52 protein-coding genes and 4 tRNA genes (2 of these 56 cut by a window edge) are annotated in these 57671 nt (G+C 37.3%); 16 read left to right on the top strand and 40 right to left on the bottom strand.

Annotation, left to right across the window (positions count from 1 at the left end):
- Together JEP36_RS07305 and JEP36_RS07300 are read left to right on the top strand one after the other, a co-directional pair.
- Positions 1 to 258, top strand: the end of a protein-coding gene (locus tag JEP36_RS07305) for a DMSO/selenate family reductase complex B subunit (protein WP_023581764.1). The gene continues 360 nt to the left of window position 1, outside the view; 258 of the gene's 618 nt are visible here — the last part of the coding sequence; the start codon falls outside the window, past its left edge; its stop codon occupies positions 256 to 258.
- Between the two features lie 3 nt (positions 259 to 261).
- Positions 262 to 1038, top strand: coding sequence for a dimethyl sulfoxide reductase anchor subunit family protein (locus JEP36_RS07300; RefSeq protein WP_198619798.1), 777 nt, complete (start codon positions 262 to 264; stop codon positions 1036 to 1038).
- Positions 1039 to 1110: 72 nt separating this feature from the next.
- On the opposite strand, the gene JEP36_RS07295 is transcribed toward JEP36_RS07300, so the two are convergent.
- Positions 1111 to 1653 (bottom strand): DUF924 family protein, encoded by a 543-nt coding sequence (locus JEP36_RS07295; protein WP_198619797.1) that lies wholly within the window; start codon positions 1651 to 1653, stop codon positions 1111 to 1113.
- Between the two features lie 700 nt (positions 1654 to 2353).
- Here JEP36_RS07295 and JEP36_RS07290 point away from each other — a divergent pair.
- Both JEP36_RS07290 and JEP36_RS07285 read left to right on the top strand, forming a co-directional pair.
- The gene (locus JEP36_RS07290) at positions 2354 to 2533 is read left to right on the top strand and encodes a GhoT/OrtT family toxin (protein ID WP_036912664.1); all 180 of its coding nucleotides are present in this window, start codon (positions 2354 to 2356) and stop codon (positions 2531 to 2533) included.
- A 373-nt stretch (positions 2534 to 2906) separates the two neighbouring features.
- Positions 2907 to 3824: a helix-turn-helix domain-containing protein gene (locus tag JEP36_RS07285; protein WP_198625776.1), complete on the top strand. Its 918-nt coding sequence runs from the start codon at positions 2907 to 2909 to the stop codon at positions 3822 to 3824.
- A gap of 119 nt (positions 3825 to 3943) precedes the next feature.
- Here the strand turns inward: JEP36_RS07285 and JEP36_RS07280 are convergent, their stop codons facing one another.
- From JEP36_RS07280 to JEP36_RS07195, 18 genes are all read right to left on the bottom strand, one after another.
- Positions 3944 to 4360, bottom strand: a complete 417-nt coding sequence (locus tag JEP36_RS07280; RefSeq protein ID WP_198630035.1) for a tail fiber assembly protein — start codon at positions 4358 to 4360, stop codon at positions 3944 to 3946.
- Between the two features lie 17 nt (positions 4361 to 4377).
- A complete protein-coding gene (locus JEP36_RS17750; protein WP_232805427.1) occupies positions 4378 to 6066 on the bottom strand; it encodes a pyocin knob domain-containing protein in 1689 nt (562 codons plus the stop codon).
- 5 nt (positions 6067 to 6071) lie between these two features.
- Positions 6072 to 6728: a DUF2612 domain-containing protein gene (locus tag JEP36_RS07270; protein ID WP_196533791.1), complete on the bottom strand. Its 657-nt coding sequence runs from the start codon at positions 6726 to 6728 to the stop codon at positions 6072 to 6074.
- Positions 6725 to 7912 (bottom strand): baseplate J/gp47 family protein, encoded by a 1188-nt coding sequence (locus JEP36_RS07265; protein ID WP_198630034.1) that lies wholly within the window; start codon positions 7910 to 7912, stop codon positions 6725 to 6727. Before JEP36_RS07265 ends, JEP36_RS07270 begins: the two co-directional genes overlap by 4 nt.
- The gene (locus JEP36_RS07260; protein WP_198630033.1) at positions 7905 to 8249 is read right to left on the bottom strand and encodes a hypothetical protein; all 345 of its coding nucleotides are present in this window, start codon (positions 8247 to 8249) and stop codon (positions 7905 to 7907) included. Before JEP36_RS07260 ends, JEP36_RS07265 begins: the two co-directional genes overlap by 8 nt.
- The gene (locus tag JEP36_RS07255; protein WP_198630032.1) at positions 8246 to 8938 is read right to left on the bottom strand and encodes a Gp138 family membrane-puncturing spike protein; all 693 of its coding nucleotides are present in this window, start codon (positions 8936 to 8938) and stop codon (positions 8246 to 8248) included. Before JEP36_RS07255 ends, JEP36_RS07260 begins: the two co-directional genes overlap by 4 nt.
- A 2-nt stretch (positions 8939 to 8940) precedes the next feature.
- On the bottom strand, positions 8941 to 9753 hold the full coding sequence (locus JEP36_RS07250) for a baseplate hub protein (protein WP_196533793.1): 813 nt from the start codon (positions 9751 to 9753) through the stop codon (positions 8941 to 8943).
- On the bottom strand, positions 9722 to 10042 hold the full coding sequence (locus tag JEP36_RS07245) for a phage baseplate plug family protein (RefSeq protein ID WP_196533794.1): 321 nt from the start codon (positions 10040 to 10042) through the stop codon (positions 9722 to 9724). Before JEP36_RS07245 ends, JEP36_RS07250 begins: the two co-directional genes overlap by 32 nt.
- 12 nt (positions 10043 to 10054) lie before the next feature.
- Positions 10055 to 10543, bottom strand: coding sequence for a phage baseplate protein (locus tag JEP36_RS07240; protein WP_109373848.1), 489 nt, complete (start codon positions 10541 to 10543; stop codon positions 10055 to 10057).
- Positions 10544 to 10545: 2 nt separating this feature from the next.
- Positions 10546 to 12849: a hypothetical protein gene (locus JEP36_RS07235; RefSeq protein WP_198630031.1), complete on the bottom strand. Its 2304-nt coding sequence runs from the start codon at positions 12847 to 12849 to the stop codon at positions 10546 to 10548.
- Positions 12850 to 12931: 82 nt separating this feature from the next.
- Positions 12932 to 13390 carry a hypothetical protein gene (locus JEP36_RS07230; RefSeq protein ID WP_198619790.1) on the bottom strand — a complete coding sequence of 153 codons (459 nt, stop codon included), beginning with the start codon at positions 13388 to 13390 and terminating at the stop codon, positions 12932 to 12934.
- A 63-nt stretch (positions 13391 to 13453) separates the two neighbouring features.
- Entirely contained in the window at positions 13454 to 13906 is a 453-nt protein-coding gene (locus tag JEP36_RS07225; protein WP_109373851.1) for a phage tail fiber protein, read from the bottom strand.
- A gap of 10 nt (positions 13907 to 13916) precedes the next feature.
- Positions 13917 to 15404, bottom strand: a complete 1488-nt coding sequence (locus JEP36_RS07220; RefSeq protein ID WP_198630030.1) for a DUF3383 domain-containing protein — start codon at positions 15402 to 15404, stop codon at positions 13917 to 13919.
- Positions 15405 to 15412: 8 nt separating this feature from the next.
- The gene (locus tag JEP36_RS07215; protein ID WP_198619788.1) at positions 15413 to 15925 is read right to left on the bottom strand and encodes a phage gateway protein; all 513 of its coding nucleotides are present in this window, start codon (positions 15923 to 15925) and stop codon (positions 15413 to 15415) included.
- Positions 15926 to 16023: 98 nt separating this feature from the next.
- Positions 16024 to 16473, bottom strand: a complete 450-nt coding sequence (locus JEP36_RS07210) for a lysis protein (RefSeq protein ID WP_198619787.1) — start codon at positions 16471 to 16473, stop codon at positions 16024 to 16026.
- Positions 16470 to 16874, bottom strand: coding sequence for a structural protein (locus JEP36_RS07205; RefSeq protein WP_198619786.1), 405 nt, complete (start codon positions 16872 to 16874; stop codon positions 16470 to 16472). The genes JEP36_RS07210 and JEP36_RS07205 overlap by 4 nt, the downstream gene beginning before the upstream one ends.
- Positions 16867 to 17175: a phage holin, lambda family gene (locus JEP36_RS07200; RefSeq protein ID WP_088495157.1), complete on the bottom strand. Its 309-nt coding sequence runs from the start codon at positions 17173 to 17175 to the stop codon at positions 16867 to 16869. The genes JEP36_RS07205 and JEP36_RS07200 overlap by 8 nt, the downstream gene beginning before the upstream one ends.
- A 362-nt stretch (positions 17176 to 17537) precedes the next feature.
- Complete coding sequence (locus JEP36_RS07195) at positions 17538 to 18353, bottom strand: antitermination protein Q (protein ID WP_198619785.1); 816 nt, start codon at positions 18351 to 18353, stop codon at positions 17538 to 17540.
- A gap of 238 nt (positions 18354 to 18591) precedes the next feature.
- Between JEP36_RS07195 and JEP36_RS17880 the strand changes: the two genes are divergently transcribed.
- A complete protein-coding gene (locus JEP36_RS17880; RefSeq protein ID WP_160230518.1) occupies positions 18592 to 19329 on the top strand; it encodes a LexA family transcriptional regulator in 738 nt (245 codons plus the stop codon).
- 122 nt (positions 19330 to 19451) lie between these two features.
- Here JEP36_RS17880 and JEP36_RS07185 read toward each other — a convergent pair.
- The 4 genes from JEP36_RS07185 to JEP36_RS07170 form a co-directional block, all read right to left on the bottom strand.
- Positions 19452 to 19527, bottom strand: a tRNA-Thr gene (locus JEP36_RS07185).
- A 6-nt stretch (positions 19528 to 19533) separates the two neighbouring features.
- Positions 19534 to 19621 (bottom strand) — tRNA-Ser (locus tag JEP36_RS07180).
- Positions 19622 to 19911: 290 nt separating this feature from the next.
- Positions 19912 to 19987 (bottom strand) — tRNA-Thr (locus tag JEP36_RS07175).
- A 6-nt stretch (positions 19988 to 19993) separates the two neighbouring features.
- Positions 19994 to 20081 (bottom strand) — tRNA-Ser (locus JEP36_RS07170).
- Between the two features lie 202 nt (positions 20082 to 20283).
- Here JEP36_RS07170 and rcsD point away from each other — a divergent pair.
- Both rcsD and rcsB read left to right on the top strand, forming a co-directional pair.
- Entirely contained in the window at positions 20284 to 22992 is a 2709-nt protein-coding gene (rcsD, locus tag JEP36_RS07165; RefSeq protein ID WP_198619784.1) for a phosphotransferase RcsD, read from the top strand.
- A 2-nt stretch (positions 22993 to 22994) separates the two neighbouring features.
- Positions 22995 to 23651, top strand: coding sequence for a response regulator transcription factor RcsB (rcsB, locus tag JEP36_RS07160; RefSeq protein ID WP_006533269.1), 657 nt, complete (start codon positions 22995 to 22997; stop codon positions 23649 to 23651).
- Positions 23652 to 24039: 388 nt separating this feature from the next.
- Here rcsB and rcsC read toward each other — a convergent pair whose 3' ends face one another.
- Together rcsC and gyrA are read right to left on the bottom strand one after the other, a co-directional pair.
- Positions 24040 to 26874, bottom strand: a complete 2835-nt coding sequence (gene rcsC / locus JEP36_RS07155; protein ID WP_198630029.1) for a two-component system sensor histidine kinase RcsC — start codon at positions 26872 to 26874, stop codon at positions 24040 to 24042.
- 193 nt (positions 26875 to 27067) lie between these two features.
- Positions 27068 to 29695 (bottom strand): DNA topoisomerase (ATP-hydrolyzing) subunit A, encoded by a 2628-nt coding sequence (gyrA, locus tag JEP36_RS07150; protein ID WP_198619782.1) that lies wholly within the window; start codon positions 29693 to 29695, stop codon positions 27068 to 27070.
- Between the two features lie 172 nt (positions 29696 to 29867).
- Here gyrA and ubiG point away from each other — a divergent pair, with 172 nt between their 5' ends.
- From ubiG to tyrP, 6 genes are all read left to right on the top strand, one after another.
- Complete coding sequence (ubiG, locus tag JEP36_RS07145) at positions 29868 to 30605, top strand: bifunctional 2-polyprenyl-6-hydroxyphenol methylase/3-demethylubiquinol 3-O-methyltransferase UbiG (protein ID WP_198625785.1); 738 nt, start codon at positions 29868 to 29870, stop codon at positions 30603 to 30605.
- A gap of 348 nt (positions 30606 to 30953) precedes the next feature.
- Entirely contained in the window at positions 30954 to 33245 is a 2292-nt protein-coding gene (nrdA, locus tag JEP36_RS07140) for a class 1a ribonucleoside-diphosphate reductase subunit alpha (RefSeq protein WP_198619780.1), read from the top strand.
- A gap of 11 nt (positions 33246 to 33256) precedes the next feature.
- Positions 33257 to 34387 carry a class Ia ribonucleoside-diphosphate reductase subunit beta gene (gene nrdB, locus JEP36_RS07135; RefSeq protein ID WP_109374140.1) on the top strand — a complete coding sequence of 377 codons (1131 nt, stop codon included), beginning with the start codon at positions 33257 to 33259 and terminating at the stop codon, positions 34385 to 34387.
- 25 nt (positions 34388 to 34412) lie between these two features.
- Positions 34413 to 34691: a class I ribonucleotide reductase maintenance protein YfaE gene (gene yfaE, locus JEP36_RS07130; protein WP_109374139.1), complete on the top strand. Its 279-nt coding sequence runs from the start codon at positions 34413 to 34415 to the stop codon at positions 34689 to 34691.
- Positions 34692 to 34782: 91 nt separating this feature from the next.
- A complete protein-coding gene (locus JEP36_RS07125) occupies positions 34783 to 35016 on the top strand; it encodes a YgdI/YgdR family lipoprotein (protein WP_109374138.1) in 234 nt (77 codons plus the stop codon).
- A gap of 241 nt (positions 35017 to 35257) precedes the next feature.
- Positions 35258 to 36409: a tyrosine transporter TyrP gene (tyrP, locus tag JEP36_RS07120; RefSeq protein WP_232797505.1), complete on the top strand. Its 1152-nt coding sequence runs from the start codon at positions 35258 to 35260 to the stop codon at positions 36407 to 36409.
- 85 nt (positions 36410 to 36494) lie between these two features.
- On the opposite strand, the gene JEP36_RS07115 is transcribed toward tyrP, so the two are convergent.
- Complete coding sequence (locus tag JEP36_RS07115) at positions 36495 to 37037, bottom strand: YfaZ family outer membrane protein (RefSeq protein WP_100158496.1); 543 nt, start codon at positions 37035 to 37037, stop codon at positions 36495 to 36497.
- Between the two features lie 283 nt (positions 37038 to 37320).
- On the opposite strand from JEP36_RS07115, the gene JEP36_RS07110 reads away from it, so the two are divergent.
- Positions 37321 to 38775: a catalase gene (locus JEP36_RS07110; RefSeq protein WP_198619778.1), complete on the top strand. Its 1455-nt coding sequence runs from the start codon at positions 37321 to 37323 to the stop codon at positions 38773 to 38775.
- Between the two features lie 108 nt (positions 38776 to 38883).
- On the opposite strand, the gene JEP36_RS07105 is transcribed toward JEP36_RS07110, so the two are convergent.
- The 7 genes from JEP36_RS07105 to JEP36_RS07075 form a co-directional block, all read right to left on the bottom strand.
- Complete coding sequence (locus tag JEP36_RS07105) at positions 38884 to 40611, bottom strand: M10 family metallopeptidase C-terminal domain-containing protein (RefSeq protein WP_198630028.1); 1728 nt, start codon at positions 40609 to 40611, stop codon at positions 38884 to 38886.
- 170 nt (positions 40612 to 40781) lie between these two features.
- The gene (gene menE, locus JEP36_RS07100; protein WP_198619776.1) at positions 40782 to 42206 is read right to left on the bottom strand and encodes an o-succinylbenzoate--CoA ligase; all 1425 of its coding nucleotides are present in this window, start codon (positions 42204 to 42206) and stop codon (positions 40782 to 40784) included.
- The gene (gene menC / locus JEP36_RS07095) at positions 42194 to 43165 is read right to left on the bottom strand and encodes an o-succinylbenzoate synthase (RefSeq protein ID WP_196533809.1); all 972 of its coding nucleotides are present in this window, start codon (positions 43163 to 43165) and stop codon (positions 42194 to 42196) included. The genes menE and menC overlap by 13 nt, the downstream gene beginning before the upstream one ends.
- Positions 43165 to 44022 carry a 1,4-dihydroxy-2-naphthoyl-CoA synthase gene (gene menB, locus JEP36_RS07090; RefSeq protein WP_109374133.1) on the bottom strand — a complete coding sequence of 286 codons (858 nt, stop codon included), beginning with the start codon at positions 44020 to 44022 and terminating at the stop codon, positions 43165 to 43167. Before menB ends, menC begins: the two co-directional genes overlap by 1 nt.
- A gap of 12 nt (positions 44023 to 44034) precedes the next feature.
- The gene (gene menH, locus JEP36_RS07085; protein WP_198619775.1) at positions 44035 to 44802 is read right to left on the bottom strand and encodes a 2-succinyl-6-hydroxy-2,4-cyclohexadiene-1-carboxylate synthase; all 768 of its coding nucleotides are present in this window, start codon (positions 44800 to 44802) and stop codon (positions 44035 to 44037) included.
- Entirely contained in the window at positions 44777 to 46471 is a 1695-nt protein-coding gene (gene menD / locus JEP36_RS07080; RefSeq protein WP_198630027.1) for a 2-succinyl-5-enolpyruvyl-6-hydroxy-3-cyclohexene-1-carboxylic-acid synthase, read from the bottom strand. The genes menH and menD overlap by 26 nt, the downstream gene beginning before the upstream one ends.
- A 346-nt stretch (positions 46472 to 46817) precedes the next feature.
- A complete protein-coding gene (locus JEP36_RS07075; RefSeq protein WP_109374130.1) occupies positions 46818 to 48149 on the bottom strand; it encodes an isochorismate synthase in 1332 nt (443 codons plus the stop codon).
- 210 nt (positions 48150 to 48359) lie between these two features.
- Here JEP36_RS07075 and JEP36_RS07070 point away from each other — a divergent pair, with 210 nt between their 5' ends.
- Positions 48360 to 49574, top strand: a complete 1215-nt coding sequence (locus JEP36_RS07070) for an alpha-xenorhabdolysin family binary toxin subunit A (RefSeq protein ID WP_198619773.1) — start codon at positions 48360 to 48362, stop codon at positions 49572 to 49574.
- 15 nt (positions 49575 to 49589) lie between these two features.
- Complete coding sequence (locus JEP36_RS07065) at positions 49590 to 50633, top strand: alpha-xenorhabdolysin family binary toxin subunit B (protein WP_198630026.1); 1044 nt, start codon at positions 49590 to 49592, stop codon at positions 50631 to 50633.
- A 59-nt stretch (positions 50634 to 50692) separates the two neighbouring features.
- On the opposite strand, the gene nuoN is transcribed toward JEP36_RS07065, so the two are convergent.
- The 7 genes in view from nuoN to nuoH are tightly spaced (at most 19 nt apart) and all read right to left on the bottom strand, a layout consistent with a single transcriptional unit that may run on beyond the window.
- The gene (gene nuoN, locus JEP36_RS07060; protein WP_198619771.1) at positions 50693 to 52162 is read right to left on the bottom strand and encodes an NADH-quinone oxidoreductase subunit NuoN; all 1470 of its coding nucleotides are present in this window, start codon (positions 52160 to 52162) and stop codon (positions 50693 to 50695) included.
- 6 nt (positions 52163 to 52168) lie between these two features.
- Complete coding sequence (gene nuoM / locus JEP36_RS07055) at positions 52169 to 53698, bottom strand: NADH-quinone oxidoreductase subunit M (protein ID WP_198619770.1); 1530 nt, start codon at positions 53696 to 53698, stop codon at positions 52169 to 52171.
- A gap of 19 nt (positions 53699 to 53717) precedes the next feature.
- Positions 53718 to 55553, bottom strand: a complete 1836-nt coding sequence (gene nuoL, locus JEP36_RS07050) for an NADH-quinone oxidoreductase subunit L (RefSeq protein ID WP_198619769.1) — start codon at positions 55551 to 55553, stop codon at positions 53718 to 53720.
- Positions 55550 to 55852 carry an NADH-quinone oxidoreductase subunit NuoK gene (gene nuoK, locus JEP36_RS07045; protein WP_099073810.1) on the bottom strand — a complete coding sequence of 101 codons (303 nt, stop codon included), beginning with the start codon at positions 55850 to 55852 and terminating at the stop codon, positions 55550 to 55552. Before nuoK ends, nuoL begins: the two co-directional genes overlap by 4 nt.
- Positions 55849 to 56382: an NADH-quinone oxidoreductase subunit J gene (gene nuoJ, locus JEP36_RS07040; RefSeq protein ID WP_109374124.1), complete on the bottom strand. Its 534-nt coding sequence runs from the start codon at positions 56380 to 56382 to the stop codon at positions 55849 to 55851. The genes nuoK and nuoJ overlap by 4 nt, the downstream gene beginning before the upstream one ends.
- A gap of 12 nt (positions 56383 to 56394) precedes the next feature.
- Positions 56395 to 56937 (bottom strand): NADH-quinone oxidoreductase subunit NuoI, encoded by a 543-nt coding sequence (nuoI, locus tag JEP36_RS07035; protein WP_006533299.1) that lies wholly within the window; start codon positions 56935 to 56937, stop codon positions 56395 to 56397.
- A 14-nt stretch (positions 56938 to 56951) separates the two neighbouring features.
- Positions 56952 to 57671 carry the 3' portion of an NADH-quinone oxidoreductase subunit NuoH gene (nuoH, locus tag JEP36_RS07030; protein ID WP_006533300.1) on the bottom strand. The gene runs 258 nt beyond the window's last position, so 720 of the gene's 978 nt are visible here — the last part of the coding sequence; its start codon lies beyond the right edge, outside the window; the stop codon is at positions 56952 to 56954.

The raw sequence follows: 57671 nt of genomic DNA, 5'->3' as shown, positions 1-57671 counted from the left end.
AAACTCATGTCTAAATGTGATGGTTGCTACGAGCGTGTAGCACAAGGCATGAAACCGGTTTGTGTTGAGTCTTGTCCTCAACGTGCACTTGATTTTGATGATATTGAAGTGATCAGAGCAAAACATGGTACTGAATGTGGTATTGCACCAATGCCTGATCCTAGCTTGACCAATCCAAATATCGTGATCAAAGCCCACAAAGAAGCGAAACCTTCTGGTGATAAAACCGGCTCAGTTCAAAATGCGGCGGAGGTATAAACCATGCATGAACTTCCTCTAGTCTTTTTTACTGTTTTAGGTTCGTCAGCAGCAGGCCTGTTTCTTATTGCTTATATCAGTAAAAAATTAGGTCAAATTGATGAAAACCAACTGCGTAATGCTAATATTTTAGCCCTGATTTTAACATTAGTTGGCTTAGGTATTGGTGGATTACACGTTGGTCAGCCACTGCGTTTTTTCAATATGCTCTTAGGCGTTGGTCGTTCTCCAATGAGTAATGAAGCGTTTTTAAGTGGTGTGTTTACAGGTTTTGCTTTTGCAACTGTTGCACTCACTATGATGAAAAAATGGAAGGGCTTACGTGAAATTTGTAACCTACTTACCGTAGTTTTTGGTCTAGCATTTGTTTGGTCAATTCCACAAGTTTACCATATTCCTACAATTGCTAACTGGAACACAGACTACACCACATTGCAATTTTGGATGACGCTATTAGTTGGCGGTGGTGTATTAGCAATGGCAACAGGTTCAAGACGTTTAGGCGCATTGTCCTTTATTATCGGTGCCATTATCACTTTTGCTACTCGCTCTGGTTATGTGAGTTTCCTTGGCTTTACAGGCCCAGAACTCAGCGCTGACCAATCTCTATTTTGGGGATTCCAATTAGCTGTATTGGCATTAGGTGTGGTTATCGTAGGATTTACTGCAGTAAAAGCCCAAGCATCAAAAATGACGCTGGCAACTTGTGCTGCTGCGGTCATTATTGCAGAGTTATCAGGTCGTATTGCATTCTATAACTTATGGCATATTACAATGTAGTCTTAATTTTCTTACAAAGTAATCCGTAAGAGAAATAAACGAAAATGCATACCTTTTTAGGTATGCATTTTTTTAGAATGCAGAGCCCGGTTGCTGTAAAAAGGCTAATTCTTCGGGTGTAGACGTTCGGCCTAAAATCTCATTACGATGAGGATAGCGACCATATTTATCAATAATTTCTTTATGTCGCAGTTCATATTGATATGTGTTTTCATCATTAAGCTGAGAAAACAAGGTAACCGCATCTTGATGAATTTTAGATGATTCTGAATGCATAAATGGCATGATAATAAACTTACGTTTAACAGGTGTTAAAGTCAGGTATTCAGGTAATCGGATAGCTTCTTGCGCTAAGATTAATGCCATATTATCTTGGGCAAAAGCTTTTGGCGTATCACGCCAAATATTACGTGAGAACTGATCAAGAATAATAATCTCAGCTAAGCGCCCTTCTATTGTTTCTCTCCATGATGCCAGCTCGCCACGACTCGCACTTAAACATAATTCACCAAATCTGCGGCTAATTTCTTTATCAAACTGAATATCTTTTTTAAACCATTGCTCTGGTGTGCATTCTTCAAACCAAAACGTCAAAGTTGATTGATAAGGGATCATAAAAACTACCACGCTAGTTATTTATTAATCAAAACAGCGTTTATTTTCATCAAAATAAACGTCATTGGCGGATTACGACTTTGGTAAGTTACCATTTTAATATAGTGACGGCTATTAACCCCTATCCGAAAAAGACATAAAAATAAATCCCCTTTTCAATCTTAAAAGGGGATTTTAAATGCTTCCTAGCTAACGCTTAAATCCATTAAGTCGCGCCATCCATAAGCTCATTTATCTACAAGTATGTATAAAATGGCATTCATCCCATTTATTACATTCTGTCGATATCATGATGTAATATAATTAACCTGTGCACTTTACAAACATTGAATTTATCTCTTCATCACTATCCTGCCTTAAAAATCAGCATTTAAAAATTTTAATTTTTATAGTGAAACCACTAAAAAAGATCGATACCATTTTGTTCTATTTTTTAATAACCCTCTTTTCAAAACAATAAAGGTTGTTACAAATAATAAGCTAAATCAATGCATTAAATTTTATCTTTTTGATTTTTAGGCTTTAACCTTGTTATTATCTTGTGTGACTACACCGCAAAGAAATCGGAGATCAAAAATGAGATGAATGTTTAAAATTTGCACATTAGTAATGACATTTATTGAAAAGTTTGCCCTATTCCTCTGTTTCTTTAACAATTTTGGAGTACAATTGTTGCAGTCTATTTACTGAATGATCTGTTATGTCTGCTATCTCTATTATTGGAATAAGCTACCTTATTGGGGCTGTAATATCGTTTATTATTACTTTCTTTTTAACCAAAGATCCTAGCCTAGCCATGCGCCTTTTAAGTGCATTATTAATCGCCTTAACTTGGCCTCTTAGCTTCCCTATGGCACTTATCTTCTCTATTTTTAGTTAATTTTTCCAAAATAAAACGGATAATGTAGTTATATTCTATTAAATTAGAATAATAACTATTTATTATTCTACGGATAATTACTTATATTAATTTAATTATAAAAATAACACATTTAGCTTAGATTTTATTAAAGAAAAAATATTTAATGGTTGGTTTAAAACTTAAATAACATCAACTTACGCTATATATATCAATTAGTTAAAGCTAGATCGGTTTTTCAAAAATATAGATACCCGTTTAAATACACTTTATAAGTTACAATGTTTTTATAAATTTACAATCAAACTTAATTTCATTACAGTATCTAATGTAAATTGGTTAAATGCCTTTCTTTTTATATTACCGAAAATAAATTATTAATCAGAGCCTAAATATGTTTAGCGAAAATGTCATTACAGATATTATCTATTGGATTGAAGAGAATTTAGAAAAAGATCTCAAACTCGAAAATGTCTCACAGAAATCAGGATATTCGAAATGGCATCTTCAACGTATGTTTAAAGAACAAACAGGTCTGACATTAGCCTCTTATATTCGAGCAAGGCGTCTTTCTTGTGCTGCGGTCGAATTACGTTTACAAAGAACACCACTACTTGATATTGCGTTAAAATATCGTTTTGATTCTCAGCAGACATTCTCAAGAGCGTTTAAAAAACTGTTTAATATAACGCCTTATAATTATCGTAGAAAAGAGAATTGGCAAGCTCACGGCTTTACACTACCGTTAAGAAAATTTAGTGGTTTTAACCTCGATATTGAGATTGTCACAATAGACTCTCTTCCATTAATCGGTATAGAGCATACCTATAAAGCAAATATGATTGATTGGAATTTTAGTACAGAAAAAGCGCGGGAAGATTACTGGAAGATTTTCTTTCAATATGCACTTTATAAACATGATAAAGTCTATGCGGTACATAATATTTTATCTAAGAAAAATGATGAATTAACCGTTAAATATTCAACTATGATGGGTAATACGCCTGAAATTTATAATGCTCAATTGACTCATCGAACTCAGATAGAAAACACAAGATATTTAAAATTTAGTATTCCTGAAGCATTATTAAAATTAGATTATAAAGATATCATCTATAACACCTATGGTATTTTACTTAGAAAACTCAATATACCAAGAAAGAACGGTGCTCCAGATATTGAAGAGTATATTTTTAAAGATGATTATCCTATTTCAATTCTTTTAAACAAACCTGCATCACTATTAAAAGATGTTAATTATTATATTCCAATTGAAGTGGATGATAAGGACAAAAGTAAGATAAAAGAGTAGTTTTATCTTATTGCTGAAAAGCCACCTATAAAATAGGTGGCTTTTTTATGAAATTTTTTATCTCCATTTTTATAAAAATAAAGGTTGATTTTTATAATTTAATATTATGAAAAATTTAATTAATCTGGTTTTTTAGGCCATTCAATGTTTTCTTCTTCGAGATTAATTATTGTTAATTGATAACGATATTTTTTCCATTTTTCTAATTTATCAATATCTTCTTCTTTTATATACCCCCCCTCTCTTGCATCTTTTAACGGTTCAATTATAAAAGATGCTACATTAATTAAATGTTTTCTTTTTTCTTCTTGATTAGCAATTATTTCTTTTTTATCTAGTGGTTTAGGAGCATTTACTTTTCCATATTTCCCTGATATACAAAGTCTATAAATTTCTCTTCCAATAAATTCACCATCATTAGGGGTCGCAAAATAAGGGATTACCTTATCGAAATTAGTTAATTTCACTTCACATTCAACACCATTCTCTAATGGAATAATGTTATGCTGTTGTATATTTCTAATATATTCAATCATTTCTAATTCCTTTTATTTTAAGCAACTCTTACAAATAAAGTAGTTCCACCATATGGTTTAGGTCTAGATCCTCTATCTCCGGATGTCGTAGCTAAAGCTTTCCATGAGCCACTTACTGTTCCTGATTGTAATATAGTGTAGAAAGCATCTTCTGTAGAAGATGTTGATACATAATAATTAGTTACCGATGCTCTACTAATATTACCTCCAGAGATAATGGCACCAACACTAGCAGAGTTTGTATTACCTAATATATAACTACCAATCCCTCCTTCAATATTAGCGGTTTTAGATAAATAACGAGCATCAGCTTGAGCTTGAGTTAAAGCACCTACATCCCCAGCTGTTAGCGTAATATCTGAATTTAATTGTTTACCATTAACTTTACGAGTATTAGGTACTCTATTATTTGCATTTGTATTTGCATTATTAGCAGTATTCTGGGCTGTTGTAGTTAATGTTTTCACTTCATTAATTTGTGCTGATGTTGCAGCACCAACATCATTAGCTGTTAATACAATATCTGCAGATAAAGTTTTACCATTAACTTTTCGACCTGATGGCACATAATTTCCCTTCGGCTGATATTTTCCATCTGATTCACCTTTGGAATATGCGCCCACATCAGCTGCGGTCGGTTTATTTTGACTATTAAACTCTTTTGCCCATGGTGTAAAATTACCTTTATCATACTGACTACGAGAATAAATACGGCTCGTGTTATAAACATAATAAAGTTGAGTAATACCCGCATTTTTTAAAACAATTAATGTACCCGCCATGGTTTCTGGGTAATTTAAATTTGTAGTCGCATTTGCATTCGCTGGCTGAAAATAAATACCCGCTGTTTTATAGTTATTTAAATTTTGATTAGCGCCAATTGAAATCGCCTGATTAGAAAAAATATCTTGCGATGTTACCGTTACATCACCACTCAATGGCTTATCATTAACTTTACGTGTGGCAGCAACATAATTACCTTTCGCTTGATATTTATTATCCGCTTCAGATTTTGAGTAACTATAACCCGCTACTTGGTAATTCCCTTTCCCCTGATATTTACTATCAGATTCAGCTTTAGTATAGCTTTCACCTTTAGTCGCATAATCGCCTGACGGTTGATAACTTCCTTTTGGCTGATATTTACCATCAGATTCTACTTTGGTATAGCTTTCGCCCTTAGTGGCATAATTTCCCGCAGGGGCATAATTCCCTTTCGGTTGATATTTCGTATCAGTTTCGGCTTTTGAATAACTATGACCTTCAACTTGATATTTACCTAGTGGTTGAAAGCGTTTGTCCGCATCGTCTTTAGAATAAGCGCCAACTTCATTCGCTGTAATATCCGCTTTTAATTCAATCCATGCATTACCAGCAATTGGCTCAACATTATTATTTTCAATTTTAGACTGCCAAGCTTTATTTTTATGATAAACCACACTACGAATAGGATAAGGTTTGCCTGTTTCCGACCACTTAGCAAAACCCTGCAATTGCATTTCACCAATAGACTCGGTGATATCGTGAAATAAACTATTCATTTTTTCACGTTCAATATCTTTTGCTGCTGGATCAGTAACTTGGTCACGTTCATAATCGTAACCATAACCTTGTGTATAAGACACAGAACCATCAGATTGAATTTCAACAGGCACAACTGTTTTATCCCCTTGTGTTGCAAAGGGGGTTTTAAATATTTTAGTCATAGGAATTATTCTCCGAAATTACTCTTCAGAAAGTTTTTACGATATTGACCATAACCAAAGGCCTTCTTGGTTACGATACGATATTTGACGCCCACGCCAGAAGGACGCGGCATTAAGTCGAAGTTTTCTAATAAAAGACGTAAACGTTCATCTGGATTAAAATTAAAAACATAATACATATACGTCATATCAAAAGGATCGAGCACAAAGACTTTGCTATCTTCACGCCAGAAAAAACGTTTAAGAAACTCATTAATATTGGTCACGGTAGGACTTTGAGTGAGATTAAAATAACGCATTCTCACCAGCATTCTTTTTTGATCTAAAGTCAGCGATAGAGTGTAATCCGCATTTCGTCTAAAGTTTGCCTTAAAATTGGTTTTCTTTTTACCAAAGCCAAAACCTATTTTATTTTTATCACTAGGAGGAATATCAATCCCTAAAGGCACATCTAAAATACGTGACCATACGGATAAACCAAAGTCGTTAGCTGTATCAATATTAAATACATCTCGATACCAGTTTTGCCAAAATGAAACCGTAGATTGATTAAAGTAAGCTGCTTTTAAATGTGCTAATGCTTTTAGCTTATCTGCATTTTCATATTGCCAGAGGATCGCTTTAAGTAGATCAGAATGAAAATCAAATTCTTGAATATTCATACGATCACCACTTGTACTGCCCCTTTTGGTAATCGGGCAATTTGATTAAGACCAATAGGAATTAATGCAACATTCCAATTCTTTCCATCTGTTGAAAGCTCCACTTTAGTGACAAATAAATGAGGCTCCACCGCATTAACCGCCGCTGAAATTTCAAAAGGGGAGACTTCTCGCCCGACCACCAACCCATTGTCTCCATCTATTTCACCCTGTACCCATTTCTCTAACGCATTAGGAATAATGGTTTGTGCATCAATATTGGATTTTTTTACAGAAACACGGCAAAACACCAATATTTCTTTCGGTCGTGAAAATTTAATAGGATATTCTTGACCACTTGCTGGCTCTATTACCTTTATTTCAATATCACCATTAAATGCAGCACCTATTGTTTTTGTTCTTAATAATGATTTAGCAATTTCATGGCTATCCCCACCTTCTATACACACGTAAATGCTATGCGGTAATAATGAAATACCATCAACAATTAACGCTTTATCATTAAAATTTTCACGAAAAGAAAGAGAATTAACGCCCTCTAATTCATATAACGAAGAAGTAATTGCTTCTGCAACGCTAACTGTATTTTTAGCGAGTGTTTGTTTACGCCGACGCCTTGCCTTTATATCTGACTCAGCATGACGACCAACAACTGCATGGGTTAAGTTATTCACTTTTTCCCATCCTAATACAGAACTTGCCACTTTATTTAATTGCCCAATACCACAAGTAATAGAGCCATATTCTTTGGCTCGCATATCGCCATTAATTTTCCCATTATTAGCGATAATTAATGGCGATAACGTTTCAAAAACAGCCCCCATTATTGTGAGTGCCTGAGAACCTTTAGGAATAATAGTACCGGGAATACCCGTAAACTCGACATCACTTAAATAGGAATGTGTGGCATTAATACGCTCGCCGCCCATTAAAGCCCATATTGCATCGAGAAAAATACCGCCAGCAATATCTGGATTTATTTGATTTGCCAGTTCAGCATTATTACGAACAATCGCATCCCGATTTTCAATTTCCATAGTCGCCAATACTCCTTGTGGAGTTTCTGGCGATAAATTAATGGATTGACCAAATACAGCACGAAATTCGTCTTCTACACGATTTCGTAATGTTGATGTATCAGGAACAATCACACCTTTATTATTGATATAACGATAGTCAGCCATTCAATGTAAATCCTCCATATATCGTGCGTATATCTGCCTGATATTTCAATATTCCCTCTTCTAGAAAAGCATGGAAATAAGTGATAGAGACAACGTCCTCTATTTCAGCAATACGTTGTCGAAACGCCATTTCAAATAAAGGAAGATCAGCTTGTCGGCTAAATGTTGCTGACCAATAAGGAATACCTTTATCTTTTTTATGTAGCATTTCACCACGGACAGCCTTAATAAAATGCTGACAGAGATTTTTTACTGCATCATCGTTGTCACAAATTTGAAGGTTACCATCAACACCTATCGCAAAATCATTCTGCTGGTTTATTGAAAATGTCCTCATATTGGACTCCCTGTATTGTCTTTCCCTACTTGCACCCCACTATGGGTATGTGTTGAGCCGATATCTTTTCCGTTATGGCGCATCAGCCCACCTTGTGAATCACTATTACCATTTACAGCGTAATTACCATTAACAGTAACATTGCCAGTAAATATCGTTTCAGGTGCGTTGATCTCATATTTTGGGGTTTCTAATACAACTTTATCGTTATGGAGAGAGAAACAGACCGAACCATCCATTGACTGAATAACTAAGGCGTCAATGTTCTTCCCACCAATAGCCCATCCTTTGATTGTGTCAGGAAAAAACATAGCATCACTAAACGAATGTAATCGTGTTGTATTGGGTTGATCTTCTAAACCACCACGTTGAAAAATAAGGCTAATATCGCGATCACAGGCTTTTAACCAGCCAAAATCACCGGGTTTAATGGGGGCTCTAATAAAAAATCCACCGCCACCAAATCGAAACACAGGAATGTTAGCAACAGGGGCTCGAGAGATTTTTTCATCATCCGTAGTCAACATCATGACCAAGGGCTTTATCATGGCTCGGTTGGTTTTTTCATCATAATTAATGACAGTTGCGGGTAACATATCATCTGTATTCATCATTAAATGGCGAAATGCAGACGAAAAAGCCCCTGCCAGTGAACCAACACTAGCAATATCATTATTGGGTTTACTCATAGTTAAGCTCGTTTACATGTTGCGGTATAGGCAAAATCAGCATCATGAGAGGCAACTTTAAATTCAAGCTGCTCAATAATGTAATCGCCATTTAGTGAGGTATTTAGTTTGCTATCAAGGCGAAGCATTCCGCCTAATTCAGAGGTACTATCAATAAGATAACTCACCGTCAATCCACTCTCTGTGGCTTTAGGAATGCCAATCATGCCTGAATTCATATTCAAAATACGAAATCGGCTTTTTAATGCTTTATCGTCATCTTTTACGAATAACGTATCATCATCAATAAAAGCTTTAACATTTCCTGACTCTTGTAAACGCTCTATTTGATGTAATGCGGAGCCACAATAATACCAATTAGCAATATTCTTATCGGTCGCCTGAAAATCTAATTTCACACCACAGTCATTAGCAATGGCTAACGCGATTTCACTCAATTTTTGAATTGCGCCACCACTAGAAGAAATAATTTTCCCAGAACAATGATGGCTGGTTTTTGCAGATAACGTTACGGTGACATTCGGAGGAGAGTCTATTTCTGCACTGACGATATCGCCAATAAAAAGCGAAAATAAACCAGAGTTAATTCGACCAACTTCTAAATAAAGCCGCCGAGCTTGCTTATTTTTATTATAAGGGCTGGTTTCCGTCAGCAAATAATCCCTTGTCTCGGCATTAAGCCCTGTAATAGCGATTTTACATTCGTTTTGTAATGGATTTGCATATTTTTTTCCTCCTGCTGATATACGCAATCCTTCATACCATTGAAGCCTTTCGCCGACCTCAATCCCCACCCTTATTCGCCGAAGATCCATCTTCATTACTCCAATACACTAATGATTGTGTTTTTGTAAATTCCTCATACCACGGTAAAGCATCATTTTCTGTTAAAAAAACTAAATTAATCCCTTGGTTTAAATAACGATAAGGAATAATAGGTGTATTAGCGACCAAGCGAATACCTGTAATAAGTACTTCACCATCTCGCTCAATATCACAAAACATGGTTTGATTAGCGACCTTCAACGTAAAAATCCAATCAACACCAGCTATTTCGACAGAAAATCGCTGATTAGGAATAGCTTGTAATGGAATAGTTTGCATTTTATCTACCTCCTATTTTTCTTTTTTTCCTATTTGTGTTGATTTTTTACTTTTGACATTTCCACGATTGACTGTTGAGGTTTGCTTTGGTTTTTTTGTCGATTTAGAAGATTTTTTATTATATTCAGGCTCTATTGTTTTCCATTCTATAAATTTGAGTTTTAATTCGATGGCATTCACTTTTTGGGGATCTTCATCATGACTGAGGCTCTCTAACAACATCGGTTGATAGGTTTTGACTCTAGTTTGAATTCCCACCAGTGTGTGTTCGTCATAAAGCTGCTTGATAATAGAGTAACGATTCACAATATCACCCGTTAATAGTAATTCGACACTTATACTAATAGGATCAACAATGATGTGGTCGCTACGATTTTCACCATTTTCAACCGCAAATTTAATAACTTGGTGACTATCAGTAATCGAAACTTTCATCGGATTAACGCTATCAAATAGTGTTGCAAATGACTCTAAATCAAAAATTCTAACTTCAGTTATCATAATTAACTCTTACCTCCGCTAGAGTAGTGCTCTGAAATTTCTTTAGCAGCTTCATTTATCAATGTTTCATTAATCGCTTTCGCAACACCAGGCCCGTCAGTGGCTTGTGTTTCAATTCTAATTTCACCAATTTGAACATTACTTTCATTTTTAACGCTTGATTGGTTACTGATCATTTGACTGGTCATCGGGTTTAAACTATTTGTTGATGACAGTGTTAATCCATTATTTAACGCATTTACATCTTGTACTGGATTATAATAGGGTATTGCTGGCTTTGGTTGTGGAATGGTGTAATTGAGATTGCCTTCGTCAGATAATTGTCGCTCTACTTTTTGAACAACTTTTATTTCGTTTTCAGCATCCTCCATACCTAAAAAGCTTTTTGCTGATTGCCAAATCCCTTTTATTGAATCAATACCTTCATTAACCCAACCTAATATTTTCTCTATATATTCCCACATCCAACTAAATACACTAACCACAGCATCAGAGACAAAAACAAAAACATTAATAATTGATTGCCCCCACTCGATAATATTATTAATGCCTGCATTAAGCGCTATAACAAATTGATTAAATGCGTCAGATATATAATTCCAAGCAGCAATAACATGTTCAGCAATAGCCTTTGAAGCAATCGTTAAAGATTGAACAAAAACTTGCCATGCTTCCCATACAATCATTATTGCGTCTTTAAGCGCGGGGTATTGATCCAAAATACTGCCTATCATTGAATCATTACCATTAATAAAATTCATAATATCGTCATAGACGAGTTTAAATGCCGTCGCTAAGATGCCAATAACAGCAGCAATAGCTAATATAGGGAGTGCCGTTGCAAGTGTAGCAACTGCCGCAGACACCATTGCAGGTAAATAAAAAATGGCAACAGCACTACCAATAGCTGAAAAGAAACCGATAACAAAATCTTTATTCTCAATACAAAAATTAACTAATTTATCAAACCACGTTATTCCTTTTGCAAGAACGGGAATAATTATCTCTAAAAAGTTATTTTTTAATTGTGCTGCTAATTGATCAAACTTATTCATTACTGCATTAAGTTGAATAGAACTTTCGATACTTTCATCATTAATACCAGAAAATTGTTTTTGAACCCCCATTGTGCGCTCTAATTCTTCGCGCCCCTTCATCATTAATTCAATGGTTTTTTCATCGACAACACCCAGTTTTTCCAGCTCTTTTTGGGCACCATCAAAGCTCATCCCTTTGACTTTATCTGCGGTCTTTAAAAGTTGTTCGATAGGATCTTCTGTATCATTAAATGCATTGGCCATTGCCGTCAAATCAGCTTGAGCGGCCTCTTTTGTGCCCCCCATTTCAGCCATAACACCTGAAAATGCATCGATATCGATAGCTGCGATACCTATTTTTTTACTCAGTTTATCTAGCGACTCTATTTCTTTGGCGCGATCTAATGAAGCAGAAAAAACCTTTTGCAAAGTCCCCGTAATATCCTTAGCGCCAATGGCGTTAAGAATATAGTCCTTCATTTTCGCTGTGGTTTTCTGATAGCTTTTACCTGTTTCATCAACACTATCACCTAATCGACGTTGAGCCTTTGCTTCTTTAACTGCCGCTTCAATGCCTTGCGTTTGCATTGTGGTAATAAAAGTATCGTAATCAGCACCTAATTGTTTAATCAGTGCATCGATGACAATTTTACTTTCTTTATTTTTCTTTTCAGCTTCAGTTAAAGAACTCAACTCACCATTAAGTGAAGATAATTGCGCCTCCATTGCATCATATTCAGCATTCAGATTTGCTAAAATATGCGCTTCATCACCGCCACTATTATTGATCAATTCTCTTTGGTAATTTAAAACCGACATAGAATCTTTTAGAGTATCAATACTTTGTATTACTGAATTAATTTTATCTTGAGTTTCACTGATATTAAGATCAATATTTATTGGCTCATTAAGTGATAAGCCCAGCATACCCACTAAGATTTCTTGCAAGAATTTATCAAACTCTTGCGTTCCCATTAGTGCGCTTTTAACAATGCTTTGAATTGAGTTTTCAATAGTTACAGAAGCACTTGTCATTTCATCACTATTAAATGAAATACTTATGTCATGATCTTCGGGTAATTCCCCAAGATTGAGGTGAATTTCTTGAACAAAGTTATAGAAACTAGTAATACCTCCTGAAACCCCCTGTTCAATATTTTTCATTTCAACAAGAATTTCATCTGCTGATTTTCTAATATTTGCTAATGCACTATCAGATACTTCAGCCTCCAACATTAGTACCTGAGAAAATACCTGTAATAGAGACATTATCTCTCCTTTGACGCCGCAAGCGCCTCGTTATAACGATTAGTAATCGCGATCTCCCACAGATCAAAGGCTTCCTCTAGATCTATAGTTGTTTTGAGTTCTGTGAAGGAGGCGAAACCCGCGGAGATGATGACTGCAAAGAAGCCATCAGCGTTTTTATAATCGACGGGAGAGAACCGCTGAACTTGCCTAGCAGGTATTGTAGGAAATTTGGGCTCCCGTCTTTGCCGAAAAAACTGGTGTTGTATTTCAGCATTTCGAGTTCAAGACGAATCAAAGCTTCCCCATCAGGCACATGATTATCAATTAATGTGCTGGTTTTTAGATAAATCTCTTGCCCTTCTTTTTCAACTGCCACATAAGCCATCATTTTTAACATGGCTTCTTTGCTAACTTCATAATCGCCAATTTTAGGTGCATTTGATAAAGGATATTTAGCAAGAATTTCTCGCCCAATAGTTGCAGGTAATCGGCTAATAATAAAAGTATGTTCTTCACGATCACTATCAATAACAGTGATCTCTTTTGGTTTAATTAACATAATTAAATTCCATAAAAAAGGCGGCCGAAGCCGCCATTAGATGAATAAGAATAACGCTAAAAATTAACGTGCTCTGACACGATCAAAATCTTGGAAAATAAAGGTGTACTGTTTAGATTTGAGACGCCCAGCACTCGCAATTGAATTACCACGACTACCATTAGTAATTCGACCATTACGAGCAGTGGTAATAGAGCCATCACCATAAGAAGCCACTAATGTAATAATATCGCTTGCATGACGACGTCCTCGTCTTGCTGTATTTGCATCAAGCAAAATAGCCAAGTTTTCATCTTCTTCACTACCTGCTAATACATTAACCGTCACAGTTTGAGGTGTAGGCGCTGACCAACTCACTAAATTACCATTAATATCTACTGCGGTTTGAGTGATATCTACTGCTGGTAAATCTAAAGGATCACCATCATCTGAAAATGTGGTAATAGGAATACCTGCAGGAAATGTGTTACTTGCCTGAATAATTAAACTTAAACCTGTTGCTGAAATATCGTTCATTGTTTGTTCCTTAAACTAAATTGTGTGAGCCTTCAACTTTACGAACCCAATCGCCTTTACCGTAAATTAATACATATTTCATGATGTATTCTGGTAAATTAGAAGGGCCTGTTTCTTCAACGATTTCAGCGTTATACCAATAACCTTTATTTTGTACATCGTGCCACGCTAAATCATCACCTGCTGCATCTGTAATTGCGATTTTTTGTACTTCAGCCAGCGTTTTACCCGTAAGAATAGTGCCATTATTTAATGCTTTCGTAACCGCACCCGCAATAACCATCATCGCTCTTGCTTCACCATCTTTATTCGCTGGAATACCACGAGTGGAAAGCAATAAGCTTAACCATTGCTGTGCGATATGGGCTTTTAGCCATTGCTCATTAGTATGAACACTCATATCTAATGGATTAGAAGCATTTCCACATAAAAAACCACGTTGATAGAAGCTAATATCAGTGCCAGTAACAGCTGTTTCACCGTAATAGTTCACGCGTAATTTATCTAATCTATCCGCCGCAATATCTGTCTTAACTTGAGATGGGAAAGTGATACCAAATTGACGATACATATAGTTAGTCGTCGCGTTTGTGCGATCAAAATCTGTTGCCGCCATAATTGCCATCGGTAGAGCTTGAACAAAAAAGTCATCATCTGTTTTTAAATTTAATCCCGTTGATGCGGTACCGATTAATGCTTTACTATAAATTTCGGCTTGTTTATCCGGAACTGATAAATAGAGCTGGTATTTTACATTTTCACCCGCAATATACTCTGCTAACTCAACACTTTGCTCTACTGAAAGCTCGGTTAAGAATGTCGCACTACCAAATGAATCAGAAATCGCTTCTGCAGCGATAAATGCTTGAAGCGCCGTTTGTGCCACATTACCCTCAGATGCCTCTCCGTCACTTAACCCCATAGCATCGGCTAAAGGTGAGTGATCTATGGTGATCTTCGCTTTTTCTTGTACACCACCACTCATCAAAAAAGCACCATCAAGTGCATTAAAAGTGACGTAACAATTGGCAAATTGAGGTTCGCTTTCAGCATTTAATTTAGCTTGGATCAGAGAAGCAACATCAGCGTAAGACTCAACATCTTTTAGGGAAATATCAGTAATATTTTTAGAGATATCACCGATAGTCAAAGTAAATGCACCCTCTTCAATTAACTTTAATTTATCAAGCGTTGCTGCTGGCGTACCAAATAATGTCGGAGCACGACCTACGGGTTCAAAAGAAGCAATTTGTAGCTCTTTAGGTTTACTAATAGGTGCGGGACTAACATAACTAAAATATTGACGAGCAAATTTCGCTTCTGGTGATCCTGCACCAAGTAATTCATCCACTTGCCCACTAGCAAATTCAAGTACTTTCCCTGCTGGAATTTTAGGGTTTGTTGAGAAAATACGAGCTGTAAGTTTACGCATAGGTGCGGCTGATGCACCAATAACTGCGCTCGCAATATCAATATAGCGCGTTTGTTTAATAGACATATTTATCCTTAAATACGATATAGATTAGTAATAATTAAATTTGTTGCAGCAGTGTCTAAAGATAACGTACTGGAAAAAGTGACATTAAAATCAAATGAGGGATTATGCTCATAACTATTTCCAGCATTTATTATCGGCGCTCGTCTAATTTCGCTCGCACGTTGTATCCCTATTCCCACTTTTCTCATTGATTCGACAAAAGACAACGAATTAATAATCATTCGAGTCATTCGAATTAAATCACCTGCTGTTAAATTTGGATGTTGTTTAATAAAACCTTGAACCTGAAATGTTAATTCGAACAGTTGTTTTTCTTTATGATTTGCATTATCACCTTGAATATTATAATTTCTTTTTTGCCAACCTTGGCCAACCTCCTTTATAGGAAAAAACATAATAATATTATTATCTTGTTTTTTATCTGGCTGATAACCAGCAATAACATCAACATTAATATTTGCTGATTTAAATTGTTTTAATAGTTGTTCACGAATGGCAATATTAATATCATTATCTTTCATTTTACCTCCTTAATATAATTCTCCTTTTCTTTATAAAAATTTAATCTATTTTATTTTATAAATAATTTTTATTGATTATAAATTAATTAAAGGGATTTTTAATTAATACACTCTTGCCGAATATAATCTTGTAAACCTAAAATAATCTGTTCTGATTGCGCAATTCGTTCTCTGAGTACCCAATAATTTCGGATAGCGGTGTCAGTAGGTCTGGCGGTGCTTGCATCAACCAAGCCGGTGGTGGAATTGGCTGATATTTTGGGGCATTCTGCTTTGATATACACCCGCTCAGGAGTACGCTCACTAATATCACGCAACTGATCAATTTCTTTTTTTGCATGCACAAGTTCCTGTAAATGACGATTATCAAGTTGATTAAGCTGACTTATTCTTAATTGATAATCTTTATTCTCTGCAATCTGTTGAATAAGAGATTGATTAATATTATTGTATTCCTTTTTCAAGGATTTATTTTTATCAATTAACCAAATCGATCCTATACCTAGGCATAAAATCACTATTGCCATTATTTTTAATAAATAATTCATAATAACAACCAGGCATCTTCAAAAACTTTTTCTGAATAAGGTTGATAGCCAAGTTCAATATTAACAATCACTACTGCTAAAGGAATAGCGACATTTTTTAATTGTGTATTAATTGGATTATCTTCCTCAATACCAATTTCTTTTGATGCTCTAATAATATAGCCTGCCGTATTATTTTCGTTAGGTGGAGCATAACGATTGATAATTGTTTTAATAGTGTTTAAACCATATTTTTTTTGGTACGTTTGTAATAATTTGTAGATAGCTCGTATTCCATATTCAGGTGAAATAAATTGACAAAAATCTTTATCGGTTTGCTCTATGGATAATCCTTGCCATTTCGAACCGTGCCGGATATTACCGGGATTATTATTACGCTCACCTCGTGCTATTTTAGCCATTTTTAACTCCTGCTCTTCCTTTAAGGAGTTTACTCACGGAATCTACTCCGACATAGCCAATAAACACACTGGCTAAGTAAGCAAACTCATGATTAATATTAAATAAAATTAGAATATCTTTAATAAACCAAGCAAACATTGCACACATCAGCCCATCTATAGAGGTTTTTTTCCATCCTCCGCCGTTATATAAACCTCGAAGAATAGCCATTCCTCCAGCTAGAGAGGCTGATATTCCTTGTTCTTTCATTGAAGAAAGGACAATAAATATCTGTTCCCATAGATCTGGATTTTCTTTCATTGTTTCTCATGGCTTACCTCCAATAGGAGGAACTGTAATAAATAATATACTCATCCACAGCACTTAAATTTAAGTACTGTTTTAACATGAGTATGTTTATGTTTTATCTAATTAGATAAGTGGCAGATAGAAAAAAAGACCACATGGTGGTCTTCTATTGAAAATAAAATTTAACAGATATCGTTAATTTATATTAGTTACGAAAATAGAGATACAAAAAAGCCCCACTTCAAAAGTGGGGCTTTTTATATTCTGTTGTGAGGTCTTTAGATACAAATCTCTCACTGTGGAGTTATAGTATGCTTATTTTTCCTAGAAGTCAATAACTAGTTTCTACAAAAATAAATAAATAGAGAAAATTATTACTTAGCAGTCACTTCTTGCAGAATTTTTTCTGATAAGGACTCTTCTTTAAAGCACTCTTCAACTAAATGTTCAAATAACGGCTTGTAGTTACTGTACGCAGCAGTTTTAGAAACACTCACCACCATTTGTACTTTCTCTAATACTTCGCTGAATTTTAAACGAGGATACCCGCGTCCTGAACATTGATTACAAGGTTTGAAAACAGACATACCCTGCTTTTCACTCTCTTTTTTATCTAAAACTTGACCACGTCCATGACAACGACATGCTAAACGAATTTCAGCTTTCCCCTTACATGTAGGGCAAACCACTCGAGTTGTTTCTCTTACTTCACGGTAAGAAGTTTTATTTTGGGGTTTAACTTTAAGCTCATTTTTAAAATTTCGCTCAAGCTCTTTAACAGATTTTGAGGTGTAGCTTTTGGTAGTAAAAACGTCAACTTCAATAAATCCATTACTGCAATCAGGACACGCTTTCTTACTTGCGGCACTTCTTGCGTAATCTTGGAAAGCATAATTAGCAATAATGTGTAAAACATTAGCTTTCACATCTTCATTAAGTTTATCAATGGCTTTATATTGATAAGCTTGGGTTAGTGCATATTGATAAAGGCTTTCTATTGCTTCACTGGGATGATTAATACTATGTTTAGCTAAAAATAACTCTATGCCCATTCGCCCTTTTCGAGTTGCTAAACTAATTGATGTCATCACATCAGTCACTGACAGTGAATCTACTGCCTTCACTGTTCTTACATCACTTAATACAATGCTTTTTGGTGAAAAATATTTAGGTAAGTCTGCTAGTCTCATTTAATGCTCCTTTTGATTTCCTATCACTACTCATTGGTCATCCATGTACCACGACAAGGCATGGCATTTATGCATCTAAATCACCCGCATTTTACGGCGTTATCTCAACGTGATTTTTACTTACCACTCTTGCATTGGTTTATTTAGTTACTTTTTTGTACTTTTCGCACTTTTATTAACTAATAGTTAATGCTATATTTTAACCAAAGTGACGTCAAGCAGCAAAGGAAATTAACCAGTGGTTAAAAATGATAATAAAACGGAGTTCACAAAAAGGCTTCAAGAAGCTTGCTTAGATTCAGGGATTGCAGGACGTGGATTAGGTAAAAGAATTACAGATGCACTCGCTGAGCAAGGCATAAAAGTCAGTGCTCCAGCTGTATGGAAATGGCTGAACAATGAGTCAATTCCTGATCCAACAAATATCTTAGCATTAAGTCGATGGCTCGATGTTCGAGCAGAATGGTTAGAATATGGGCGAGGAGCAAAAAGAAACGATGGTGTTTCAGTAAATGAAATGACACCTGTTGATGATTGGGATAATAATACGCCGATAGAACGAGATGAAGTTGAGATCCCCTTCTATACTACTATTGAATTGGCTGCAGGTTTCGGAAGTTGTACCACTGATAATCAAAAGGTGGAATTATTGAGATTTTCTCGTTCTACATTTAATCGCTATGGCGTTCAACCTAGTGATGCCGTTGCTTTTAAAGTTCATGGTGACAGTATGTCCCCAGTTATTCCTGATGGTTCGATTGTCACTATCAGTACAGGACATACAAAAATTGTTGATGGTGGTATTTATGCTATTCAACAAGGCGATCTTTTGAGAGTTAAAATTTTACACCGACTCCCCAATAACACCATTATCATCCGCAGCTATAATACTATTGATTACCCAGATGAGCGTTCGACATTAGAAGAAGTGAAAATTTTGGGACGAGTATTTAATTGGTCTGTGATGGGTTGGTGATCACGATAATACACAAAAACACCACAATCTTTTTATGTGGTGTTTTTTTACTATATCATTTCAATATTAAAATTGATCCAAGAAAAAACCCGCTATCTCTTGCGAGATAACGGGTTCTTATATGGTGCCGGCTACCGGAGTCGAACTGGTGACCTACTGATTACAAGTCAGTTGCTCTACCAACTGAGCTAAGCCGGCTAATTCTGGCGGAAGGATAGAGATTCGAACTCTAGGATGGTTTCCCATCGGCGGTTTTCAAGACCGCTGCCTTCAGCCACTCGGCCATCCTTCCATAGCGCGGAATTATGCCTATCTCTGACCCCGCTGTCTAGTCCTGATTGTAAAAAAAATGACTTTTTTATCTGTTTGCTCAATCTTCAAACGCTTTCTGCTTAAAAAATGCTAACTCACTAATATATTGATTAATTTTTGATAACTAAAGATAAAAAAGCAGAGTGATATCGAGAAATAAACGGAGTACCCCGTAAGGGTTTAAATAAAAATAAATAAGAGGAAAAATAAAAAAGAGAATTATAGATAAGAAAAAACCCGCTACCTCTTACGAGATAACGGGTTCTTATATGGTGCCGGCTACCGGAGTCGAACTGGTGACCTACTGATTACAAGTCAGTTGCTCTACCAACTGAGCTAAGCCGGCTAATTCTGGCGGAAGGATAGAGATTCGAACTCTAGGATGGTTTCCCATCGGCGGTTTTCAAGACCGCTGCCTTCAGCCACTCGGCCATCCTTCCATAGCGCGGAATTATGCCTATCTCTGACCCCGCTGTCTAGCTCCGATTGTAAAAAAAATAGATTTTTTTGTTTGTTTGCTCAAAGTTCATCCGAATATCCCTTTTAAAAGGATAACCTGTTAATATAATGGCTGAATAATGGTGATTGTTTATTCAATTTTCTATTTTTAATTACATTGTCTCTTAAAGGCTCGCAAACTGAATGCGTACATTGAACCAACTCAAGCCAAATACACTAACTCGTCTATATGCCCTATTCCTTCTTTTTATGGTCATATCGCTTTTTCTATACGCTTACAGTTATTTTGACACTTGGCTAGATAGCAAAAAAAACGCTATCAACAATACAACTCTCAAATTCTCTCGACAGGTTGAAGATTACCGTTATCACTCTAATCAGCTTTTTCAGTTATCAAATAAAATAACCGATACCTCGATGTTTCCTGTATTGCGACTTAATCCAATAAAATTGCGTTCTGATGTATTTTGGCTTGAAGGACGAGACCAAACCGTAGATTCCATTATATTTGGTAAACCCAATGAGCAAACCTTTCAGTTAGCACAACGATTTGCAAATTCACTCGAAATTCTTTGGGGTGTGCGTAATGATTACAGTTCACTTTATTATCTAAATGGTAAAGGGAATGATCTTATCTTAATTACGACCCATTCTGTGCTTAAACCGGAGATCCGTTACAAAGAAAGCTATTTAACATTAACGGCTGAAAGTAAACGGTCTGAGTTATTGATGCAATCAACTGCATTAGATGAAAAAGAGAGCCTTTCTCCTATTAGGAAAATGTCTACGGAAAACATTTATTACTATACTTATCGTATTATGTTTAATGTTCCGGGTCAGCTAACCAGCGTAGTGGCGTTTGATTTGCCTATCAATAATTTCTTGCCTTCAGAGCTATCTCCACACTACTTAAGATTACTTCCGACAGGTCAGCAATCTGTTTATGACAAGAATAACATTGAAATATCAACCGATGGCTCTTCACTGATTTTTTCTCAACCGATTATTGGGATCCCATATTCACTCTCTTATGAATACCCTATGAAGTCGATTATAAAAGAGATTGCCTACAAAAATATTTGGTTATTAATCAGTCTACTGATATTTATTTCTATCTCCGTTTTTGGCCATATTTATATCCGTAACAAGTACGTTTTCCCTTATATCTCTATGACTCGTAATCTACGGATCAAAGAAGAGATGACAAACGACATCATTTCAAACCTTCCGATAGGATTACTAGTCTATAATTTTTCCTCTAACCATAAGATTATTAGTAATAGTCATGCGGAAAAATTACTGCCTCATATCGATTTATCTAAGATCCGCCAAATGGCAGTTGAGCACAATGGCTTAATTCAAACGGCTATCAACAACGAAATTTATGAAATAAGAACAAGTAATAATAACAATATTGACAATACCTCATTATTCATATTTCTGAATAAAGATAACGAAGCGCTAATCAATAAAAAATTACAACTTGCACAGCAAGAATATGAGAAAAATACCATCGCACGACGCAAGATCTTATCTAATATGTCATTAGAATTAATGCGTCCTATCAAAGATATAAATGAGATGGTTTATCAATTTAAAGAATTATTACCCGAAGACACTCATCAACAATTGCTTAGCTTATTATTAGAGAAAACAAATTACATTTCTGAATGGATAGAAAACATTACATTAATTAATAAGTTAGAAAACCAAGAATGGAAAATTCATAAGGATGAATTTGAACTATCAACATTAGTTGAATCTATTCTGATAACAGCATCACCTTTTATGATAAGAAAAGGCCTAACACTTTATTTCCACAATAATATAAGACCTGGATTACTTTTAATTAACGATGGTCCCGCTTTAAGTAAGATTATTTTATCATTGATTAATTATGCCATTAGCACGACTAATTATGGAAAGATAACCGTTAATCTGAATTTAGTTAAAAATAAAGATAAAGAAGAAATACTTATAGATATTATTGACAGTGGAAGCGGGCTTACCCCTCAAGATATTGCTAATATAAAATACCCATTCTTAGGACAAGCAATGGGAGACAAATATTATTCTAATTCAGGTATCATTTTTTATTTATGCCATTTGCTATGCAACAAAATACAAGGAGAATTAACGATTAAGAGCCAAGAAAGTATTGGTTCTCATTTCCAAATTGCACTCCCATACCAGCATATAGATACTGAAGAACGAACATTTAACGTATTATTAGAGGGAGTAAACGCAAAACTCGCTATAAAAAATCCTGAAATAGAAAAAATTATCTGTCAACAGCTTGATAAATATGGCGCCACATACTTTGATAAAAATAGAGAGAATCTTTATCCTGAATACGATATCATACTTAAGGATACGCCGAATGATAACCCTGAATCTCCAACAATATTATTAATGAGTTCTATTGTTGGATTTGAAAAAATATCAAAAGATTTAATAAAGTGTAACTATAACTTCGGTGATCCTTTAATAGAGGCTATTACTTATTTAATTGAAGAAAATGAGTCATTTTCCCTAGATACAACTGAAGAGAGTATTTGGGATGAAAATAATAACCTTGATAAATACGAAGTAATTCTTAATAATTATAGGAAGAAGTTGAATGGTAGTGATTATAAGGAACTATTTATCAGTACTGTTCCTATTGATGTTGAAAAACTACACTTAGAAGCAACAAATAAAGACTTTTATTCTCTAGCCCAGACAGCTCACCGTCTAAAAGGGGTTTTTGCCATGTTAGATTTAGAATATCTCAGAGAAAGCTGTGAATATTTAGAGCATGACATAAAAAATCATAATGAATTAGAGATCAAAGAACGTATCACTCAACTGGATAAATGGATTCAACAGTTGCTGCAGCAAGGTAACAATTAAACATGAATAACCTTAATATTATTATTGCCGATGATCACCCAATCGTTTTATTCGGTATTCGTAAATCTTTAGAACAAATTGAATGGGTCAATGTTGTAGGTGAATTTGAAGATTCGACTTCACTTATCAATAACTTACCTAAGTTAAATGTGGATGCTTTAATTACTGACTTGTCTATGCCTGGCGATAAGTATGGTGATGGTATTACACTCATTAAGTACATTAAAAGACATTATCCTAATTTGTCGATTATTGTACTCACAATGAATAACAACCCAGCTATTTTGAGCGCAGTTCTTGATCTTGAAATTGAAGGTATTGTGCTTAAGCAAGGTGCTCCGACTGATCTACCAAAAGCATTGGCTGCACTACAAAAAGGCAAGAAATTTATGCCTGAAAGCGTTGCGAAGCTACTTGAAAAAGTAAATGCAAATGGTTATGGCGATAAACGTTTATCACCAAAAGAAAGTGAAGTGCTGAGATTATTTGCTGAAGGCTTTCTTGTGACTGAAATCGCGAAAAAACTTAATCGTAGTATTAAAACGATTAGTAGTCAGAAAAAATCAGCCATGATGAAATTAGGTGTCGATAACGATATCGCATTACTTAATTACTTGTCATCAGTGACTATTGATAAGGAAATTAACGGCCCAGATTAATTTCACCGTAGTTACCTTAGTCGCACCGATAAAATCAGGAAGCTCATCCCTTTGTGGGAGCTTCTCTGCTTTTTAATTTTTACTCTTTATCTCTCATTCTCTTTGGGTTTGCCTTTCTCTTTTCTTGCAAATATTTCCTGTTCAGAAGCACCTTATAAGCTGCATGGCTTATATCATACCTTTACTAGTTTTTTCGCTTATAGGCTGTTACAGAGACTCCCTCACTCTCCTTTTAATCGGCTTGTCTTATTATGGCTGTACTTTGCTTCATTTTATCTATCAAAATGCTTTGTAATTACGTCATTTTTACCTTATTTTGACTTAAAAAAACCAAGGCTAATAAATTAGCCTTGGTTTTTTTACTCGTTTTATTGTTCACGATCTAGAATTATTCTTTAGGTATATACTTCACCAACACTTCTCTTAAAATAGAAAGCGAAACAGGTTTAGATACACAATCATTCATTCCTGCATCAATACAGCGTTGTTTCTCTTCTGCAATCGCATTCGCCGTCACACCAATCACAGGCATATTACTGCCTATTTCTATTATATGTGTTGCCAGCTGATAACCATTCATGTTTGGCATATTGACATCCGTCAGAACGATATCAACATGATTTTTAGCTAAATACGTTAATGCGTCACAGCCATCTTCTGCTGTTACTGTATTAAAACCGATTTTTTTCAGTTGATCAGTCAACAATAAGCGGTTTATTGGGTGATCATCGACAATAAGAATCGTTAAGGTTTGTAAGCTACAATCAGTATCTTGCTCCACCATATCCACACAATTTGCTTCCACTTTATTTTGTGGCAATTGCAGGATTATTTTTGTTAACTCGTTTAATTTATAAGTACTGCAGACCCATACGTTTCCAGCTGTTTTCTTCGACGGCTCAAAATAATGCTCGTTGATCCTAATAAATTGGCAGTTATCTTTTCTTGGTATATCGTAATCTGTGATAATAAAATCGGTTGAAGATAACACCACTTCTTCAGTAAGTAATTCGCAACTCAAGCCAAAATAACGAAGGTATCGACCAATAAAGCCTTCTAAATAGAGATTTTTAATATCAATAAAACAGCGAACATTACTTTCTTTATAAATATTCTGTTTAGAAGAAGGCTCAACGCCTTCTAAAGCACCATAAAGAGGTATACGAACTGTAAAGCGGCTACCAATATTTTCTTGGGAAACAACGCTGATATCCCCATCCATTAAGTTAATTAGTTTTTCACAAATAGCTAAACCTAATCCTGTCCCTTCTGATGCACTTTCTGTATTTTGAGACACTTGGAAGAATGGTTCAAAAAGCTCATGCAATGCTTTGTCGCTGATCCCTCGCCCTGTATCGTGAATATCGAAATAGAGATAATAATCATCTTTATAAAGATGCAAGGTAATACACCCTGTCGTAGTGAATTTAATACTGTTATTCAATAAATTAGAGATAACTTGTTGCACACGAACTGGATCACTATTTACAATTTTAGGTACATCAGGTTCGATAAAACAGTAAATAGCTAAGTCTTTTTTCGCAATCAAAGGTAAATAGTTAGAGATAACAAAAGAGAGCACTTGGCGACAATTAAATGGCTTAATATCAATTTTTAACTGTTTAGATTCAATTTTCGAGAAATCGAGGATATCACTAATAATTTTTAGTAATAACGATGAGGAGTTATCCATCGTTTTTAATAATCGAGCAGCATCATCGCTTTGTGTAAGAGATTGTAATAACTCTAAATTACCAATAATGCCATAAAGTGGCGTTCGTAATTCATGGCTGACAGTTGCCAAGAACATCGATTTAGCTTGGTTAGCTTGCTCCGCAGCTGTCGCCATGTTTTGTAATGAGCGCTCCATTTTAACCCGTGCGCTAATATCCACTAAAACACAGATGGCCACATCTTCATTTTGATAACGTGAATTAACAAAGCTAATTTGCAGATGATTACGATTGTTGGTCACTACATCGACCATATTGCTACTTTTCTCTGCAATAATAGAGAGGATATTTTGTTTATCGCTATGGCTAAGTAAACGAAAATAGTTATGAGCGAGTTCGTTACTTAAAATGATCATGCCATCACGTATTCTAAGAATACTAATCCCAACTGGCGCTGATGCTACAATCTTATGGTTAAACTGCTCGTGTTCTTCCAGACGAGAGGCATTGTTTTCAGCTGGAGAGAATATTTTTCGCTCAAAGATCCATACGAAGATAAAAATCATAATGGCTGAAATAATATTTAAGATCAGCGCATTAAAAATCGTAAATTTAAATTCATTTAAAATTTGTTTGAGTGGTAATGAATACACCACACTAAAAGATGAAGGCAATAATTTACGCTTAGCAACTAAGTCACTAAAGTCTTCATCAAAACCAAAATAAGGGGCACTAACATCAGGAACTTGTTTAACGGCATGATAGTTATTTTCTGCTGGATAGCTTAAAACAGTGGTATTTCTACTATTAAGAAGGTGAATTGAAATCACTCTGTCTTTGGCGGGAGAAAAATATTCAAGGCGAATTGCCCTTTCAATACCGATCAAGCCAATAAATTTACCTGAGGCATAAACTGGCGACATAACATATAAAATGCCGCTATCTCCTTTTGCATCTGGCACTATCCAATATTGGTTAACCTCTTTACCTTGTGCGCGTTGATTGATGTAGTTACGTGTATTTTCGTAAACCATCTTTTTCAACATTTCAGTATCAACAGGGGATGCGCGCAAAGGGAAGTTAATCATACACATGCTATGGGAGCCAACCATAAAGACTTGGTTTATTCCTTGCAGGGCGGGTGTATTATCTTTCCAATAATATAAGATGCTGTTAAATGAGCGAAAATAGTTATTTGTTTGTCCTTTAAACAATTCACAATCCGCAGTGTCATTAAGTTTATGAAGTGAAAAAGGTCCTTCATAAAATAATGAATTTTTCATGCTCGGATTTAAATTGATCTGTTCTTGATGTCGTTCTGCGAGGTATTGTAAATCACGGATGGTGCCAGAAGTTTGCCTAAAGAAGCCAAGGAGATTGGTGTAGTTATTACTATACTCTTGCCGAATATCTGACTTTGTGTCATTGAAAATATTGATGAGGTAAAACATGGTTAACAATGCACCCATCGCCCACAACATGATACCTAATACACGAAAAAGGTAGCGGGAAATTTTTAACGATGTTTTAAAGGACGAGAGATATCTCAAACAACCACCCTAATCAATAATGCCTACCGCATAAGAAACTTATTCTATTCTAGCAGAAGTTACTGTATGTCTGAATGATATGATCTTTATCATCAAGATAATTTTTTCTGATGATGAACTGATCCTACCATATAAAAAAAGCAGGCAATTATGCCTGCTTTCTTTTATTTATACATCACAATAATGATAAATATTATTCTTCGTCTGCATCATCCGCTAAATCTGAATCAGGTGCTTCTGATGACTCTTCGTTAATAACTTCATTAACTTCATCGTCATCTAATGCATCATCTTCATCTTCAACACGTTGCAAGCCAACGACCAACTCACCTTCGGTTGTACGAATTAAGGTAACACCTTGTGTATTACGTCCAACAATGCTGACTTCAGAAACTCGTGTACGAACTAATGTACCCGCATTCGTGATCATCATAATCTGGTCAGTTTCTTCAACTTGAATTGCACCAACAACTTTACCGTTACGCTCACTGACTTTAATAGAGATAACGCCTTGTGTTGCACGATTCTTCGTTGGGTATTCGCTTTGAGCAGTACGTTTACCATAACCATTTTCAGTTACGGTTAAGATATCACCTTCACCACGAGGGATGATAAGTGAAACCACTTTATCGTCATCGCTCAGTTTCATACCACGAACACCTGTCGCAGTACGTCCCATTGGGCGAACACAATCTTCTGCAAAGCGAACCACTTTACCATCCGCAGAGAACAACATAACTTCGTTAGTGCTGTCGGTTAAATCAACACCGATTAACTCATCACCTTCATTTAAGTTGACGGCAATAATACCTGCACTACGAGGACGGCTGAAATCTTGCAGAGGTGTTTTCTTCACGGTGCCGCTTGCTGTTGCCATAAAGACAAACTTACCTTCTTCATACTCTCTCACTGGCAAAATAGCCGTAATACGTTCATTTTGCTCAAGAGGTAATAAGTTGATAATTGGGCGACCACGAGCACCGCGACTTGCTTCTGGTAATTGGTAAACTTTCATCCAGTAGAGACGACCACGGCTTGAGAAGCACAGAATGGTGTCATGGGTGTTAGCTACCAACAGACGATCGATAAAGTCTTCTTCTTTAATTCTTGCTGCTGATTTACCTTTACCGCCACGACGCTGTGCTTCGTAATCGGTAAGTGGCTGATATTTAACGTAACCTTGATGAGAAAGTGTCACAACAACATTTTCTTCATTGATCAAGTCTTCGATATTAATATCTGCTGTATTTTCAGTGATCTCAGTACGACGAGGATCGTTATATTGATCTTTAATCGCATTTAGCTCTTCACGAATGACTTCCATCAGACGCTCTGGGCTTCTTAAGATATGTAATAGCTCAGCAATTTGGAGCAATAACTCACGATATTCATCTAACAGTTTTTCATGTTCAAGGCCGGTCAGTTTCTGCAAACGCAGATCCAAAATAGCCTGAGCTTGTTGCTCTGTTAGATAGTACTTACCGTCATGCACACCATATTGTGGCTCTAACCATTCAGGACGAGCAACATTGCTGTCACCAGCACGCTCTAACATGGTAGAAACGCTACCTAAATCCCAAGGTTGTGCAATTAACGCCGCTTTTGCTTCTGCTGGATTTGGTGCTTGACGGATCATTTCAATAACTGGGTCAATGTTCGCCAAGGCAACAGCCAGTGCTTCTAAGATATGGGCGCGGTCGCGTGCTTTACGTAATTCGAAAATAGTACGACGAGTAACAACTTCACGACGATGACGAATAAAGGCAGAGATAATTTCTTTTAAATTTAATAATTTTGGCTGGCCTTGGTGAAGCGCAACCATATTAATACCAAAAGAAACCTGCATTTGTGTTTGTGAGAATAAGTGATTTAATACCACTTCACCCACAGCATCACGTTTGATTTCAACGACAATACGCATACCGTCTTTATCAGACTCATCACGTAAGCCGCTAATACCTTCAATACGCTTATCTTTAACAAGCTCTGCAATTTTTTCAATTAAGCGAGCTTTATTCACCTGATAAGGAATTTCTGTCACGATAATAGTTTCGCGGCCTGTCTTCTCATCAGTTTCGATATCAGCCTGAGCACGGATATAAATTTTTCCGCGACCAGTACGGTAAGCATCTAAAATTCCTCTGCGACCATTAATAATAGCGGCAGTCGGGAAATCAGGCCCCGTAATATGTTCCATCAACTCTTCAATCGTGATGTCTTCGTTATCAACGTAAGCAAGACAGCCGTCGATAACTTCGCCTAGGTTATGTGGAGGAATGTTTGTTGCCATCCCTACCGCAATCCCTGAAGAACCATTGACTAACAAGTTTGGAATACGGGTTGGCATTACTGCCGGAATATGTTCTGTTCCATCATAGTTAGGAACAAAATCAACCGTTTCTTTTTCCAAATCCGCCAGCAGTTCATGGGCGATTTTCGCCATACGAACTTCGGTATAACGCATCGCAGCCGCCGAGTCACCATCAACTGACCCGAAGTTACCCTGCCCGTCAACCAACATGTAACGCATAGAAAAAGGCTGTGCTAAACGAACAATCGTTTCATAAACAGCACTGTCACCGTGCGGGTGATATTTACCGATAACATCCCCAACAACACGGGCTGATTTTTTATAAGGTTTATTCCAATCGTTTCCTAGTACATTCATCGCGAAAAGCACTCGGCGGTGTACTGGCTTCAGTCCGTCTCGAACATCGGGTAATGCGCGTCCTACAATAACAGACATCGCATAATCCAAATATGAGCTTTTCAGCTCTTCTTCGATATTAACTGGTGTGATTTCTCTGGCAATGTCGCTCATGGAGCCACTGTCCCTCATACTACGGATTCAAAGGTTTAGAACTATACCACAAATCGCCAATTTTTGGAAAAAGGAAACAACTAAATTAATGATCCTTTCGCTATTCTCTTCGATTTCACCGTCTAACGTTGGTAGAATCATGGCAATATGAAAATAGGAGTAATACTTTCTGATGAATGATAAAACAACCTCTTTACATGCTAACGTGGATCAGCATGAAATCGACAAGTTTGAAAGCGTCGCATCACGGTGGTGGGATCTTGAAGGTGAATTTAAGCCATTACACCGCATCAACCCACTAAGACTCAACTATATTCAAGAACGCGCAGACGGCCTATTTGGAAAAAAAGTCCTAGATGTCGGTTGTGGTGGCGGTATTTTGTCTGAAAGTATGGCATGTGCTGGAGCTGAAGTAACTGGACTTGATATGGGTACAGAGCCATTACAAGTTGCACGTTTACACTCACTGGAATCGGGTATACCTGTCACTTACATTCAAGATACCGTTGAAAACCACGCGAATGACAACCCACAAACTTACGACATCGTTACCTGTATGGAGATGTTAGAGCACGTTCCTGATCCATCTTCTGTGGTAAGAGCCTGTGCAAAACTGGTAAAACCTGGTGGAAATGTTTTCTTCTCAACCATCAATCGTAATAAAAAAGCGTGGCTAATGCTGGTCGTAGGTGCGGAGTATATTCTGAATATGGTACCTAAAGGCACACATGATGCTAATAAGTTTATTCGCCCATCAGAATTGCTTAGTTGGGTCGATGAAACCGATTTACGTAGCAAAAATATGATTGGTTTACATTATAACCCAATCACTGACAAATTCCGATTAGCGCCAAATGTCGATGTGAATTATATGGTGCACACACAATCGACACATAACTCGAATTCATGAAACTGAAAGTTTGATTTGGTTTAATAAAACATCAAACGATCACATTTTTTAAAATTGACTTTACATCGTTGTCACTTGAATTTGTGTTTCTTACTGCCTGTATTTATGCAGGGTACAGGCAGTTATTAAAAAATTTATCCCCTATTTATCCACAGAAACAATCAGATTTGTACACTTGATCAATCTCTCAATTACCTTTATCTTGTTATCACCATTTGAACCAACCCCTATATATTGTGTTTCCTTAAATTTCACACCACAAGACTCCTTGACACAAATTGTCATCGGGAGCGTTTTTTTGCGGTATAAAATTTCAGGTAACACTAATGCAAGAAAGGTGCATCGCTCATGAATCACAGCCTGCTAGTCACAAAACGTGATGGTCATAAAGAACGCATTGACTTAGACAAAATTCACCGTGTTATCGCCTGGGCCGCTGAAGGTCTAGAAAATGTCTCTGTATCTCAAGTTGAATTACGTTCTCAGATTCAGTTTTATGATGGTATCAAAACTGCTGATATCCATGAAACACTGGTAAAAGCTGCTGCAGACTTAATCTCTGCTGAAACGCCTGATTATCAGTATCTCGCTGCCCGTCTTGCCGTATTTAATCTACGTAAAAAAGCGTATGGCCAATTTGAGCCTCCAGCACTATATGATCACGTTAAAAAATTAGTCGATTTAGGCAAATACGATCGCCATCTTCTCGAAGATTACACGCAAGAAGAGTTCGAACAGATGAATAACTTTATTGTTCATCAACGTGATATGAATTTCTCCTACGCTGCGGTTAAACAATTAGAAGGCAAATACTTCGTTCAAAACCGTATTACAGGTGAAATTTACGAAAGTGCGCAATTTTTATACGTTCTAGTCGCTGCTTGCTTGTTTTCTCGTTATCCACAAGCAACACGTATGGACTATATCGAACGCTTCTATAATGCGATTTCAACCTTTAAAATTTCATTACCAACGCCAATCATGGCGGGTGTAAGAACACCAACTCGTCAATTTAGCTCTTGCGTTTTAATTGAGTGCGACGACAGCCTTGATTCTATCAATGCGACATCAAGTGCTATTGTGAAATACGTTTCTCAACGTGCGGGTATTGGTATCAATGCAGGTCGTATTCGTGCATTAGGTAGCGCTATTCGTAATGGTGAAGCATTCCACACAGGCTGTATCCCTTTCTATAAACACTTCCAAACTGCGGTGAAATCTTGCTCGCAAGGTGGTGTTCGTGGTGGTGCGGCAACCTTATTCTACCCATTATGGCATTTAGAAGTTGAAAGCCTGCTGGTACTGAAAAATAACCGTGGTGTTGAAGATAACCGTGTTCGTCATTTAGATTATGGCGTGCAATTAAACAAATTAATGTATGAGCGTTTAATCAAAGGTCAGGATATTACTTTATTCAGCCCTTCTGATGTTCCTGGTTTATACGATGCATTCTTTGCAGACCAAGACGAATTTGAACGCTTATATGTACAATATGAGAAAGACAAAAGTATCCGCCAAAAACAAGTTAAAGCGGTTGAGTTATTCTCATTAATGATGCAAGAACGTGCCTCAACTGGCCGCATTTACATTCAGAACGTTGACCATTGTAATACACATAGCCCATTTGATCCGGCTGTTGCACCAATTCGCCAATCAAACTTATGCTTAGAAATTGCACTGCCAACTAAACCATTAAATGATATTAAAGATCCTAATGGTGAAATTGCACTGTGTACGTTATCTGCATTTAACTTAGGTGCAATTGAAAATCTTGATGATTTAGAAGAACTTGCTCGTTTAGCCGTTCGTTCACTTGACGCCTTGTTAGATTATCAAGACTATCCAATCTTGGCTGCTCAAAAAGGGGCAATGGGTCGTCGTACTTTAGGTATTGGTGTTATTAACTTTGCTTATTATTTAGCAAAACACGGTGTCCGCTACTCTGATGGTAGTGCAAATAACTTAACTCATCGTGCATTTGAAGCTATTCAATACTATTTATTAAAAGCATCTAATGAATTAGCGAAAGAACAAGGCGCATGCCCATGGTTTAATGAAACCACTTACGCTGAAGGTATTTTACCTATTGATACCTATAAAAAATCATTAGATGTACTGACCAATGAACCACTGCATTACGATTGGGAAGGCTTACGCAAAGACATTAAAGAGTACGGTTTACGTAACTCAACACTATCCGCGCTGATGCCATCAGAAACCTCTTCACAGATTTCGAATGCGACAAATGGTATCGAGCCACCGCGTGGTTATATCAGTATTAAAGCCTCTAAAGACGGTATTTTACGTCAAGTGGTTCCTGAGTATGAGCGTTTGAAAGGCGCTTATGAATTACTGTGGCAAATGCCAAGTATTGAAGGTTACTTGCAGTTAGTCGGTATTATGCAAAAATTCGTTGACCAAGCGATTTCTGCAAACACTAACTACGATCCTACTCGTTTCCCTAGCGGTAAGGTTCCAATGAACCAACTGCTGAAAGATTTGCTGCTCGCTTACAAATATGGTGTGAAAACACTTTATTATCACAATACCCGTGACGGTGCAGACGATGTACAGGGTGATCTGGAAGAAGTCGTTGAGACGGAAGATTCAGATTGTGAAGGCGGCGCGTGTAAAATTTAATTGAGGAAGCTATGTCTTATACTACTTTTTCACAAGTTAAAAATGATCAACTTCAGGAGCCCATGTTTTTTGGGCAACCTGTTAACGTAGCGCGTTATGATCAGCAAAAATATCCTATTTTTGAAAAGCTAATTGAAAAACAGCTCTCCTTCTTCTGGCGTCCAGAAGAAGTGGACGTTTCTCGTGATCGTATTGACTATAATGCATTACCTGATCATGAAAAACATATTTTTATTAGTAACTTAAAATATCAAACGTTGTTGGATTCGATTCAAGGAAGAAGCCCTAACGTGGCATTCTTACCTTTAATCTCAATCCCAGAGTTAGAGACGTGGGTTGAAACATGGTCATTCTCTGAAACCATCCACTCACGCTCTTATACTCATATTATTCGTAATATTGTTAACGATCCGTCAGTTGTGTTTGATGATATCGTTGAAAATGAAGAAATTTTAAAACGTGCACGTGATATTTCTTCTTACTACGATGAACTGATCAGACTCACTAATCTTTACCATATGTTTGGTGAAGGTGATCATGAAGTCAAAGGCGAGATGGTACACGTTACACTGCGTAAACTGAAAAAACAGCTTTACCTGTGCTTAATGAGCGTCAATGCATTAGAAGCGATTCGTTTCTACGTTAGCTTTGCCTGTTCATTTGCCTTTGCGGAACGTGAATTAATGGAAGGTAATGCTAAAATCATTCGATTAATTGCCCGTGATGAAGCGTTGCATTTAACAGGAACACAGCACATGCTGAATTTACTGCGTTCAGGTCAAGATGATCCTGAAATGGCAGAAATTGCGGCTGAATGTGAGCAAGAGTGTTATGACCTGTTTGTTGAAGCGGCAGAGCAAGAAAAAGAGTGGGCGGAATACCTGTTCTCTGAAGGCTCTATGATTGGTTTAAATAAAGATATCCTTTGCCAATATGTTGAATATATTACCAATATTCGCATGCAAGCAGTGGGTCTTAAATTACCATTTAAAGCACGTTCTAACCCTATTCCATGGATCAATGCATGGTTAGTGTCTGACAACGTTCAAGTTGCACCTCAAGAAGTTGAAGTCAGTTCTTACCTCGTGGGTCAAATCGATTCACAAGTTGATACTGATGACTTAAGTAACTTTGAACTGTAATACTGAGAAATAACACCGATACGTTATGGCATCTCATAAAGTGACCCTGCATCAGCAGGGTCTTTCAACACCTTTAGAATTTCATACTGACACCCATCCTTCTTTGCTTGATGCATTAGAGCATGGGAAAGTCCAAGTCGAATACCAATGTCGTGAAGGCTATTGTGGCTCTTGTCGTCTACGCTTAGTGAAAGGCAAAGTGTGTTATCGCAATGAGCCTTTAGCGTTTATCCAAGCCGATGAAATACTCCCCTGTAGTTGCCATCCCATTAGTGATATCGAAATAGAAATTTGCTCTGAGTAATTTGAATTATCTTAATTTTGGCTTTTTCCTAACACTCTTGTTCATCTTTGACTAAAGTTACAAATAACATTGATAAAAAAGGAAAAGTATTATGAAATTAAGTTCTATTTTCTCCGCTGTTGCTATTTCCACATCAATTCTGCTCGTCGCGGGCTGTTCAAGTCCACAAAAAATAGAAACAGTGAATGGGGAAACAATTTTAACAACAGATAAACCCCAAGAAGATGAAGCAACTGGATTAATTACCTACAAAGATTCAGAAACAGGACAAATTAAACAAATTAATCGTGATCAAATAAGACGAATGGTAGAGCTTGACGATTAACGCTCCTATAAATATCTCTCTTAAAGCGCCAATTCATATTTATAATTGGCGTTTTTTTATTCACAAAATCCTTTTTGTAAACCAATCATTACAGCATACGTAATTAAAATTTGACAGAAATTTACCATTCTTATACCCTGCTTTTTAAATAAATAAAATAGTTTAGAGAACAGAGGATTTTGTGAAGAATCGCACTATAGGCAGTGTTTTTATTGTTGCAGGAACAACAATTGGGGCAGGTATGCTGGCAATGCCACTGGCCGCCGTGGGTATTGGTTTTAGCACCATGATGCTATTGCTTGTTGGCTTATGGTTATTGATGAGCTATACCGCGTTACTGCTGGTGGAAGTTTATCAATACAATGATCCTCATACTGGTCTTGGCTCTATTGCAAAGCGCTATCTTGGTGTTGGTGGTCAAGTGATCACAGGACTTGCACTATTACTATTAATGTATGCGCTAACAACTGCTTATATTAGTGGTGCAGGTGAACTACTCTCATCCACACTCTCGTCTTGGATTGGTCATGAGCTTTCTATCACACAAGGTATCATTATCTTTACAGTGATTGGTGGAGCGGTGGTAGGAATTGGTACAACATCGGTTGATATGATTAACCGCCTATTGTTTACCGCAAAAGTTTTCTTCCTCATATTTATGCTGATTGTTATGTTACCTCACGTTGAATCAGTAAACTTAACCTCAATGCCTGTGGCGTATGGGCTTATTCTTTCTGCTATTCCTGTTATTTTTACCTCATTTGGTTTCCACGGTAGTGTGCCAAGTATTGTAAGTTACATGAACGGCGATATTAAAAAGCTACGTATTATCTTTATTATTGGTAGTGCTATTCCGCTTGTTGCTTATATTTTATGGCAAATTGCGACATTAGGTGCCATCCCAACAAATACTTTTATGGGAATTATGGCGCAACAATCTGGATTAAATGGTCTGCTTACTGCTATCCGTGATGTCGTTGCTACACCTCGCGTGAATATTGCAGTTAACCTATTTGCGGCATTAGCTTTAGCAACCTCGTTCCTTGGTGTTGCATTAGGTCTATTTGATTATCTTGCTGACCTATTCAAACGCAGTAATCGTGCAACTGGGCGTATGCAATCAAGCCTATTAACGTTTGTGCCTCCTTTACTATGCGCGCTTTATTTCCCTAACTTTGTACAAGCATTAGCCTATGCCGCTATTGCCCTGTCAATATTAGCGTTGCTTCTACCTGCTTTATTAGTATGGAAAGTTAGACAAGAACAAAACGGTGCAGATAAATACAAAGTTAAAGGCGGGAAAGGTGCATTAGGTATTGTGTTTATTTGTGGTCTGGTGGTTATTGGTATTCAAATCGCTATCACTTTTGGTTTATTACCACAAGTCGGCTAAATACTCACTTATACCAACAACAAAAAAAGCAGGTGCTGATTTTTCAACACCTGCTTTTTATTTGATCTTATCTGCTTTTTCTAAATTAGAAGCTTAAACCAGCTCCAACATAGAAACCATCAGCAATTTTATTATTACTTCTATTATGTGAGTTTTCGATTTCAATCACACGGTAACCTGCATTAACGTGCAGTGGTTTAAATACTGTTAATTGAGCACCCACATCGGCTTCATAATAAGATTTGCTGCCAGAGGTTAATCCTTCAGGAGAAGCATAAGCTTCACCATAAACATTCAATGAAGGGAATACATTCCAGTTTAAACCTACACCACCCGCTAGTGCAGCACCATCATCACCATTTTTTGGTGATAAGTAGAGTGCTTTACCTCCAACACTCGCTGAGAAAGGTCCTAATGGTAATGCGAATTTTGCACCTAGGCTACCCGTCTGACCATCATGATCACTTCGTGCCCAGTTACCATTAAAAGATAGCCCTGCGTTAGGATCACCTAAACCCGCTCGAACATCAGTGTAATGCTTGCCCGCTTGAATATTCATTGATACTGCATTTGCATTACCAGCCATAAATAACGCACTTACAGCGCCGACCAATAAATATTTTTTCATTGTTATTACTCCAGCAAATAATTGTCCTAATTTATAATTATACAACAAATTTATTAAACAACTTTAGCTAAAATTGAAAGCTAATCTGTAGAATTTTCAATCTATGTAAATAAGTTACGTCTATCAATGTTATTGGTCTAATTGGTTTTATTAATGAGTTTATTATTGCTAAAGTGGAATTACAGTCAATATTAACCATAATAAGTATAAGGCTGTTCGCTTCGTTTTATTCACACATGCTATTTTTTAGAACGTTCATTATTTCATAAACTGGAGATATGTGATGGAAAAGAAAAAGCTAACAACGGCATCTGGTGCACCGGTTGTAGACAATAACAACTCGATGACAGCAGGCCCTCGCGGCCCAATGTTACTTCAAGATGTCTGGTTTCTAGAAAAACTTGCTCACTTCGATCGTGAAGTTATTCCTGAAAGACGTATGCACGCAAAAGGCTCTGGTGCTTTTGGTACATTTAAAGTGACTCACGACATTACGAAATATACTCGTGCTAAAATATTCTCTAAAGTGGGCAAAAAAACAGACATGTTTGCTCGCTTTTCCACTGTTGCAGGTGAAAGAGGTGCAGCGGACGCCGAACGTGATATTCGTGGCTTTGCATTAAAATTTTATACCGAAGAAGGTAACTGGGATATGGTGGGTAATAACACGCCCGTTTTCTATCTTCGTGATGCCTTGAAATTCCCTGACTTAAACCACGTTGTAAAACGTGACCCTAAAACTAATCTGCGTAATTTAGCTTACAAATGGGATTTTTTCTCTCATTTACCTGAAGCATTACACCAGTTAACCATTGATATGAGCGACCGCGGTTTACCAAGAAGTTATCGCTTTATTCATGGTTTTGGTAGTCACACTTATAGCTTTATTAATAAAGATAACGAGCGTTTTTGGGTTAAGTTTCATTTCCGTTGCCAACAAGGCATTAAAAATCTGATGGATGATGAAGCGCAAATGCTAGTAGGTCAAGACAGAGAAAGCTCACAACGTGACTTATTTGATGCTATTGAGCGCGGTGATTTCCCACGTTGGAATTTACAAATTCAAGTAATGCCCGAGAAAGAAGCCTCGAAAGTTCCTTATAACCCTTTTGATTTAACTAAAGTTTGGCCTCATGCGGATTATCCATTAATCGATGTGGGTTATTTTGAATTAAACCGTAATCCTGAAAACTATTTCTCTGATGTAGAGCAAGCAGCATTTAGCCCAGCCAACATCGTTCCTGGTATTGGTTTTTCACCAGATAAAATGCTACAAGGTCGCCTATTCTCTTATGGTGATGCACATCGCTATCGTTTAGGTGTTAATCATCATCAGATCCCTGTTAATGCTCCTAAATGCCCATTCCACAATTATCATCGTGATGGTGCAATGCGTGTTGATGGTAATAGTGGCAGCGGTATTACCTATGAGCCAAATAATGGCGGTATGTTCCAAGAACAGCCTAATTTCAAAGAGCCACCATTATCTATCGAAGGCGCGGCGGATCACTGGAACCATCGTGAAGATGAAGATTACTTCAGTCAACCTCGTGCACTGTATGAATTACTGAGTGATGAAGAGCACCAACGTATGTTTGCTCGCATCGCAGGCGAATTAATTCAAGCAAGTAAAGATACACAAAAACGTCAAATTGCCCTATTTAAGAAAGTCCATCCTGAATATGGTGCTGGTGTTGAAAAAGCAATGAAAGCATTAGCAAAAAAAGACGCTAAATAACCCTATAATAAGAAGCCCTGTGAGCAACTCGGCAAAAACAAACCTCCTAGTTATTAATATATTGGTAATTAGGAGGTTTTATTTATCGCTAAACTAATTATTTTCTTGTTAACAAAGAAGCTCATCATAACTAAATTGCCCGGTAACATTAATCACTAAATTCGGCACATTTAGATTTTCCACCGTCATAATCTTAATAATGGTTTTATTGTCTTCATAGTCTAGCGTTAACTCATTTTTATTCCCTGTAAACGACTGAACTAATCTTGGATTAATAATTTGGTCATCTACTTCTGATTTAAATAATAGAACATCATCTTCTTTATTAAAATCAAAAATAACATTATTACCACTTGCCTTTTCTGATAAATTAAAAATAAAGATATCCTTTCCTTGGTTAGCTGATATAATGTTATTACCATTTTTTATAATAAAGGTATCATTACCATAACCACCATACAAAATATTATTTCCCGCACTTGCTATTAATGTATCATCACCCGACCCTGCATATAATAAATCATCGCCGCTGCCACTAAAAAGAACGTCATTTCCTGCTTCACCGATAAGAATATCGTTTCCATCATCCCCGAAAAGAATATCATTGCCTAACCCACCATATAGCGTATCGTTACCTTCTCGACCTAATAATGTGTCATTTCCTTTATTACCCCATAATTCATTATCCGTACTATTTCCTATAATATAATCATCTCTTAGCCCCCCTTTGGCATTTTCAATAACGACATCGAAAGCAATAGAAACATTACTACGTAATCCACCGACATCAGAAAAAGTCCCTTCATTTAAATTAATTTTCTGATTTACGTTATATTGTGAAAAATCTAAAGTATCATTACCACCAGCATCCCAAATACAACTGACCAAAACATCATCTGTCGAATGTAAACTATAAAAATCTCTTTCTGTATTAGAATTAAACCCATAAATTGTATCACCAGTTCGCGTGGTCATATTCTTCCCATACAATTTTTGGATAAGATAAGTATCCAATAATAATGGATTCATTGGGTAATTAACGCCAAAATCTGCGTATTCTTTTTTCGGTTTTTCATAAGCCATAATTGAATATTTTAGGCTATTTTCTTCAATATCAGGTAACTCAGAATCACTCGTAAAAGTATGAGACAGACCAAGAGAATGCCCTATTTCATGTATTATCGTTTTTCTTATTGCAGAGCCGAGACCCAATGTTTTTTCTGGATTATTTATATGTCCATTATCATTGTTATTTTTATACAGGAAAATCCAGTCATCTAATCCTTCAAAATAAGTCACAATACCATCGGCATTCTCTTTAAATGAATGTAGTTTCTCTTTTTCTTCTTCTGTATGTAATCTTGTATTAACCACAGAGATAAGCCCAGTTTCAGAAATATTAATCCAAACTTGTCCATCTAAACTGTAATCACTTACTTTATCTATCTTTTTATTTTGATCTAAATGTTCATTGAAATACGAGGCTACGCCTAAAGTTGAGTAATCATAATCTTTCGTTAATTCATTTATATTGTTATAAACACCAAATTTTATATGCGTATCATGCTGATTATCTTTTTCTATAAATTCAATATTTGCAATATCACTGTATTGTTGCAGTGATTTTTTTACCGCATTTTTTTGTGTTTCGTTCATTGTTGTTAAGGTTTTATATTCTTGACCTCTTAATTGACTCCAATCAGGAAAACTAAATGTTATTTTAGTGATGCTTTTATCAAGCTCTGAATTTTCCGATCTTAATGTTGGCATCATGGTCTTCATGATATCAATAATAGTATTAAATCCAGGTGTTTTTTCTTTATTATTTACTTTCATAAAAGATAATCTCTATTAATAATTAATTAGAGATGATTATTTTACGTACTCAAAAACAATAATATTTAAAAAAAAACACAAATATAAAGTGTTCAACCGAGCAATATAATAATAACAATTTATTAAATTAATAATATTATCTATAAAGTGTTATTTATTAGGGTAACTATTTACCCTAATTGAGTTTTCACCCACTCTTGCACTTGTTTACGGGAAATTTTAATTCCCCCATTTTTAAGGCTTTCAGGGAGTTGTAGGCAAGCAATAGGTCGTTGAAATCCTGCTAATCGGATGTAATACCACTGTGGTAATTGATTGATTATTTCAATTTCTGCATCCACAACCGCGACAGGACGTTGCCCAAATTCAGCATCATCAATAGGGACAACAAAAGACTGACTAACACTTGGATGTGTATTAAGAATTTTTTCTATATCTTCTGGTTGAATACCTTCGCCAGCACTAAAAAAGAGATTGTCCAAGCGTCCTAAAACACACCATTCATCAGCGATAAAGTCACCTTTATCTCGTGTTGAATACCAGCCATCCGCAGTGAGTGATAACGGTTTTAATTTACCATCAAACCAATAACCTAAAGCAACACTGTCTGATTTAATCTGAATTTCATCATCGAGTATTCTTACACCTTTGCCTTTTAATGGTAGCCCTACTCCCGCTTTACCATCAGCGCGTTTGGCGCAAACAGTGGATGCCATTTCGGTCATGCCATAACCACACCAGCATTGAATTCCCCAATGTTCTGCTTCTTGCGTTAATTCAATGGGGATCATCGCACCACCTAATAAAACAGATTTTAAACTGATCGAGTGTTGCCTATCTTGTTGCGCTTTATTTTGTAAGAAACGCCAAAGCTGTGTAGGGACTAAAGAAGCATGAGTACAACCTTGTAATGCATCAATAAAAGGATGCATTTCACGCACCACCAGCGTTGCGCCACGTAACAACCAACGCCAAAAAATGCCTTGTCCTGATACATGAAACAAAGGTAAAGAGAGCAACCAGCTATCACCTTTCTCAAAGGGCATTAATGATAAAACACCTTCCGCACTGCAAAGATGCGCATCAAAAGTATGAACAGCCGCTTTAGGTAGACCCGATGAGCCCGATGTCAAAATAAGCGTTGCCATACGAGATGGCTCCCACTGCACATCTTCTATTTCATTTTTATGTTGACGTGGTGTGTTATTAAACTCAACACCATTAAGATCAAGCAAAGTCGCATCCAGATCTAGCGTTGACTCACTCAGATCAGCATAAAAATCAATATTTAAATGAGGCAATAAATCATCAAGTAAAGACTTTGGAAGTTGTGGATTTAAAGGTAAAACCTTAGCACCACATTGAAAAACAGCGAGTAATGCAAAAACAAGATTGAGATTATTTTTTCCACGCAACAACACTATGCTTTGTGTATCAACACCTTGTTTAGCAAAATTGTTAGCTAAGTGATTAATATGACAACTGAGTTGCTGCCATGTAATAGGTGAAACACCTGAAATGATGGCCGTTTCATTTGGGTAGAGTTGTGCCCATTGATGCCACGGCCATTGTTTAAATGGAACTACTGTTGCCATACTGTCTCTAGTTGTTCAAGAGAGATAAGTGGAATATCCACATTTGGCCAAGGACGAATAAGTTGTTGTTTAATTAAATCAACGGTATCGAGCCCTGGAGTGCTATTAGGCGTTAACCACTGCGCAATTCTTGCCAATTGAGTCAGCCCAAAGCTGCTTTCAATACTTGAACTGATAATGGCATCTAGTCCTAAAGCATGTGCTTGTTCAACAAAAGATTGGCAGCGTTCAATACTTCCCACCAATGTAGGTTTGATAACAATCGTTGTTACACCCGCTTGAGGTTTGATTTCAAAACCTTCATCACGCACAGTTTCATCCCAAGCGATGTTAATCCCTGTAGCCTGTGAAAAAGCGAGTGACTCTTCTGGTGTTTTACATGGCTCTTCTAAGAATGCAATGCGATCTCGCCATGCAGGATTTACATATTTCGCAAATCCTTCGGCTTTTGCTGGCGTCCAACTTCTGTTCGCATCCAATCTTAATTTTAAGTCTGGAATGGCTTCTAATAACAGATTAACGACTATTCCATCACGCACAGCTTCATATAAACCCACTTTGATTTTAGCGACTTTTTCACCTTCCATATCATTAAGGCTTAAAATCAAATCATCAGGATCGCCATTACATAAAGGTGCAGCACGATAATTCGCTTCTTGTGGCAAAGTACCTTCAAGCTCTGCTAATGCACAGCTAATACCAAAAGCGACACTTGGTAGTTCACTATAAACAGGGTTTTCACCTGCACACCAAGCCGTTAACCAAGATTGTGCGGCTTCTTGGGCTTGTTCTAAAGTTTCACGGCTAAACTCAGGAAGAGGTGAAATTTCACCCCATCCTTGTTTGCCATTTTGCTCTAAACAGACAAGAAAACCATCACGCGATTTTAGCCTTTGATAACGCAGCACAACGCCTGCATCAACAGGAAGGCTGAATGAATAGAGTTTGGCGTTTCGCATTATGGGTTACGTTTAAATCGAGAGAAATCAGGTTGACGTTTTTCGTTAAAGGCGTTGCGGCCTTCTTGACCTTCATCAGTCATATAGAACAGCATGGTTGCATTACCTGCTAATTCTTGAAGACCCGCTTGACCATCACAATCTGCATTTAATGCAGCTTTTAAGCAACGTAATGCCATTGGGCTATTTTCCAGCATTTCACGACACCAACGCACCGTTTCTTTTTCAAGATCAGCATAAGGAACAACGGTATTCACTAATCCCATTTCTAATGCTTCTTTTGCATCATATTGACGGCATAAGAACCAAATTTCGCGTGCTTTCTTTTGGCCTACAATACGTGCCATATAAGAAGCGCCCCAGCCACCATCGAAAGAACCGACTTTAGGACCAGTTTGACCAAAAATTGCGTTTTCAGCAGCGATGGTTAAGTCACACATCATATGAAGCACATGGCCACCACCGATAGAATAACCCGCGACCATTGCCACAACAGGTTTTGGACACGTACGGATTTGGCGTTGGAAATCCAACACGTTCAGGTGATGTGTACCGCTATCATCACGGTATCCGCCGTAGTCCCCGCGAATTTTTTGGTCACCACCTGCACAGAACGCTTTTTCACCAGCACCCGTTAAAATGATAGTACCAATGGTGTCATCATAACGAGCATCCGCTAATGCTTGGATCATCTCTTTCACTGTCAAAGGACGGAAAGCATTACGCACTTGCGGGCGGTTAATCGTAATTTTTGCAATGCCATCGACTGATTTATGATAGAGGATATCTTCAAAACCTTCAGAACAATCCTGCCATTCAATCGGTGCATATAATTTTTCTTCGCTCGGGTAAAGCATAATTAGGTTCCTTTAACCAAAGAGGGATAAAACATGATTTATCACCGCAGCGTAAGCAACAGGCTGTGCCTGATGGGCATTATGACCAGCTTGCGGGATAGTCGTTAATGGCAGCGAATACTGCTGCGCAATAGATTGAAATTTATTATCTTTTTCACCACAAAGCCAAATAAACGGCAATGTGAGTTGCTGCAACTCTGTGACAAGCCAAGGTTGATTGCCTAAAGAAAGCGTTTCTAAACTTTCTGCAATACAAAAACCAGCGTTACGACAACGTTTTTCAACGAGTAATTGGCGTTTCTCATCACTAAGATCGGCAAATACGGGTTGCTGATACCACTGTGTCAATACGTCACTGATAGGTTCATTACGGAAACGCTCAGCCCAGCGTTTATCATGTGCAATGCGATTTTGTCTTTCCGTTGCATCATATAAACCTGGATTTCCACCTTCTACAATCAACCCCATTAATCCCGTAGTATCACCAAAACACGCATGATACATCGAAATCCTGCCACCTAACGAATAACCAATTAGCCAATAGTGGTCAACACCTTGCTCTTTTAGTGTATCTGTCAGCAACGTACTCACTTCAACAAAATTTTTCACGCTGATAGAAGCAGAATCACCATGACGAGGCAAATCAATCACAAGTGATGGATATTCATGGCAAGCTTGAATGACAGGCTCCCATTCACAACCCTCACCTAATAGCCCATGCAACCAAACTAACCAAGGCCCTTCATTATGGGTATTATATCGCTGACATGCTAAAGTCATGAGATGTTACCTGTTTTACCAGCTGATTTAATGTTTTTGCACCATCGGTATCATCAACAATTAATTCAATTAATGTCGTTATTGGCGCCCCTACCCAGCATTTCTGAACTGTCGTTAACAGTGCATCCCAACTTGTTGGTGATACATAATGCAAACCAAACATTGCAGCTGCGTGTTTGAAATTTAGTGAATGAGGCATACAGTAAAAGCGTTCTCGCTCTGCCTCTGGCGTTGGTAGCATTGAAAATATTTGCCCACCGTTATTATTCACTACGATAATAACATTAGGCGCATAAACTTGTTGATGCAACGCTAAACTATTTAAATCATACAGTGCAGATAAATCACCCAATATTGTTAATGTTGGCTTTTCTGTTGCACGATGAACACCCGCAGATGTTGAAATTAAGCCATCAATACCACTTGCGCCTCGATTGCTCATCACAGGATAACCTTGTGGTAACTGAGCAAATGCATCGATTAATCGTACTATCAGACTATTGCCAACAAATAATTGTCCATCATTAGGAAGTAATTTATCTAATTGGTGCGCAACCTGTGCTTCACCAAAATAATCGGTTATTTCACTGGCTTTTTTATAGGTTTGTTTGGCTATATTAGTTAATACATTAGTCCACGGTGAATTATCAACCGCAGAATGTGCCGTTAACCACTGCATCGGTGATAACGTAAATTTCTCACCTTGATGATGACCAGGGTCTAAGCGCCCCGGAATAGGATCAATGATCCAATACGTTTTTGGAGAGCACCCGACTTGCCATTGTAATAAGCGTTTACCTGTTAAACTTGAACCAAATTGAATAACGATTTCAGCCTTATTTAATTCTGATTTTATCTGTGGATTATTCAACCATAAATCGGCACAAGGTAACGGTTGCCCCGTTTGTGATAAAACATCACCCAATAAAGGCCAACCTAATTGAGATGCCCATTTTGCAACTTCGACACCTTCTTCTGGGCTAATACGTCCTGCGATAACCACTCCTTTTTTCTGACGTATAACATCCCATTGAGGATGCGTCGATACAGAGGTAAAAAGGGATTCTTGTAACCACGGCTTATCACTTTGCCACCAATGGCCTAATGCCTCAGTCCACGGCGTAGATGTTTCAACATCATCACCATATAACGGTTCAGCAAAAGGGCAATTAACGTGTAATGCGCCATGAACCAATGTATTCATCGCATTATCAAGTGTAGAAACTAACCAACTTGCGGGAATATCAGTTGTCGGTCGTGGTAAAGAGAGTGTTTTTGAAGGATGAGTTGCAAAAATACCTTGCTGACGAATTGCTTGATTCGCACCACAATCAATTAATTCTGGCGGTCTATCTGCGGTTAAAAAGATCACTCGTTCACCCGTTAATCCTGCTTCAATTAAAGCGGGATATAGGTTAGCCACCGCGGTACCCGATGTCACAATAACAGCAACCGGTTCTTTCGATGCTTTTGCAAGCCCTAATGCTAAATGCCCCAATCCACGCTCATCAAAATGCGTATGACAGGTTAATTTATGATTTGCGGCTGCGGCTAGTGTTAAAGGTGTCGAACGAGATCCAGGTGCAATACAGATATGGCGTAAACCATGACGAGTCAAAGCTTCGAGTATAACTTTAGCCCATTGGCGATTAAACGAACTATTAGACATTGATCATCCCAACAACGAAAACCTGCAATTGCTATTATAATATCTGTTCCTAAATACTTTTCTTTAGCCTAGTTCAATGAACAGTCGTTTTCGTTAAATAAATCGTTAAAGAAACACTCAAAGAGTGCATTATTTAGGCTAATCATCCACTCTATTTTCAATGAACTCTTTTTATCGTTAAGAATAAGAATAAATAGCACAAGTGGCTTAAAGAATAGCATCAATTAGTTAACAAATCGCAATAGTTAATTGAAAAGTAGCACTAAAAATGCGCTTAAAATAAAACCATCAAATTTTGATGGTTTTAATGATGCTATTTAATAAATTTGAGGTTATCTGTAATAAATTAATTTTCTTTTTCTAGCAATGTACGCAAACCCGCCGCTTTATTCTCAATTTCAGTCCATTCTTGTAACGGATCTGAACCAGCAACAACACCTGCACCTGCATAAAGTGTCAGAGTATCATCATGCAGTTCACCACAACGTAGACTTACTGCAAATTCTGTGTGTGGTAATCCTAAATATCCTGCTGAACCCGCATACCAACGGCGCTCAAAAGGTTCATGTTGACGAATAAAAGCGCGAGCAATACTACGAGGTAAACCACATACTGCGGCGGTAGGTTGAAGTCGTTTTAAACAGTCAATATCATCAGAATCAATCAGTTTCCCATGTATATAACGACGAAGATGTTGCACTTTACGGAGTCGGATCACATCCGCTGCTGAAACATCAATACCTTCAACACCTCCTTGTAATCGCTGACAAATATCATCAACCACCACCAGATTTTCATGTTGATTTTTTTTGTCATTCATCAGCCAATCTGCAAATTCTGTCGCTTGCTGTTCATTGTCAGAGCTGGCAGCCGTTCCTGCTAACGCTTCGGTATACAGCATTAACTCATCACGTTTATATAATCGTTCTGGGGTTGACCCCATAAATGCATCAGAAGGCGAAAAAGCCAGCATATAATGATAGCAGTGATGATTAACATCACGACTTGCTTTCATAAATTGAATCGCTTTTAGCGGATTATCCAACGTCAAGCAAGTTGCTCTCGCAGGTACCACTTTTTCAAAATGATTTTGACGTATTTCATCTAATGCAAGAGTGAGATAATCGACCCACTGAGCTTGCGTTAAGGAGTGATTCACCGAAACCACAGAAACAGCAAGCGGCTCAATATCCAGCGCTTGATTTAAGGTTTGCAGAAAATCTAAGGTGCTTTGTTTATCACCTTCATTCAACATATTTAGATGAACGGAAAGCTGTTGCTGGTGGCGTCGAATTTCAATCCGTGGCAGAAAAAGGTAGGCATCATCGCCATTTTTTTCATCAATACGACCAGGAATAATAGTATCCCATGCATTTAAGCCCCAAATACGTACATCATCAATACAGGGATCCGATTGGTGCACAGCTAAAAATTGGTGTGCATCTTGAATATGATTGAAACAGCGTAATTGTCCACAGGCTGCCACTTCTTCATGTTCATCACGATGCTGCCAATAAAATTGAGGATAATACGACTGCGCAGCAAGCCATGAGAGCAATGAAAATGAAACCTCTGCTGGCAAGGTGACTTTCAAATGTAAAAGATTACCTTGTGCTGTCAGATTTATATTTTTAACTTTTTCGTACAGTGTCGAAAACACAGGATTAACCTTTTCCACTCCAAATACCCACAACTAATTAAAAAGGAGATTATACGTCTCTATACGAATTATCAAAGGGCTGATTAATTATAACCTTTGTCATTTATCAAAGTTTTGTATTTTTCATGTTACAAAGTAGAAGCATTAACTCGCACTTCTGAAATAACCAACACATCTTCATTAGATAAAGTGGTAAAGATAAAAATTTTCATACATAAGTGAGGTTATATGGATACAACCATCTATGAACATGTCGATAAAATCATTGAGACCTCCGATATACCTAAAGTTGCACTCGGTTTAATATTAGGAATAGATATCGAAAATGGTCGATTACCGGGTATTGTGACATCTCATGATTTAATAAAAATAAAGTCTTATGTTAATAAAGCACTTTCTCTTCCTTACAAAATAGATGATGTCATCAAATTTATTCATTACAGTAAAATAAATGAATCACAACTCTCTCCTGATAATATTTTGTCTCTGTTCATTCAAATACGGGAGCATGCATTTGAATGGAATCAAATTGAATATGCAATAAAGCAACAAGCAATTGATTTAGAAATAATGGGTAGAGAAATCACTTCTACAGGTGAAAGTGTCATTTTATTTATTAGTCAAATGCCTTTATTAACTAAAATATCTACTATTATTAATGACATTTCTGAGCAAGAGTTAAAAAATATTCGATACACATCTCAAGATAAAGAAGTTTCAACACAATTAATTCATATATTAGAAAGTATGAAAGAGGATATTGAAAATGAACGTGATAAGACCATAAAAATAAAAGACAGCTTATCTACCTTTAGAAGTAAAATAATGGGAGGCAAAGATAGCCAGAATGTTAATCATCATTCTATTTATCACGACATTCTTAACAAGAAAAGATTTATTAATGAGTTTTATACAGATAATAGTCGTTCACTTATTGAAGAACGAGATTTACTCGTTGAAGAAATAGAAATACTCAAAGATGAATATAAACACTATGTTGGTCTTGCATTTACAGGGCTAGCAATAGGTGTTATTGGTGTTATTATCACAGGTGGAATATTCGGGGCAAAAGCCGAAGTCATACGTAAAAAGAAAAATGAACTTATTCAAAAGGTGAAAAAAATCAATGCTGACATCGATATCTATGAAGGCTTATCTTTGCATTTAAATACACTCTATATTGAATTATCTGAAATAGAACTATTTATCGAAGATACAAATATGGCGTTAGAACATATTGAATATGTATGGCAAGCCATCTTAACAGAAATAGAAGCATCAATAACACATTTTAATAAAATTAACAGTGCATTAGAGCTGATTAAATTTAGTATTTACTTAGAAAAGATTATCGCGCCTTGGTATATGGTCATTGGTTACTCAAAGGAGATCTTACTCTCTTTTGATGATGCTCTTTCTACATTTTATTCATCTAAAGATTAACAAAAGGACATTGTTATGAGTCATAATGAAAAACCCGTCAATTTAGAAGAATGTTTTAAACATAATCAATTATTTCATGCGCACAGAAATATTCTCTCTTTAAGTAATAGTAAATGTTATCTAGATAGTACACTTGAGGGAGAAGTCAATAATCTATTAGAAATAAACAATAAAAATATTGAACGCATTATTTATTTTTCACTGAGTTTAAAAAGCAGATTAAGGCAAAGTTTATTTAATGATATTTTTAAAACAATAAATGAAATTGACAATGAGATAAAAACAGGAAATCTTGATAATGAAATAAAAAATAAATTAGAAAAAAAAAGAAAAGAAATAATCAATATATTTTCAAATGAAATAAATGAAATAGAGAAAATGATAAATGAACATACTCATTCACTTTCAATTGAAATCAATAAATTAAAAAATAAATCCCTCACAAATAAAGTAATACCTTTTATCTATAATAAAGAAAATGATATTAAAATCTGTTCAGAAGAGATTATTATCTTAGAAAGCGCCTCCGAAACAACAAAAAATGAGTTAGATATCATACGTGATAGTGAAGATATCTTACATAAAAGAAATTTTTTCGATCTGTTCAAAAACAAACTTCCTCAGCAACAACAAATTGAAGATCTTAATATTGAAACACAAGAAAAAAATGTTTTATCTTCACTGGTAAAAATACTGAGTAATTTATTTTCTACGTTAGACTCTGGATTTTCTTATAGTAAAGTTGTTGAAACTCGGCATCAACTTACTTCGCTTTATTTATCACAAATAAAGAGCCTTCATCAATTAAAAGCTAAGCAGCAAAAAATATTATTAAATATGAAACATCATTATAATATTATGGATATTGATTACTTTCTTCATATATTGATTAAACAGTTAACATTTCTATCTGAAAGTTGGCGGGAAATAGCCTTAAAAATATCAACATTAGAAAATAACAGCTTATTAAATGAAGAGATTATTATTCCTATCTTCTCATTTTTAGATGATTTCTCTTTATATTATGAGAGCGCAGACAAAATAAATATTTATCAATAATAATTAAAAAACGGCTCTATAAAAGAGCCGTTTTATTATTTAACGATACGTTATTACGATTAGTTGATTGCGGGTGCAATAATCGCAAAATTCGTTAATTCAATCAGTGGTTGTGGCCATACACCTAAGGCAATCACAACAACTGCACAGATTAACGCAACAAATGTTGCCATATTTTGTGATGTTGTAGAAATCGCAGGAGTGTTGTCATTGTCTGGTTTGCGTAAAAAGACAATAGCCGCAGCACGTAGGTAGTAGAATAAGCCAATCGCACTACCTAACACAACCATACCTGTTAACCACCATAAGCTTGAGCTAATGCCCGCAATGATGACATACAGTTTACCAATGAAACCTAATGTAATTGGTACACCTGCCAGTGATAGCATCATCAGTGACATCACCACAGCCACAACAGGACGGCGCCAGAATAATCCGCGGTAATCTTCCAGTGAATCCATTTCGCTTTCACGATAAGGACTTGACGCTACTGCAATAGCACCAAACGCCCCGAGACTTGCAAACAAGTAACCAGCTAAATAAATTTCAGCGGTTTCTTGTGCTAATACAGGGCTGTATTGCAGCACAATTAATGCCACGAGTAGATAACCAAGGTGTGATACGGAAGAGTAACCCAATAAGCGTTTTACGCTCTTTTGCGTTAATGCCATGATGTTACCAAACAAGATAGAGGCAATTGCCATGAAACCTAAGATCATTCGTAAGGTTTCACTATCCGCAGCTGGCGCTTCAAGGAATAAACGCATAACAACAGCAAAAATACCAATCTTACTTGCCGTCGCTAAGAACGCGCCCGTTGGTGCTGGCGCACCTTGGTAAACATCGGGTGTCCATAATTGGAATGGGAATAAAGATAATTTAAATCCAATTCCCACTAACATCATACCTAAACCTGCAAGTACTAATGGTTTATGGATATTGCTATCACTTAAACTTTGTCCCATTGCAGCAAAGGAGAGCCCCCCTGCTTCTGCATAAAGAAGTGCCATACCAAATAGTAAGAAAGAAGAGGCTGCCGCAGACAGCAGCATATATTTGATACCTGCTTCCAGTGATGGACGTTGTTGGAATGCGTAACCGATAAGACCAAACAGCGGTAATGTCAGTAATTCAATACCAATAAACATCGATGCGAAGTGATGAGCAGACGAGAGTAAAATCCCTCCGACTACCGCAATCGCAATCAGCAAGTAAAACTCTTCTTTGTTATCTTGATAGCCTTCTAACCAAGGATAAGCAAAAGCAATAGTGCCAATACCAGAAAGGATCACTAGTGCAGTAAAGAAGCTTGAGTATCCATCAACGTGGTAAAGCGTGGTCACGTCCACTACGCCTAATGCATTAACGTAATAGAGCGAGCCCAGCGCAATGATGAAACCCGTAGCTGTCAAAGTGGCAATGGTAAAATGATCGCGTCGCCATGCAATGGACAGCATCACAACCACCACCGTCAATCCGACGATCAATAGCGGTAGCATTGCGATCAATTGTTCAGGAGTTATTGTCATGGCGAATTACGGCCTTACTGTTGAAATAGAAGCGGAATACCAAGTCTGGAGATTTTCCATCGCTGATATTGATGTGTCTAATACAGGTTGTGGGAAGAAGCCCAAAATAACCAGTAAAACAACCAATGTGATCAGGATAAAGAATTCTCTCAGATCTAACCCTTTATAGGTTCTTTCAGCTGTTTTCGGTGAACCATAGTAAGCCTGTTGCATCATCCACAGCGCGTAGACAGAAGCAAAGACTAAACCAAAGACCGAAATAATGGTGATCAGCTTAAAGTTACCATAAGTACCAAACAGGATCATAAACTCACCCACGAAGTTACCTGTTCCTGGCATACCTAAAGAGGCAACCGCAAAGAACAGTGAAAACGCAGGTAAGAAACGGATGCTTTTCCACAATCCACCCATTTGGTTCATATCACGCGTACCTAAACGCTCATACAGCATGCCACACATGATAAATAAACCCGCAGCTGACAAACCGTTGGTGATCATTTGAATAATCGCACCTTGGTAAGCCAATACAGAGCCGGCATAAATCGCAATCACGATAAAGCCCATGTGAGAAATACTACTGTAAGCCGCAAGACGTTTGATATCAGTCTGACGGAAGGCTAACAGTGCTGCATAGAATACGGTAATTAAACCTAACCACATCGCCACAGGTGCCAGCAACGCTGACGCTTCAGGAAAGAGTGGTAAGTTAAAACGTAATAGACCGTAAGCCGCTGTTTTTAGCAAAATACCTGATAAGTCAACAGAGCCTGCTGTTGGTGCTTCTGCGTGAGCATCCGCTAACCAGCCATGTACAGGTACGATAGGCATTTTTACTGCAAATGCCGCGAAGAAACCTAACATCAGAATAAATTGCAGTTCAGAGCCTAATACCGTATGTGCTTGTAATAAGGTGTCATAATTAAACGTCCAAATACCCGTTTCACGGTAGAACGCAACCGCAAGACCGATAATGGCCAGCAACATTAACAGACCACTTGCCTGTGTATAGATAAAGAATTTTGTTGCTGCACTAACGTGTTTTTTATCACTACTTCCTTTGTGTCCCCATAAAGAAATCAGGAAATACATTGGGATCAACATCATTTCCCAGAAGAAGAAGAATAAAAACAGGTCAGTCGCTAAAAATACCCCCATCACACCAGCTAAAATCCACAGCAGGTTAAAATGGAAAGCACCTTGTGATGGCTGATTTTCATTCCACGATGAAAGTACCGCTAAGATACCTAAAATCGCAGTTAATACAGTCATCAGCAATGACATACCATCAAGTGCAAATTGGATATTAATCCCTAAAGCAGGGATCCACGGCACAAAGAAAAACTCTGTCCAACGTGGTGCTCCATCAGCACTAAGTAGTTGATAATCGCCTTGCAACCAAAGTTGCACAGAAATAACGAGTGTTAATCCCATCGTCAGCAACGCAACCCAGCGAGGGACTTGCGAGCCGATTCGTTCAGCCTGCCAACTTAGCAGGCCACCGATGAAGGGAATAAGTATTAGCCAGGGTAATAACATGGCGCAATGTGTCCCTTAATTAAACCAGAAGCAGCAGAGCGATAACCAGCACTGCACCTAAACCGAGAGAAGCCGCATACCAACGTGCCAATCCATTCTCACTGAAACTTAACCCTTTATTGGTGCCTTTAAGCAGGCAACCGAATAGATTAAAGAATTGGTTAACAGGATCATTTTGGATAAGCCACGCCGCCCCTTTATAAGGTTTGACAAACAGCACTTCATACAGTGCATCGAATCCCCAAGCATGGAACCACCATGTTGAGAAGAAACGACCTGTACGAGTATTAGCAACCTTAGAAACACATTGACGCTGTTTCAGGTATAACCATGCTGCAATGGCAACGCCTACTATCGCTACCACACCAGAAAGCGCTTCTAATACATATTTACCCTCATGCGATGCGCTTCCTTCAGGGAAAACAGCACCTAACGGTTGAGTAATTAACGCACCGATAAATGTTGATAACAGTGCTAATACCGCTAATGGGAAAGTATGTGTAAACCCTTTAACTTGGTGTGCTTCGGTTTTGGTTTCACCATGGAATACGATGAAAATCAAACGGAAGGTATAAAGTGACGTAAATAACGCACCAACTAAACCTGCAAGCATTAAGTTAAAATGCCCGTTTGAATACGCACCCCATAAGATTTCATCTTTACTGAAGAACCCTGCTGTTAACAGTGGTAATGCCGCTAATGCGCCACCACCAATTAGGAAACAGGCGTAAACAAATGGGATCTTCTTACGTAATCCGCCCATCTTAAAGATATTCTGTTCGTGGTGGCAGGCAACAATCACAGAGCCTGCAGATAAGAACAGTAATGCTTTAAAGAAAGCGTGAGTCATTAAGTGGAAAATTGCCGCATCCCATGCTTGAGCGCCTAAAGCCAAGAACATATAACCAATTTGGCTCATGGTTGAATAAGCAAGAATACGTTTGATATCGGTTTGTACTAAAGCCGCAAAGCCCGCTAACACTAATGTGACTGCACCAATAATACCGACTAATTCAAGTACTTCAGGTGCCATTAAGAATAGCGCGTTACTACGTGCAACCAAATATACACCTGCCGTAACCATCGTTGCGGCGTGGATTAATGCAGATACTGGTGTAGGGCCTGCCATCGCATCCGCTAACCATGTTTGTAATGGAAGCTGTGCTGATTTACCGACTGCACCGCCTAATACCATTAACATTGCCCAGTTAATGACGCTTGATCCTACTGCTAATTGCTCAGGAGCAAGTACTGCCATTTCACGGAAGCTCAATGTACCTAATTGGTCAAATAGGATAAACATACCGATAGCTAAGAACACATCACCGATACGCGTTACGATAAACGCTTTCATCGCAGCGGCGCCATTAGCAGGATTGCTATAATAGAAACCAATTAGCAGGTAACTACATAGACCAACCCCTTCCCACCCCATATACATCAGCATCATATTATCAGCCAGTACTAAGACAACCATACTTGCGATAAATAAGTTGGTATAAGCAAAGAAGCGAGAATACCCTTCTTCGCCACGCATATACCAAGATGCATACATATGAATAAGGAAGCCAACACCGGTAATCACACCCAGCATGGTTAATGAAAGACCATCAAGAACCAGTGTAAACGGAATATTGAAATTCCCTGCTGACATCCAGTTCCATAAAGTCAGAACATACGTTTCTTGCCCATTAGCAAAGAAATCCATACCTGCCCAAAGTGCAACAAGGGCAGATAGACCAACAGAACCTGTACCAATCCATGCTGATACGTTTTCAGACCAACGACCATGCGAGAAAGCGAGCAGTAAAAATCCCAGCAGTGGTAGCAGAATGGTTAAATAGAGTATATTCATCCGCGCATCTCACTGACTGTATCAATATTGATGTTTTGGCGATGTCTATGAAGCTGTAACAACAATGCCAGACCAATACTTGCCTCTGCCGCCGCCAAACTGATTGCCATGATATACATTATCTGACCATCTGTTTGACCCCAAAAGCTACCACCGACAACAAATGCCAGTGCAGCTGCATTAATCATAATTTCTAGTCCGATCAACATAAACAACAGGTTGCGGCGAAGTACTAAGCAGGTAAAACCTAACACAAACAGTACCGCAGCCAAGATCAAACCATGTTGAAGAGGTATCATTTTTGCTCCCCTGCGTTTTCGTTTTCGACGAGATCGTCATGGCTCTTATCACGACCAATGTGGTAAGCAACAATCAATCCAGACAATAAGAGAACAGATGCTAACTCAACAGCCAGAATATAAGGCCCAAATAAGCTAATACCGACCTCTTTCGCGCCAATCACTTCTCCAGCAATTTCGCCGTGAGTGACACTACTAATGGCGTAAATTAACACGACTAATAGCGTCAGAGATAAAAGCGCAGGCCCAATCCAAAACTTCGGTTGTAGCCACTTTTTCTCTTGATCAACAACGGATTTACCTAAGTTGAGCATCATCACCACGAAAACGAATAACACCATAATGGCGCCAGCGTAAACAATGATTTCTAATGCACCAGCAAAATAGGCGCCTAACGAGAAGAAAACCACAGAGAGCGCAATCAATGAAATCACTAAGTACAATAAAGCGTGTACAGGATTGGTATGAGTGATCACTCTCAATGTTGCAAGGATGGCAATCAGCCCCGCGATGTAAAATGCAAATTCCATGAATATCGCTCCTTACGGTAACAGGCTTTTGACATCGATAGGTTTAGCTTCATCATCCGCATCACCTTTATCTTTGCCGTTAATCGCCATACCTGTTTTACGGTAAAAGTTATATTCAGGATATTTGCCTGGCCCTGAAATCAACAGATCGTCTTTTTCATAAACCAAATCCTGACGCTTAAACTCACCCATTTCAAAATCAGGCGTTAATTGTAACGCCGTTGTTGGGCAAGCTTCTTCACATAAACCGCAGAAAATACAGCGAGAAAAGTTGATACGGAAAAACTCCGGATACCAACGACCATCTTCATGTTCTGCTTTCTGTAATGAAATACAGCCAACTGGACAGACTGCTGCACACAAGTTACAAGCAACACAGCGTTCTTCACCATCAGGATCACGAGTCAACACAATTCGTCCACGATAACGTGGTGCAACATTGACAGGTTCTTCCGGGTACATCTGTGTTTCACGTTTGGCGAAGGCATGTAAGCCAATCATCCAAATGCTTCGTACCTGGGTGCCGAAACCAGTCAATAACTCTTTTAAAGTCATGGTTCAATCACCCCTTATTGAGCGTTGTAAAGTATCACTGCAGCAGTGACCAGCAGATTGATAAGCGTTAACGGTAAGCAAATTTTCCAACCAAAAGACATCACTTGGTCGTAGCGCGGACGCGGTAACGATGCACGAATAAGGATAAACATCATCATGAAGAACCCTGTTTTCAGTGCAAACCAAATGAATGATGGTAAGAAAGGCCCTTGCCAACCACCAAAGAATAACGTCACGATAAGACCCGATACCGCAACGATACCGATATATTCACCAACAAAGAATAAACCGAATTTCATACCAGAATATTCAATGTGATAACCATCAGCCAGCTCTTGCTCAGCTTCTGGTTGGTCAAATGGATGACGATGACAAACAGCAACCCCAGCAATCGCAAACGTAATAAAGCCAAAGAATTGTGGGATGACATTCCACATATTTGCTTGTGAGTTTACGATGTCAGTCAGGTTAAAAGAGCCCGCTTGTGCAACAACACCTAAGATTGAAAGTCCTAAGAACACTTCATAACTTACGGTTTGTGCTGATGCACGCATTGCACCTAACAGTGAATATTTGTTATTACTTGACCATCCTGCAAATAACACGGCATACACCGCAATACCTGCAACCATCAAGAAGAACAAAATACCGATGTTCAAGTCAGCAACAACCCATGTTGAGCTAACAGGTACAATCGCAAATGACAGCAGTAAAGATGAAAACGCAATTACTGG

The organism is Proteus sp. PR00208, assembly GCF_016238545.1.
GTDB lineage: Bacteria > Pseudomonadota > Gammaproteobacteria > Enterobacterales > Enterobacteriaceae > Proteus.
Note: the sequence above shows the minus strand (reverse complement) of the source record. Positions and strands in the feature narration are given on the sequence as shown.

What these genes read in the sequence shown, in the direction of transcription:
- JEP36_RS07300 (WP_198619798.1), top strand. Translation starts at nt 262, where the DNA reads ATGCATGAACTTCCTCTAGTCTTTTTTACTGTTTTAGGTTCGTCAGCA.
- JEP36_RS07295 (WP_198619797.1), bottom strand. Translation starts at nt 1,653, where the DNA reads ATGATCCCTTATCAATCAACTTTGACGTTTTGGTTTGAAGAATGCACA.
- JEP36_RS07290 (WP_036912664.1), top strand. Translation starts at nt 2,354, where the DNA reads ATGTCTGCTATCTCTATTATTGGAATAAGCTACCTTATTGGGGCTGTA.
- JEP36_RS07285 (WP_198625776.1), top strand. Translation starts at nt 2,907, where the DNA reads ATGTTTAGCGAAAATGTCATTACAGATATTATCTATTGGATTGAAGAG.
- JEP36_RS07280 (WP_198630035.1), bottom strand. Translation starts at nt 4,360, where the DNA reads ATGATTGAATATATTAGAAATATACAACAGCATAACATTATTCCATTA.
- JEP36_RS17750 (WP_232805427.1), bottom strand. Translation starts at nt 6,066, where the DNA reads ATGACTAAAATATTTAAAACCCCCTTTGCAACACAAGGGGATAAAACA.
- JEP36_RS07270 (WP_196533791.1), bottom strand. Translation starts at nt 6,728, where the DNA reads ATGAATATTCAAGAATTTGATTTTCATTCTGATCTACTTAAAGCGATC.
- JEP36_RS07265 (WP_198630034.1), bottom strand. Translation starts at nt 7,912, where the DNA reads ATGGCTGACTATCGTTATATCAATAATAAAGGTGTGATTGTTCCTGAT.
- JEP36_RS07260 (WP_198630033.1), bottom strand. Translation starts at nt 8,249, where the DNA reads ATGAGGACATTTTCAATAAACCAGCAGAATGATTTTGCGATAGGTGTT.
- JEP36_RS07255 (WP_198630032.1), bottom strand. Translation starts at nt 8,938, where the DNA reads ATGAGTAAACCCAATAATGATATTGCTAGTGTTGGTTCACTGGCAGGG.
- JEP36_RS07250 (WP_196533793.1), bottom strand. Translation starts at nt 9,753, where the DNA reads ATGGATCTTCGGCGAATAAGGGTGGGGATTGAGGTCGGCGAAAGGCTT.
- JEP36_RS07245 (WP_196533794.1), bottom strand. Translation starts at nt 10,042, where the DNA reads ATGCAAACTATTCCATTACAAGCTATTCCTAATCAGCGATTTTCTGTC.
- JEP36_RS07240 (WP_109373848.1), bottom strand. Translation starts at nt 10,543, where the DNA reads ATGATAACTGAAGTTAGAATTTTTGATTTAGAGTCATTTGCAACACTA.
- JEP36_RS07235 (WP_198630031.1), bottom strand. Translation starts at nt 12,849, where the DNA reads ATGTCTCTATTACAGGTATTTTCTCAGGTACTAATGTTGGAGGCTGAA.
- JEP36_RS07230 (WP_198619790.1), bottom strand. Translation starts at nt 13,390, where the DNA reads ATGTTAATTAAACCAAAAGAGATCACTGTTATTGATAGTGATCGTGAA.
- JEP36_RS07225 (WP_109373851.1), bottom strand. Translation starts at nt 13,906, where the DNA reads ATGAACGATATTTCAGCAACAGGTTTAAGTTTAATTATTCAGGCAAGT.
- JEP36_RS07220 (WP_198630030.1), bottom strand. Translation starts at nt 15,404, where the DNA reads ATGTCTATTAAACAAACGCGCTATATTGATATTGCGAGCGCAGTTATT.
- JEP36_RS07215 (WP_198619788.1), bottom strand. Translation starts at nt 15,925, where the DNA reads ATGAAAGATAATGATATTAATATTGCCATTCGTGAACAACTATTAAAA.
- JEP36_RS07210 (WP_198619787.1), bottom strand. Translation starts at nt 16,473, where the DNA reads ATGAATTATTTATTAAAAATAATGGCAATAGTGATTTTATGCCTAGGT.
- JEP36_RS07205 (WP_198619786.1), bottom strand. Translation starts at nt 16,874, where the DNA reads ATGGCTAAAATAGCACGAGGTGAGCGTAATAATAATCCCGGTAATATC.
- JEP36_RS07200 (WP_088495157.1), bottom strand. Translation starts at nt 17,175, where the DNA reads ATGAAAGAAAATCCAGATCTATGGGAACAGATATTTATTGTCCTTTCT.
- JEP36_RS07195 (WP_198619785.1), bottom strand. Translation starts at nt 18,353, where the DNA reads ATGAGACTAGCAGACTTACCTAAATATTTTTCACCAAAAAGCATTGTA.
- rcsD (WP_198619784.1), top strand. Translation starts at nt 20,284, where the DNA reads ATGCGTACATTGAACCAACTCAAGCCAAATACACTAACTCGTCTATAT.
- rcsB (WP_006533269.1), top strand. Translation starts at nt 22,995, where the DNA reads ATGAATAACCTTAATATTATTATTGCCGATGATCACCCAATCGTTTTA.
- gyrA (WP_198619782.1), bottom strand. Translation starts at nt 29,695, where the DNA reads ATGAGCGACATTGCCAGAGAAATCACACCAGTTAATATCGAAGAAGAG.
- ubiG (WP_198625785.1), top strand. Translation starts at nt 29,868, where the DNA reads ATGAATGATAAAACAACCTCTTTACATGCTAACGTGGATCAGCATGAA.
- nrdA (WP_198619780.1), top strand. Translation starts at nt 30,954, where the DNA reads ATGAATCACAGCCTGCTAGTCACAAAACGTGATGGTCATAAAGAACGC.
- nrdB (WP_109374140.1), top strand. Translation starts at nt 33,257, where the DNA reads ATGTCTTATACTACTTTTTCACAAGTTAAAAATGATCAACTTCAGGAG.
- yfaE (WP_109374139.1), top strand. Translation starts at nt 34,413, where the DNA reads ATGGCATCTCATAAAGTGACCCTGCATCAGCAGGGTCTTTCAACACCT.
- JEP36_RS07125 (WP_109374138.1), top strand. Translation starts at nt 34,783, where the DNA reads ATGAAATTAAGTTCTATTTTCTCCGCTGTTGCTATTTCCACATCAATT.
- tyrP (WP_232797505.1), top strand. Translation starts at nt 35,258, where the DNA reads ATGCTGGCAATGCCACTGGCCGCCGTGGGTATTGGTTTTAGCACCATG.
- JEP36_RS07115 (WP_100158496.1), bottom strand. Translation starts at nt 37,037, where the DNA reads ATGAAAAAATATTTATTGGTCGGCGCTGTAAGTGCGTTATTTATGGCT.
- JEP36_RS07110 (WP_198619778.1), top strand. Translation starts at nt 37,321, where the DNA reads ATGGAAAAGAAAAAGCTAACAACGGCATCTGGTGCACCGGTTGTAGAC.
- JEP36_RS07105 (WP_198630028.1), bottom strand. Translation starts at nt 40,611, where the DNA reads ATGAAAGTAAATAATAAAGAAAAAACACCTGGATTTAATACTATTATT.
- menE (WP_198619776.1), bottom strand. Translation starts at nt 42,206, where the DNA reads ATGGCAACAGTAGTTCCATTTAAACAATGGCCGTGGCATCAATGGGCA.
- menC (WP_196533809.1), bottom strand. Translation starts at nt 43,165, where the DNA reads ATGCGAAACGCCAAACTCTATTCATTCAGCCTTCCTGTTGATGCAGGC.
- menB (WP_109374133.1), bottom strand. Translation starts at nt 44,022, where the DNA reads ATGCTTTACCCGAGCGAAGAAAAATTATATGCACCGATTGAATGGCAG.
- menH (WP_198619775.1), bottom strand. Translation starts at nt 44,802, where the DNA reads ATGACTTTAGCATGTCAGCGATATAATACCCATAATGAAGGGCCTTGG.
- menD (WP_198630027.1), bottom strand. Translation starts at nt 46,471, where the DNA reads ATGTCTAATAGTTCGTTTAATCGCCAATGGGCTAAAGTTATACTCGAA.
- JEP36_RS07070 (WP_198619773.1), top strand. Translation starts at nt 48,360, where the DNA reads ATGGATACAACCATCTATGAACATGTCGATAAAATCATTGAGACCTCC.
- JEP36_RS07065 (WP_198630026.1), top strand. Translation starts at nt 49,590, where the DNA reads ATGAGTCATAATGAAAAACCCGTCAATTTAGAAGAATGTTTTAAACAT.
- nuoN (WP_198619771.1), bottom strand. Translation starts at nt 52,162, where the DNA reads ATGACAATAACTCCTGAACAATTGATCGCAATGCTACCGCTATTGATC.
- nuoM (WP_198619770.1), bottom strand. Translation starts at nt 53,698, where the DNA reads ATGTTATTACCCTGGCTAATACTTATTCCCTTCATCGGTGGCCTGCTA.
- nuoL (WP_198619769.1), bottom strand. Translation starts at nt 55,553, where the DNA reads ATGAATATACTCTATTTAACCATTCTGCTACCACTGCTGGGATTTTTA.
- nuoK (WP_099073810.1), bottom strand. Translation starts at nt 55,852, where the DNA reads ATGATACCTCTTCAACATGGTTTGATCTTGGCTGCGGTACTGTTTGTG.
- nuoJ (WP_109374124.1), bottom strand. Translation starts at nt 56,382, where the DNA reads ATGGAATTTGCATTTTACATCGCGGGGCTGATTGCCATCCTTGCAACA.
- nuoI (WP_006533299.1), bottom strand. Translation starts at nt 56,937, where the DNA reads ATGACTTTAAAAGAGTTATTGACTGGTTTCGGCACCCAGGTACGAAGC.